37 protein-coding genes and 7 pseudogenes are annotated in these 50,594 nt (G+C 56.2%); 21 read left to right on the top strand and 23 right to left on the bottom strand.

What is annotated here, in order from left to right:
- Positions 1–413, top strand: a 413-nt coding sequence (locus HGO40_RS20470) for a methyl-accepting chemotaxis protein (protein ID WP_250964506.1), incomplete at its 5' end; no start/stop codon positions are given.
- A 196-nt stretch (positions 414–609) separates the two neighbouring features.
- Here HGO40_RS20470 and HGO40_RS20465 read toward each other — a convergent pair.
- Entirely contained in the window at positions 610–1,152 is a 543-nt protein-coding gene (locus HGO40_RS20465; RefSeq protein WP_065878042.1) for a cysteine hydrolase family protein, read from the bottom strand.
- A gap of 89 nt (positions 1,153–1,241) precedes the next feature.
- Positions 1,242–2,132 carry an MBL fold metallo-hydrolase gene (locus tag HGO40_RS20460; RefSeq protein ID WP_065878043.1) on the bottom strand — a complete coding sequence of 297 codons (891 nt, stop codon included), beginning with the start codon at positions 2,130–2,132 and terminating at the stop codon, positions 1,242–1,244.
- 191 nt (positions 2,133–2,323) lie between these two features.
- Here HGO40_RS20460 and HGO40_RS20455 point away from each other — a divergent pair, with 191 nt between their 5' ends.
- Complete coding sequence (locus tag HGO40_RS20455; protein WP_250964505.1) at positions 2,324–3,280, top strand: GlxA family transcriptional regulator; 957 nt, start codon at positions 2,324–2,326, stop codon at positions 3,278–3,280.
- Between the two features lie 84 nt (positions 3,281–3,364).
- On the opposite strand, the gene ydiJ is transcribed toward HGO40_RS20455, so the two are convergent.
- The 4 genes from ydiJ to HGO40_RS20435 all read right to left on the bottom strand — a co-directional run bounded on the left by ydiJ (position 3,365) and on the right by HGO40_RS20435 (position 9,770).
- Complete coding sequence (ydiJ, locus tag HGO40_RS20450) at positions 3,365–6,418, bottom strand: D-2-hydroxyglutarate dehydrogenase YdiJ (RefSeq protein WP_250964504.1); 3,054 nt, start codon at positions 6,416–6,418, stop codon at positions 3,365–3,367.
- A gap of 345 nt (positions 6,419–6,763) precedes the next feature.
- On the bottom strand, positions 6,764–7,402 hold the full coding sequence (locus HGO40_RS20445; protein ID WP_217856269.1) for an RraA family protein: 639 nt from the start codon (positions 7,400–7,402) through the stop codon (positions 6,764–6,766).
- 30 nt (positions 7,403–7,432) lie between these two features.
- Positions 7,433–8,410, bottom strand: a complete 978-nt coding sequence (locus HGO40_RS20440; RefSeq protein WP_250964503.1) for a hydroxyacid dehydrogenase — start codon at positions 8,408–8,410, stop codon at positions 7,433–7,435.
- 10 nt (positions 8,411–8,420) lie between these two features.
- Positions 8,421–9,770 carry an MFS transporter gene (locus HGO40_RS20435; protein ID WP_250964502.1) on the bottom strand — a complete coding sequence of 450 codons (1,350 nt, stop codon included), beginning with the start codon at positions 9,768–9,770 and terminating at the stop codon, positions 8,421–8,423.
- A 171-nt stretch (positions 9,771–9,941) separates the two neighbouring features.
- Between HGO40_RS20435 and HGO40_RS30675 the strand changes: the two are divergent.
- Together HGO40_RS30675 and HGO40_RS20430 are read left to right on the top strand one after the other, a co-directional pair.
- Positions 9,942–10,133, top strand: a pseudogene (locus tag HGO40_RS30675) (helix-turn-helix domain-containing protein); the annotation flags it as partial.
- A 489-nt stretch (positions 10,134–10,622) separates the two neighbouring features.
- A complete protein-coding gene (locus HGO40_RS20430) occupies positions 10,623–11,489 on the top strand; it encodes an IclR family transcriptional regulator (protein WP_250964501.1) in 867 nt (288 codons plus the stop codon).
- 41 nt (positions 11,490–11,530) lie between these two features.
- Here HGO40_RS20430 and HGO40_RS20425 read toward each other — a convergent pair whose 3' ends face one another.
- The 4 genes and pseudogenes from HGO40_RS20425 to HGO40_RS20410 form a co-directional block, all read right to left on the bottom strand.
- Complete coding sequence (locus HGO40_RS20425; protein WP_250964500.1) at positions 11,531–12,505, bottom strand: GlxA family transcriptional regulator; 975 nt, start codon at positions 12,503–12,505, stop codon at positions 11,531–11,533.
- 642 nt (positions 12,506–13,147) lie between these two features.
- Positions 13,148–15,175 (bottom strand): TonB-dependent receptor, encoded by a 2,028-nt coding sequence (locus HGO40_RS20420; RefSeq protein ID WP_250964508.1) that lies wholly within the window; start codon positions 15,173–15,175, stop codon positions 13,148–13,150.
- A 163-nt stretch (positions 15,176–15,338) separates the two neighbouring features.
- Positions 15,339–15,728, bottom strand: a complete 390-nt coding sequence (locus HGO40_RS20415) for a DUF2946 domain-containing protein (protein ID WP_217856279.1) — start codon at positions 15,726–15,728, stop codon at positions 15,339–15,341.
- Between the two features lie 134 nt (positions 15,729–15,862).
- Positions 15,863–16,221: pseudogene (locus HGO40_RS20410) on the bottom strand (aromatic amino acid lyase); the annotation flags it as partial.
- Positions 16,222–16,493: 272 nt separating this feature from the next.
- Between HGO40_RS20410 and HGO40_RS30930 the strand changes: the two are divergent.
- Together HGO40_RS30930 and HGO40_RS30925 are read left to right on the top strand one after the other, a co-directional pair.
- On the top strand, positions 16,494–16,973 hold the full coding sequence (locus HGO40_RS30930; RefSeq protein WP_502943342.1) for a HAMP domain-containing protein: 480 nt from the start codon (positions 16,494–16,496) through the stop codon (positions 16,971–16,973).
- Positions 16,967–17,626, top strand: a complete 660-nt coding sequence (locus tag HGO40_RS30925; protein ID WP_433861488.1) for a methyl-accepting chemotaxis protein — start codon at positions 16,967–16,969, stop codon at positions 17,624–17,626. The genes HGO40_RS30930 and HGO40_RS30925 overlap by 7 nt, the downstream gene beginning before the upstream one ends.
- A 240-nt stretch (positions 17,627–17,866) precedes the next feature.
- On the opposite strand, the gene HGO40_RS20400 is transcribed toward HGO40_RS30925, so the two are convergent.
- The 6 genes and pseudogenes from HGO40_RS20400 to HGO40_RS20375 form a co-directional block, all read right to left on the bottom strand.
- Positions 17,867–20,017: a TonB-dependent receptor gene (locus HGO40_RS20400; RefSeq protein WP_250964499.1), complete on the bottom strand. Its 2,151-nt coding sequence runs from the start codon at positions 20,015–20,017 to the stop codon at positions 17,867–17,869.
- Positions 20,018–20,088: 71 nt separating this feature from the next.
- Complete coding sequence (locus HGO40_RS20395; RefSeq protein WP_122306090.1) at positions 20,089–20,478, bottom strand: DUF2946 family protein; 390 nt, start codon at positions 20,476–20,478, stop codon at positions 20,089–20,091.
- A 61-nt stretch (positions 20,479–20,539) separates the two neighbouring features.
- Entirely contained in the window at positions 20,540–21,115 is a 576-nt protein-coding gene (locus HGO40_RS20390) for a c-type cytochrome (RefSeq protein WP_250964498.1), read from the bottom strand.
- Positions 21,102–21,485 carry a hypothetical protein gene (locus HGO40_RS20385; RefSeq protein ID WP_250964507.1) on the bottom strand — a complete coding sequence of 128 codons (384 nt, stop codon included), beginning with the start codon at positions 21,483–21,485 and terminating at the stop codon, positions 21,102–21,104. Before HGO40_RS20385 ends, HGO40_RS20390 begins: the two co-directional genes overlap by 14 nt.
- Positions 21,486–21,569: 84 nt before the next feature.
- A pseudogene (locus tag HGO40_RS20380) lies at positions 21,570–22,394 on the bottom strand (molybdopterin-dependent oxidoreductase); the annotation flags it as partial.
- A 197-nt stretch (positions 22,395–22,591) separates the two neighbouring features.
- Positions 22,592–23,209, bottom strand: a complete 618-nt coding sequence (locus HGO40_RS20375) for a TetR/AcrR family transcriptional regulator (protein ID WP_122306087.1) — start codon at positions 23,207–23,209, stop codon at positions 22,592–22,594.
- A gap of 217 nt (positions 23,210–23,426) precedes the next feature.
- Here HGO40_RS20375 and HGO40_RS20370 point away from each other — a divergent pair.
- The 5 genes and pseudogenes from HGO40_RS20370 to HGO40_RS20350 all read left to right on the top strand — a co-directional run bounded on the left by HGO40_RS20370 (position 23,427) and on the right by HGO40_RS20350 (position 28,154).
- Positions 23,427–24,311: pseudogene (locus HGO40_RS20370) on the top strand (DMT family transporter).
- A 104-nt stretch (positions 24,312–24,415) separates the two neighbouring features.
- Positions 24,416–25,216, top strand: a complete 801-nt coding sequence (locus HGO40_RS20365; protein ID WP_250964497.1) for a helix-turn-helix domain-containing protein — start codon at positions 24,416–24,418, stop codon at positions 25,214–25,216.
- A gap of 57 nt (positions 25,217–25,273) precedes the next feature.
- On the top strand, positions 25,274–26,698 hold the full coding sequence (locus tag HGO40_RS20360) for an NAD(P)/FAD-dependent oxidoreductase (RefSeq protein ID WP_122306085.1): 1,425 nt from the start codon (positions 25,274–25,276) through the stop codon (positions 26,696–26,698).
- Entirely contained in the window at positions 26,695–27,036 is a 342-nt protein-coding gene (locus HGO40_RS20355; protein ID WP_122306084.1) for a cupin domain-containing protein, read from the top strand. The genes HGO40_RS20360 and HGO40_RS20355 overlap by 4 nt, the downstream gene beginning before the upstream one ends.
- Before the next feature lie 44 nt (positions 27,037–27,080).
- Entirely contained in the window at positions 27,081–28,154 is a 1,074-nt protein-coding gene (locus tag HGO40_RS20350) for a polyamine ABC transporter substrate-binding protein (protein ID WP_250964496.1), read from the top strand.
- Between the two features lie 467 nt (positions 28,155–28,621).
- Here HGO40_RS20350 and HGO40_RS20340 read toward each other — a convergent pair.
- Positions 28,622–28,874 (bottom strand): annotated as a pseudogene (locus HGO40_RS20340) (integrase); the annotation flags it as partial.
- Positions 28,875–28,895: 21 nt separating this feature from the next.
- Between HGO40_RS20340 and HGO40_RS20335 the strand changes: the two are divergent.
- The 4 genes from HGO40_RS20335 (at position 28,896) to aldA (ending at position 35,013) form a co-directional block, all read left to right on the top strand.
- Entirely contained in the window at positions 28,896–29,780 is an 885-nt protein-coding gene (locus HGO40_RS20335; protein ID WP_122306082.1) for a LysR family transcriptional regulator, read from the top strand.
- Positions 29,781–29,926: 146 nt separating this feature from the next.
- Positions 29,927–30,853 carry an AEC family transporter gene (locus tag HGO40_RS20330; protein WP_122306081.1) on the top strand — a complete coding sequence of 309 codons (927 nt, stop codon included), beginning with the start codon at positions 29,927–29,929 and terminating at the stop codon, positions 30,851–30,853.
- A 478-nt stretch (positions 30,854–31,331) separates the two neighbouring features.
- Positions 31,332–33,509, top strand: a complete 2,178-nt coding sequence (locus HGO40_RS20325) for a PQQ-dependent dehydrogenase, methanol/ethanol family (protein ID WP_250964495.1) — start codon at positions 31,332–31,334, stop codon at positions 33,507–33,509.
- A gap of 67 nt (positions 33,510–33,576) precedes the next feature.
- Complete coding sequence (gene aldA / locus HGO40_RS20320) at positions 33,577–35,013, top strand: aldehyde dehydrogenase (RefSeq protein ID WP_250964494.1); 1,437 nt, start codon at positions 33,577–33,579, stop codon at positions 35,011–35,013.
- 72 nt (positions 35,014–35,085) lie between these two features.
- Here the strand turns inward: aldA and HGO40_RS20315 are convergent, their stop codons facing one another.
- The 3 genes and pseudogenes from HGO40_RS20315 to HGO40_RS20305 form a co-directional block, all read right to left on the bottom strand.
- Complete coding sequence (locus HGO40_RS20315) at positions 35,086–37,032, bottom strand: sigma-54-dependent Fis family transcriptional regulator (protein ID WP_250964493.1); 1,947 nt, start codon at positions 37,030–37,032, stop codon at positions 35,086–35,088.
- 362 nt (positions 37,033–37,394) lie between these two features.
- Positions 37,395–38,363: pseudogene (locus HGO40_RS20310) on the bottom strand (aldehyde dehydrogenase family protein); the annotation flags it as partial.
- Positions 38,364–38,464: 101 nt separating this feature from the next.
- Positions 38,465–39,274 (bottom strand): helix-turn-helix transcriptional regulator, encoded by an 810-nt coding sequence (locus HGO40_RS20305; protein WP_250964492.1) that lies wholly within the window; start codon positions 39,272–39,274, stop codon positions 38,465–38,467.
- A 215-nt stretch (positions 39,275–39,489) separates the two neighbouring features.
- Here HGO40_RS20305 and HGO40_RS20300 point away from each other — a divergent pair, with 215 nt between their 5' ends.
- The 3 genes from HGO40_RS20300 to HGO40_RS20290 all read left to right on the top strand — a co-directional run bounded on the left by HGO40_RS20300 (position 39,490) and on the right by HGO40_RS20290 (position 44,391).
- Positions 39,490–40,881, top strand: a complete 1,392-nt coding sequence (locus HGO40_RS20300) for a glycoside-pentoside-hexuronide (GPH):cation symporter (protein ID WP_250964491.1) — start codon at positions 39,490–39,492, stop codon at positions 40,879–40,881.
- A 19-nt stretch (positions 40,882–40,900) separates the two neighbouring features.
- A complete protein-coding gene (locus HGO40_RS20295) occupies positions 40,901–42,868 on the top strand; it encodes a glycoside hydrolase family 127 protein (protein ID WP_250964490.1) in 1,968 nt (655 codons plus the stop codon).
- A 296-nt stretch (positions 42,869–43,164) separates the two neighbouring features.
- Entirely contained in the window at positions 43,165–44,391 is a 1,227-nt protein-coding gene (locus HGO40_RS20290) for a maltoporin (protein WP_250964489.1), read from the top strand.
- A gap of 1 nt (position 44,392) precedes the next feature.
- On the opposite strand, the gene HGO40_RS20285 is transcribed toward HGO40_RS20290, so the two are convergent.
- The 3 genes from HGO40_RS20285 to HGO40_RS20275 are packed head-to-tail and all read right to left on the bottom strand — an operon-like array spanning position 44,393 to position 46,315.
- A complete protein-coding gene (locus HGO40_RS20285; protein WP_250964488.1) occupies positions 44,393–44,674 on the bottom strand; it encodes a hypothetical protein in 282 nt (93 codons plus the stop codon).
- A 28-nt stretch (positions 44,675–44,702) separates the two neighbouring features.
- A complete protein-coding gene (locus HGO40_RS20280; RefSeq protein WP_250964487.1) occupies positions 44,703–45,995 on the bottom strand; it encodes a TRAP transporter large permease subunit in 1,293 nt (430 codons plus the stop codon).
- The gene (locus HGO40_RS20275; RefSeq protein WP_353050733.1) at positions 45,995–46,315 is read right to left on the bottom strand and encodes a TRAP transporter small permease subunit; all 321 of its coding nucleotides are present in this window, start codon (positions 46,313–46,315) and stop codon (positions 45,995–45,997) included. The genes HGO40_RS20280 and HGO40_RS20275 overlap by 1 nt, the downstream gene beginning before the upstream one ends.
- A gap of 136 nt (positions 46,316–46,451) precedes the next feature.
- On the opposite strand from HGO40_RS20275, the pseudogene HGO40_RS20270 reads away from it, so the two are divergent.
- The 3 genes and pseudogenes from HGO40_RS20270 to HGO40_RS20260 all read left to right on the top strand — a co-directional run.
- A pseudogene (locus HGO40_RS20270) lies at positions 46,452–46,678 on the top strand (5-dehydro-4-deoxyglucarate dehydratase); the annotation flags it as partial.
- A gap of 839 nt (positions 46,679–47,517) precedes the next feature.
- A complete protein-coding gene (locus tag HGO40_RS20265; protein WP_250964485.1) occupies positions 47,518–49,419 on the top strand; it encodes a sigma-54-dependent Fis family transcriptional regulator in 1,902 nt (633 codons plus the stop codon).
- Positions 49,419–50,594, top strand: a 1,176-nt coding sequence (locus HGO40_RS20260; protein ID WP_250964484.1) for an ABC transporter transmembrane domain-containing protein, incomplete at its 3' end; no start/stop codon positions are given. The genes HGO40_RS20265 and HGO40_RS20260, both read left to right, overlap by 1 nt.

The following is a 50,594-nucleotide window of genomic DNA, read 5'->3' as shown; positions in this document are numbered from 1 at the left end:
GTTTTGCAGTAGTGGCTGACGAAGTTCGCAATCTTGCCAGCAACACCAGTGATTCCATTGAGGAAATTCGTGACGTTATTCAGCAACTGCAGAGAAATACCCTTGAGACTGTTAGCGCAATGAAAAAAGGTTCAGCTCAGGCCAGTGTCGCTGTTAGGGACGTCTGCCTAGCTTCAGGGGCGTTTGACCGAATCAAAGAGTCTGTGGGAATCATTAGCGAAATGAATTTCCAAATCGCCGCTGCGGTCGAGGAGCAGAGCAGGGTCGCGGGGGAGGTTAGCCAAAACGTGGTAACAATTCGGGATGTCACCGAATCGCTCTCAGCGCAGGCGCAAGAGTCTCAGGAAATCAGCAGATCTATTAATTCGTTAGCCATCAAGCAGCAGGCGCTCGCCAACCAGTTTGTGACCTAGGGGTAGCTGTTTTCCCTGGTTTGTGATGGAAAGACGCATTGAGTCTTCCGTCCATGAGAGCCTGGCTTAGTAAAGCCGGGCTCCCTTGGCGTACCTGATACCCTATTCGTCTTGCTTGTGTTGTCCCCAAACGCACTGGAATTGGAGCTGTCCTGGAGTGGGGCAATTGGCGCTTCCTCAACCGAAAAATAAGCGTTTAAGCCCCCAGATATTCGTCTACCGATATGACGTTTGCATAGCCGAATTCAAATGCGGCCATCATGGTTGCATGCGCTTGGGCGGCAGGAACAGTCACGCCGTGGAATGTCAGATCCAAGGTGGCGCAGGCATCATGCAGTACGGTCACGGGATATCCCATGTCTGCTGCAGCGCGTACTACGGCGTCAATGCACATGTGGCTCATAGCACCTATGACTACGATTTCCTTCACATCAGCGGCTTCCAGTTGCTGTCTCAGATCAGTTTCCCTAAAGGCGTTAATGTGTCTTTTTACGATTACAGGCTCGTTACCTTGCGGGGCTACGTCTGGTTGAATTTCCGCACCAGTCGATCCTTTTGCAAAGATCGGAGCGTCTTTAGCAGACTCATGCCGTATGTGAAAAACAGGAAAACCGGTACCGCGCGCGTGGCTGATTACCCGGATAGCATTCTCTACAGCAGCGTCAATGCCGGTCAAAGGCAAATTGCCGGTAGGTAGATATTCGTTTTGTAGGTCAACTACTACAAGACCTCGTTTCATGAACGTTCTCCCGTTGAGTATCCAATGATTTGGAGGTTAAGCTGGGATCGGGAGTAAAGAACTATTACCCCGCTCCTGGTAGGTTTAAATCAGAATTCCAGCGAAGCGCCGTCTTCTGGAATGTCGACGCGACTTTCGATACCTTGCTTCTTAACGTAAATGCGCAGCGCTTCACGTGTTAGCGAGGTGTGGTTAATAGCATTCATATGCACGGCGACTATCTTCGCATTTTTTGCTGCTTGGGATGCGTGTAGGACGTCATCCTCACCCATGATGATTGCGCCATCGAACCCATTCACTTTCGCCTTCCCGGTATTAAGTACTATAACTTCGGGCTGATATTTTTGAATGGTCTGATCTACTTCTTTTCGCCAGATGGTGTCGCCGGCAAGGTAAAGAGTTTTGTAGCCTGGGGCTTGAAACACAACGCCCATTGCCTCGCCCAGAAGTTTCGCGAGGGGCGGCACGGCATACATCTCATCGGTGCCGTGTTGACCACCTGCCTTAGTGATTTTGACTCCGCCAAACTCAGCTTCGCCAGTCAGTACGTGCACATTTTTAAAGCCTTGGGAACGAACCAATTTCGCATCGTCCTCATCTTGGGTGAATAGAGGGATTTCCTTAGGCAGCGCTTTCTGCGCGGCATCGTCCCAATGGTCAAGATGCGTGTGTGTGAGGATGACAGCATCCACACCGGCGATTACTTCGGCAGGTGATTCGGTGAGATCGACCATTGGGTTGCGGAGATCGCTTCGGTACGTATTTTCAAATCCAGGATAGGTTCCCTTTTTCGCGAGCATCGGATCGATCAGGAACGTTGTGTCGCCGTAGGTAATTTTCACTGTTGCGTTACGAATTTGCTGAAAATCCACTTTTTGGGTCGTGATCGGTGCGGGCGATACATCTGTATTGGCGAATGCCCATGGGCTGGCAATAGCGCAAGCGAAGCTGAGTGCAAGAGGCAGTTTTCTGAAAATCATTGGATTTGATCCTATTAGTCTGTATAGAACTGCATTCTTGCCGACTGCGTCGCATCACAATAGTGGCCTGAAGGACATATTTCGATATAATCGGGCCAGTCGATCGGCGCGACTGTGAGACAGCACGAGAGAAGCATTCAATCATCGAAAGCGCTCTTGTTTAAGCGGTCGACTGTCATGCGAGGCTATTGATGCGATCCATACGTGTTGCTGTTTTGGCTTTTGAAGGTGTCAGCCTGTTCCATCTTTCTGTGCCTGGAATGGTGCTAGGCACTGCTCAATCCGCACCTGGTGAACCTCAGTATGAGGTCAATTATTGCGCAGAAAAGGTAGGGATGGTCGCTAGCGACCAATGCCTCGACTTAACGGTCGCTCATGGTCTTGAACTGATGGAGGAATCTGATGTAATCGTCATTCCGGCATGGGGCGATCAATTAGTAGGTGCATCTGTACAGTTAGTGAAAGCGCTCCAACTGGCCAATGCTCAAGGTAAGCTTATAGTTGGGTTATGTTTAGGCTCATTCGTCCTCGGAGATGCTGGATTACTGGATGGCAAGGAAGCAACCACTCACTGGGCCGCCCGAGAAGAGTTTGCGCGACGTTTCCCAGAAGTTCGCTTCAGGCCTGATGTGCTCTACGTCAGCGATGGCAACATCGTGACTTCTGCGGGAACTGCGGCGGCAATTGACTGTTGCCTTCATCTGATTCGCCAGCGCCTCGGTGCTGGTGTCGCGAATCGCACCGCGAAGATGCTGGTGACGCCGCCGCACAGACAGGGAGGCCAAGCTCAGTACGTTGATCACCCTGTGCCGCACCTCTCCAGCGAGACTCATCTGTCTGAAGTAATGGCGTGGGCTCGAGCGAACCTCTCTAACGATCTGTCGCTCGACGTATTGGCCGACATGGCGAAGATGAGTAGGCGCACATTTACTCGGCGATTCAGAGAGACGACTGGCAGTACCGTCTCAAAGTGGTTGAATGCTCAACGGGTTGCCAGAGCACAGGAGCTTTTGGAGACCACTGACCTGCCTATCGAATGTATTGCGGGTGAAGCAGGATTTGGAACGCCGTTATCGTTTAGGCAGCAATTCAGCGTTCACCTCGGCACATCGCCTTCTGAGTATCGGCGTACGTTTTCTGCGAAATGAATTTAGGGCTAAGCCGCATTGCAGGGAGCCTGTAGCCGAGCCTTTGACTCAGTCTTCGGCAGTGGTGTAATGCTGCTCCGGCGCTTAGGCTGTCGTTTTCCTGACAACAGAGAGCAAGGCTTGTAGTGGATGTAAAACGGTTACTCCGTCCTGTCGTTTCACTTGGCTACGGCAAGAATATCCATCGGCCAATAACCGGCCAGAAGCATTGAATTTTGTCACGAGCGGCGCCCAAGACTGCTTGTAGATCACTTCTGAAGTGCCGACATTCTTTGCCTCATGTCCATAGGTACCAGACATGCCGCAGCACCCGCTTGGTTGAATCTGTAAACTCAGTCCCATGCGCTCATAGATCTGCTGCCAAAGACCGATACTGCTCGGCTCATTAGTTTTTTCAGTGCAGTGTGGGAGGAAGTAATAGGGCGCAGCATCTTTGGCACTCGGAATTTGTTGAACCGTTCTGGACAGCCACTCCTGAGGCAGTAGAACTGTGGGGGCTTTGCTGCTGCCCAATGTCTTCGCATACTCCTGGCGATACACCAGAGTCATCGCGGGATCGAGCCCTACGAGCGCTATTTCGTAGCCCTGAAGCTGACTCAGAGCGTTACTGTTGAAATGGGCAGCTTTTTCAAAAGTGCTGATGAAACCTTGCACCTGAAGCGGTTTGCCATTGGGCGCAAACGGGGCGAGGTAGATCTGATAGCCAAGCCTTGCGATCAGTTCGATCCAGTCCGAGAGCACGGGGGTTTCGAAGTAGCGGGTAAAGGCATCCTGGACGATGATTACGCTGCGAGCGCGCTGCTGTTTACCCAATGTCGACAGGAGTTCAGGCGTTGCGATCTGAACGTTCCAACGACGGCATACAGCGTCGAAGTCCGTGATGCTGAGCAATGGACTATCGACCATCCCGGCGACATGCTCCAGAACGAAGCGTACCGGGCGGGAGCCCATGACAAAGTTATACAGGCGCGGGAAGCGAGCGATGTAGGGAATCGTGTATTCCAGCGAGCCGATCAAGTAATCCTTTAAAGGGCGCAGATAACGGCTGTGATACAGCTCTAGGAAACGCGAGCGGAACTCAGGCACGTTTACTTTGACCGGGCATTGTCCAGCGCAGGATTTACACGCAAGGCACCCAGCCATTGCTTCATAAACTTCGTGGGAAAAGTCTTGCTGCCCCATTTTCTGTGCGACCGTGTTGACTGCGCGTTTTGCGAGGCTGGCGACGTTGCTGATTGACCGAATGTGATCACTTGTCGCCAACACATCTATGTCTTGCTGACCCTGCAGTCTCAACCATTCGCGAATAAGGGAAGCACGTCCTTTGGGTGAATGAATGCGGTCACGGGTGCCTTTCCATGAGGGGCACATGGCGTCGTCTGGATCAAAGTTGTAGCAGGCGCCATTCCCGTTGCAGTGGACAGCGGTGTCGTAGCTTCGCCATACGCGTTCGTCGATTGTGCGGTCTAAGTCGCCTCGTAACTCAACGCCATCTACCTGAGTAAGCCGAGCTTCAGGTACCGTTCTGGGGGTTGCGATTTTTCCAGGATTAAGTTGGTTGTACGGATCGAAAACCGCCTTTAAATCTTGTAACGCAGGGTAAAGGTCACCGAAGTAATCTGGGGCATATTGGGATCTCAATCCCTTCCCATGTTCGCCCCACAATAAGCCGCCATGCTTTTGAGTCAAGGCAGCGACGGCGTCGGAAATGGGGCGGATCAATGCAGCCTGGACCGGGTCTTTCATGTCCAGAATCGGGCGCACATGCAGTACGCCGGCATCAACATGACCAAACATTCCGTATTGCAATTCATAGCCGTCCAGCAGCGCCCGAAACTCTTGGATGAAGTCAGCAAGGTTCTCTGGAGGCACAGCGGTGTCTTCTACAAAAGGCTGCGGCCTAGCTTCACCCGTGACGTTGCCCAGCAGTCCAACCGCCAGTTTACGCATCGCATAGACACGCTTGACTGCATCGGCGCCTATTGCGAGTGTGTGGCCCAAGCGCACCACAGACGTGTCGCTCTGCAGATGCAAGACGAAGTCATGAACGCTTTGCTGGACAGCAGCTTCATCGTCGCCGCTGAACTCGATGAGGTTGATGCCCGAGGTAGGTTTGTCCGGGTCTGCAGGAAAGTATTCGGCAACGCCATGCCAGACGATGTCCTTCATCGCCAGCATCAGGACTTTGGAGTCGACGGTCTCAATCGACAAAGGTTTGAGCAGCATTAATGCCTTCGCATCGCGCAACGCATTCATGAAGCTGGCATAACGTACGTTAACCAGGATGGAATACTTAGGGATCGGCAAGACGTTGAGTTTGGCCTCAATAATGAAACCCAGGGAGCCTTCGGAGCCGCACAGCACACTGTTAAGATTGAACAGATCACCCTGTTCGCGAAGGTGCGCAAGGTCATAGCCCGTGAGGCAGCGATTGAGTTTAGGAAAGGTATGCTCAATCAGATCTGCCTGATTATCCGCGATGTCGACCGCACACCGGTAAACCTCACCGATCCGATCCGGGCGCGCAGTTTCTTGCTCCAGAGCACCTTGCTCTAGTACCCCGCTGCGGAGTAACTCACCTCCAAGTAATACCGTGGAAAGCTCTAGAACGTGGTCGCGGGTTTTGCCATAGGTACAGCTGCCCTGGCCGCTGGCATCGGTGTTAATCATGCCGCCAATCGTTGCTCGGTTGGACGTGGACAATTCCGGCGCGAAGAAAAGTCCATAAGGTTTAAGCGCAGCATTCAGTTGATCTTTCACCACACCACTTTGAACGCGCACCCACCGCTCTTCAGCGTGAATTTCAAGAACGGTGTTCATATGGCGTGACAGGTCGACGACGATACCATCAGTCAACGACTGACCATTGGTGCCGGTGCCGCCACCTCGTGGTGTCAGCACTACCGACCTATGCTTAGGATCGGCGGCCAGAGTCGCCAGGATCGCTACGTCCTGAGCGTCAACGGGGAATACGGCTGCTTGAGGCATTTGCTGATAAATAGAGTTATCCGTCGCAAGCGCCATCCGCTGCCCGTAGCTGTGAACAATGTCCCCTCGGAAGCCTGTTTCAGCGAGCTGCTTCAGAAAGTCGTTGTAGCTCACGCTTTGATTTTTGGGCGGTAGCAACCGTGCGATCATGATTGAACTCCAACCGCTTTGCGGCTTTTTTGGCACTAACTAACTTTGGGCCGCCGAAAAGACGGCGATGCCCCTTAGGGATGTTTGAGAGATTAGGTATCGAAGTCGTATAGCTTCACCGCATTATCCCGAAGGATGAAGCGCCGATCACATTTTCCGGTGCCAGATCGAGGACTTGGGCACCGATGGGTTATTCGGATTTCATCGTCGGGTGAGATGACTTCTCTACTTCAACCTGTCAGCTCTGAATTTCACGAGCGCTGAAGCAATTTCTCCAAAAGGAATTCAGTGCTCAAACGTTATTCACGGGTGGCTAAATAATACCCCTGTAAGCTCCGGCGGCTCTTAGCGAATGCTCGCGCGGACCTTTTCTCTGAAAGTGTTTTCGATCCCATCCTGGATCTTGAGCTTGTCTGCGAGCGTTGGAACGAGGTGGCGGCTGATGACGACAATCCCGTCTTTGTCGCCCAAAATTGCGTCGCCCGGGTTGCAAACAACATTGCCACAGGCAACCGGAGCACCGACCTGGCCCGGGCCGTACTTTGATGGGCCAGCCGGACTCACGGCGCGCGCATAAGTCGGAAGCCCCATAGCAGTCAGCTCCTCCACATCTCGAACCGCGCCATCTATGACCACCGCTGCGACCTTGCGAGCCAGACACACTTCACCCAGCAAATCACCAAAGACCGCACGGTTGGTTTCACCGTTGCCGTTGATCACTAGAACATCACCTGGTTTGGCATCGTCTAACGCCCGGTGGATGGCCAGGTTGTCACCTTCCCAAGTGAGGATAGGCAGTACCGTTCCGTAGAACGAAGCTTTACCTGCAACGTGGTGGATAGCGGACGCCATCATTCCGAGGCGCTGTAATACGTCACCGATTAGTGCAACCGGGTAATGGGATATCTCTTCAACTTCTTTAAGGGAAGCGCGTTCCCAATCTGCGCTCACGGTAATGCTTTCATCAGATACATTGATAAACATGGTGACCTCGGCGTGAATCTGTTCGGAGTGCTATAAGTTGAACGTCTTGAATACAGGATTGTTGACTGGATGTTGGGGAGCTTCGCCGCGCAAGACAGCGGCAATAGCCTCAACTGCGCTCATGCCAACGCGCAACAATGACTCATTTGTTTGCCCTGCGACGTGAGGCGTCACAAGTAGGGTTGGAAGATCGGCAATGGGGAATTGGTTGCAACTGAACGGGGTGATCTTGTCGATGTTTTCAGCAGCCAAAACATCAATTCCCGCGCCACCCAGCTTGCCGCTGCGCAGGGCGTCAGCAACTGCAGCTTCATCGATCACGCCACCGCGGCTGGTGTTAATCAGGATGGCACCGGTCTTCATCTTTTCGATTTCCGCCCCACCAATGAGACTCTCAGTGCTTGTTTGCAGAGGAACATGGAGGCTCACCACGTCTGCCTGAGTTAACAAGGTATCGAGATCGACCATGCGTTTATCGAAGCTCGAATCATAAGCAGGGTCAGTCGCCAGAACCTTCATACCAAAGGCTTCAGCAACTGGCGCAACGTGCCGACCAATGTCGCCAAATCCAATCAAACCTAACGTGCGACCCTCGAGTTCTATGCCCGTGAGAGACAGCCGATCTGCCGCCCAAATATTATTTCGGGTCTGATCAGTCGCTAGCTGAAGCTTGCGGCTGATACCCAGTAGTAAAGCGAACACATGCTCGACAACACTTCTTCTGTTTGCGCCTGGTGTGTTGGTTACCCAGACACCCAACTCGGCTGCTGCTTTGTAGTCAACGTTGTCGTATCCCGCTCCGTGCCGAGCGACGATCCGCAGTTTAGGGGAGGCGGCGATCATCTCCGCAGAGATATGGCCACCGCGCAAAAATACGGCACCTACTCGTTGTTGGATATCTGCATAAGACACCGCATCTGGGCCATAGCCGAGTCGAACTTCACCTACCGTAGAAAGGGCTTTCAATACATCTGGATGGATAGGGCTTGTCACATAGATCAAAGACATGATTATCACCTTATGAGAATTGGTGGGTGTTGGCGTCATCGCCAGCCGCCGGTGCATTTTTTCGAACGGTCGAGATAACGATCAGTCCCAAGAGACCTGATGCGCACAGAATGAATGCGGGCGTGGACTGGTTGCCGGTGGCTCCGATCAACCATGTGGCCAGGAATGGGCCTGAGCCTCCGCCGATAACCGCGCCTACGCTGTGGCCAAATGCGACACCGGTGTGGCGGATATGCATCGGGAAGAATTCCGGCATTACCGAGTAGGTGCCCGCCTGGCAGAGGGCGTAAGGGATCATGCCGAGGGCAAGTCCGACCATAGCCAAGCTTACTGAGCCTTGCTGCATCAGCATGAAGGACGGTATCGATAACAAGGCATAGGCCACGTATGCATAGCGCAATATCGATTTTCCGCCGCGATACGAGCCGAGCTGACCAGCGAGGGGAATTAAAAACGCAGCAAGGATCACAGCAACCAACACGATGGTGGACGCTTGGCTTTTGGAGTATCCGAGAATTGAACTGAAGTACGCTGCAATGAATACAGTTCCGATATAGGTGCCGATGTTTTGCACCATCGAGATCATGATCACCTTGGTCAAAGGATTGCGATAGTCGCGGATCAGCTCAGCGAAAGGCTGGCCTTTCTTGACTTCAGCATCGTTCTTCTTGGAGGCAAACTCAGGGCTGTCCTCAATGCTCAGTCTCATGTAAAGACCGATAATCCCGAGCGGCAGAGCTAGAAGGAATGGGATACGCCAGCCCCAAGCTAGCATTTCAGGATCTGTGAGATAGGCCGCTGCCAAACCGGCAATCGCTGCCGCCAAGCCTTTACCGAACTGTGCAATGGAAGGAAGAAAAGAGACGTACAAGGCGCGGCGTTTAGGTGGTGCCCATTCGCGAATGTAACTCGCCGCTCCACCGATCTCGCCACCGGCAGAGAACCCCTGAAGCATGCGCAACGCAACCAAAAGGATAGGGGCCCATACACCGATTTGCGCGTAGCCTGGTAGTAGACCAATGAGCGTAGCCGCGGCACCCATCAGGGTGATGCTAGCGATCAGACTGAAGCGTCTGCCTACTTTGTCACCTAGCCAGCCGAAAGCGATAGCCCCAAGTGGTCTCACCAAAAACGCGGACCCGAATACAAGGAAAGTGTTAAGCAGGCCGGTTGTCGCATTGTCCGAGGGAAAGAAAACCGCTGCGAGGGTCGCGGCTACATATCCGTAGACGCTGAAATCGTAATACTCGACAAATGTACCAAATACAGCAGCCCGCGTTGCTTTCTTGGCCTTTCTTGTCTGTTCCGTCTCTTCGACGGTCTGCACGACGGGCTCGGCCATAACGTTATTGTTGTTCATGGGCACCTCGGGTTATTGGACATAGGCCTCATTCAAAAAATGGGACGGCGTCCTGTTATTGTTTGTCTAGCTTCTAGAACGCTGGGCCTGTTGTCAACAGCGAGGATGTGATTTGCCGTTGGGCAGCGTTAGACCCCAGAATGGGGGTCCGAACCCTTGATATGACTCGTGATGTCTCAATCAAATCGCTCTATTCCAACGTCATTGGCTGTTGCCCCGGCGTCCAGCCATACCAGGTTGATTCAGATTGTCGATGCACTCGTGAGGCGAACTGGCGGGGAGCCGTGGGGCGTGCGAGAGCTTGCGGCAGAGCTTTCAGAGAGCCGGAGCACCGTTAATCGGATTCTGGTCTCGTTGGTTGAGATCGGCCTAGCGAGTGAGTTAGGAGTTGGTAAGTACAGCGTAGGGCCCAGAATCGACGTCCTGACGAAAGCGCTCAGCGATTCAAGTGTGCTTCTTGGCCGGAACGGTGAATTGCTCAGTGAGCTCGCTGATGCCTCAAAGTGCACAGCTCTTGTCTCTGTCTACTGCCCGCAAAGTAGGGGCTATTTTATAGCTGCATGTAGCGAAGCTAATGCAACACTTACCTTCAGGCCTCAGCTAGGCGTGGTGTACCCACTTACGTTTGGAGATATTGGTAGACAGTTTGCTAAATATCTAGAGACCAATGCTTCACGTTTAAGCCCGCGAGATGAGAAGGGTGATGTAGATTACATCTTTCGGACGAATGATGCCCTAGGGCAGTTATCGGAGCCTGAGTTCCCCAGCGCTTTGTCCATCCGCGTAGGAAGTGCAACGAACGGACTTATCGTATCAGTCTCTCTCCACTCCGCTGGAAATGCATACTCAAAAATGCAACAGCAGTTGGATGCAGATGTGCTACGAGTCATTGGACAGATAATGGCTGACATTGAGTCGAAGAGCCTTCAAAATCTTCAGGCCCATCCCTGCATCTCTACGAAAGATAGTAAGTCTACAGTTAACCGTCTTGAGAGGCTTCTCCTGCTTTCCTGCGCCTTTCCTGACGGCATAATTACGTCATCTCACTTAAATGACCATCTTCTTTGCAATGCGGCCACGGCCAAGCGACTCATACAGTCTGGTGTTGAGGCTGAACTGGTCAGCTTGTTTGGGGGTACTTTATTCCCTGGCCCAAGGCTTTACCAATGGGCGGCAAAGATGAACTCCGCCCATCGCAATCTTGCTGATATTACCAAGAAAATATTGTCTTCATTAGTCCAAGAGACCGGTGAAACAATTGCGCTTCTTTCATTCGATGATGTGACTGGAAAAGCCGAGTTTCTTGACGTCATACAGGGATGGAGACCAATCCAATACAAGCTTCAAATCAACGTGAATGTCCCTCTCTATGCCGGTGCTGCCGGGAAGGCTGTATTGGCTCACTGCGATCCACACTTAGTTGACTCTCTTGATCTTGTAAAAATTACGGATGCTACCATTACCTGCCGCAAGGCACTTAAGGAGGATCTGTTAACTATTAAAAAACGGGGTTGGGCAACTGGTGAAGGTGAGCGTGTGCTAGGGGCTTTTGGCTTAGCAGTGCCTTTTTTTGTCGATGGTAAAATTCGAGGTTCTATTTCCGCAACTATTCCTCAATACCGCAAAGATGAGCGCGACTTGCCGACGCTCATTAACCTAATGCGTGAATCAACAGGTAGGATTGAGCGTTTGTTGTCTTTAGGACTCAAAGCTCAGTAATAACCTACGAGTTGCTTGCTTGTGAAAGAATTCTGGGCGCTTCATTTTCTTGTTTCCTCACTAGACTTGAAGCGTGCGCGATACTCACCAGGTGTTACAGCATAGTTTTTCATAAAACAGCGTATCAAGGTTGCTTCATTACCTAGGCCACACTTGTGGGCAATCGTTTTGAGTGGCGTACGTGACGTGACCAGCATATGACGAGCAGCTTCCAAGCGAATTTGCTCTACCATTTTGCTAGGCGTACAGCCATTGGCCTCACGATACTTTCGAGCAAATGTTCGTTCACTCATATTCATGAAATTGGCTAGCGAAAATACCGATAAATCGCCACTAAGATTGGTGTTAAGCCATGCGTGTAGGTCTGAAAATTGACTGCTATTGGATTGTAGAGTCAATGATGAACTGAATTGGTTTTGATCTCCAGGACGCTTTAGAAAAACAACCAAATGTCGTGCAACTTCTAGTGCCGCAGCATGCCCCAAGTCTGCTTCGACTATTGCAAGAGCTAGATCGATGCCTGACGTAACGCCAGCCGAAGTCCATAGATCTCCATCGTTAATAAATATAGGCCCGCGCCTTACTTTTGCGAGAGGGAAGTCAAGTTCCAACTTGTCATAGGCAGACCAGTGAGTCGTCACGTTTCGCCCGTCTAATTTTCCGGCAGTCGCTAGCGCAAATATGCCCGTGCAGACGGAAACTAGACGCTTAGCTTTTTCAGAATGTCTTACAAATTGTGTAAAAAATTTTGGATGGTCACAAAATTTATGAATCCCAGGCCCGCCTGGCACGATCAGCGTGTGCGCTGCCGGTGTTTCAGCTTCCAAAATAGCGGCGTTTAGCGAGAAGTTGGAGAAAATCTCCGTCGTGCGACTCAACGATAGAATGGATAAAGAGTAAGGCGGATTATCGGGATGCGCGAAATGGTTCGCCGCGATAAACACGTCTAAAGGGCCAGCTAAGTCGAGCAGGCTGACTTCAGGGTAGGTAATGATCTGAACAGATTTGCTAGGCATTTTGGATTAAACCCTCCTTATAGAGCACTTCGTGGACTGGGGGGATCTTGGCAGGAATCATCAACGTTTTGTCATTTTTCTAACCGATTTCCGTCTATTGTTAGGCTTATCTAAAGCTATGCAGGATAGCCAGATGTCACATGTGAGGTTTTTAGTGACACTTACTATCCTTATGTCTTGGTTAACAGTTTGCCCAGCTTCATTAACTTATGTCAGCGTGGAGGTTCATTTTATGTCGGGTCTTATGAAGAGCGCTATGGGATTCGAAGTGAACATGGATGATGATTTTGAGCACAGGATTTCTACTATTCTTGAGTTGTTGATAAGCAATTCGTCGGGTGTCGTCAAATGTGAGTTAAAAAATATTTCCGAACCAAATCGTTGGATAATCGAGTGTTTATGGCACGATCAACAGGCAATGCATGCCCATTTTTTGTCATGTCAACTGCAGAATTTGATAGGTCTGTTAGCTTCTCGATCCCGTAAAATTGTGTTTGAATGCGGGAGTGTATGAGTCTGATGCTCTAGATTTCCTGAGGCGCTTAGTTAGTCTACTTGTCATTTCAGATGATCAAGTATAACAAGTTCGGCACCTCAGGTTTCCGAAATGCTGAGCCAAATAGGCCTCAGCAATCTCCCACATCAGAATTCCACAGTCACTCCGGTATAAAGTGCGCGACCATCACCAGGCGAATGCAGTGATGCCTGCGCACCGTCCGGGTCGTACCAGACGTATTCATAATATCGGTTGGTTAGGTTTTTCAGCTGTAGGTCGACGCTCACTGACTGCGTCACTTTGTAGGTTGCACCGAGGTTCATCAGCACATAACCGCCATACGTCCCCTTCGTATTTTCCCGCTCCAGATAATAGTTAGTCTGGCCGTTCATCCACGCGGTCAGCTGAAGTGCGGGGGTCGCGTCATAGCTGATGCCGGCGTTATAAAGGTGGTGCGGGATGTGGTCGATTTCCTCACCTTTGCTGTTAGGCAACGTGGCACTCGGCTGGAGTATTTTCGAATACTGCCAGGAGTAAGCCATCCAGATATTGGTGCGTTCATTCGGATACAGGTTCATCTGCAAGTCGTAACCCCAGCGCCGTGTTTCACCGACATTATCGGATTCGCCGCTCGGGTCGTTCAGCCGGCGACTGACTTCCCCCGAGGCCTCTTGCTGCCAATAGGCGACGCGTCCATCCACCCAGTCAGCCGGCGTGAACTTGATGCCTGTTTCCCAGCCCTCGTTGATCGAAGGGGCTAGGTCAGTGTCTCTGGGTGGAATCTTGTAAGCCGCCGCCCCGGTGCCCACTTGAAAGGTACGTCCCCAGTTCGCATAGAAGCTGACAACGTCCCACGGAGAATAGACAACGCTGATCTTCGGCTGCTTGATCAGCCCGTAGTCGTTAATGTCGTAATCTGTGCCGGTCATTTCATTAGTGAAGTCGCCCTGGATCTTATCGACCCGGTAGGCCGGTACGATCTTCAGTGATTCGAAGGGTTTGATTTCGGCCTGGATATAAGCGCCGTAGGTGTCGAAGTCGAACTGCTGGTCGCGGGTGGTAGCTAGACGCATACGGTCTCTAGTGCGATAGCGCTCACTTTTGTTTTGCTGCTGTTGTACGTCTGCACCACCTTCCAAGGCGAAGTCGTAAAGCCAGCTGACTTCCGGTCGCCAGGTCAGGGAGGTGAGGGCGCCATATTGCGTCTCGTAGGCGTCGCGTTCCTGCTGAGCGCTTGTACTCCAGTATTGTGTCCAGCGCCTGTCATCGAAGGTGTTGACGTAGGTCTTCGCTGACCAAGCGAGGGTATCAGCCAAGTCTGTATCGAAATGCAGACTGACCTGGTTCATACGACGAGTACCCTTGTCAGTAGCGTTGAATCTGTTGGTCATTTCCGCATGATGACGTGCATCTTCTTCACTTAGATAACCTGGCTCCTCAGCCTCTGTTTCGTAGTGACGAGCAATAAGGCCGATACGGTAGCTGTCATCGTCCGGCGTGTAGAACCATTTGCCCGACATCGAGAACTTGTCTGCTCCGGCATGATCCCGGTAGCCATCGAATTTTTGATAGGCGAAGAAGTAGTTCTGAGTCCAGTTGCTGCCCTCAATGCCTTTGGCGAGTTGTGCTTCTTGGGTATTGAAGCTGCCGTAACGCAGCCGCGCCTTGTTGTAGTCGCCACCCGTGCGGGTCAGCATATTAACGTTGCCGGCAATGTTGTTCAGGCCATAGCGTGCATCACTGGTGCCACGCACCACCTCAATGCTGTCCAGCTCCATGGGGAAAATCATGTCCATGTACGGCATGTTGCCGTCATTGCTGTTACTGGGGATGCCGTCGATCAGCAATTTGACCGCGTTCACTTCGCCTTCGCCGTTGAAACCTCGAAAGGAGATTTTGCCGGAGGTGGTGCCTTGATTGAACTCGGTCAGCATCACACCCGGTGCGCGGCTGAACAGCTCCCAGCTGTAGTTGGCGGGCATCTTTTCAAGGATATCCGCGCCCAGGATATCGATTGAGCTCAGTACGCTATTGGTGCTTAACGGGCCGCTGGCCGAGCCCTGGACATTCACCGCACCCAGCGTCAGCGTTGAGTTTTCGAGTTTACTGGCTTCAGCCAATGCCAGCGACAGCGGGCTCAGTGCGAGCATGCCGATTGAAAACACGGGCCACATGGAGCGGGACACAGACAAACGCTTCGCATAGCGCAAAGAAAACGGAGCAGGCATAACGCGCACTTCCTGATCATCAAGAAACTTTAAGGGCGTTCAGCGTCCTTCTCAGGTCGCTAAACAGATTTAAAGCAGGCAACACCGCATGACATCAGCGATGTTTTGATCAGGCGAAGGGAGAGGCGCGAGGACTCAGGCTGGGCCAGCGAATGCGTGGATGAAGCGTCGGCAGGACAGGGTTCTCGAGGGCCGTGTTGGCAGCGTACTGCGGCAGAAAATGCCGGTAGTAATTGGACGGTAATGCCGCGAGTCCGGCATGTCCGCAACAGCAGTCGCCGTGCTGCATGGCAGATTTTGACTGAGGCAGTTGCAGGCCATCAATCGCCTTGCCGAGATCTTTTGGCAAAACACTCAAGTTTCCGCCCGAACAAAAACCACCCCAAAGCATCAGGCGCATGTCCGGCATCTGCATCGCACGACTCATCGGCGTGGTGATCAGGTTGAGCAGGATGGCCAGACAGGCGATCCAGGGACGGATGCGTTTCAACGAACTCATAAATGAAATCGCCGCGAAGGGGGGGCTATTTAGCCCGCTTTAAATAATGAAGTAAATTTTTCCTGGGTGCGCTATTTCGCCACAGGTCTTATCGGACCCGAAGGAAAGGCTTCATCCAAACAACACGCCTGCCCAGCTAGCGAACCAATTTCAGCAATCGCCAATGCCATATTGTCTGCGGCCATGGTCACTGGTTCTGTGTGGAAGTTGCCGCCAGAGACCAGGTCGCTTTCAACGGCAAAGACCAGCGGGTTATTGGATACGGCATTCCTTTCGACGATCAATACTTCCTCGACCTTGCGGAGCTGGGTCAGACACGCGCCCATGATTTGAAGTAGGGCAGAGAGAAGAAATCTTAGACCTTGCGGCGGTCCTTGTGCGAATCGGCGACCTCACTGCTTTGTCCCAGCAGGTCGCGATAAGCAGTAGCAGTAGCAATCTGGCCGCGAGCAGCATGGATGCCTGCGTCAAGCGGTGAGCGGGAGCCCAAGATTGGGCACTTGGAGACGTGGTGAAGGTCAGTACGATCCGCACCATCAATGACGCGAGTGGTCCCCCCGTGGCGTCGTTGGCGTGGACGTATCGCTCAAGTAACTGACTGAGTTGGTTAGAACGATCAAATTAGGCAAGAGCGAGGGCCTGGTGTTGGTCGAGGCCAATGGCAATGTCTTGGTAGATCTCGCAAATGCCAAAAACGATTTCAAGCCATTAGGTGTTAGGACCCGGCTATGGCCAATTGGCCAAAAGCGCTGAGGCGTGATTCTTATGGCCTGGATGGCGTTTTATTGGCCTAATCAGCGGGACGAGATGATGGCCGATGCCATGAGTCTGACCTGGTTGATCGCAGCCATCGCAGCCGCATTGGCGGCGTTTTTTGCCATCGTCGGTGCTGGTTTTGCCGGCATGATCGTGCGCCCGATTCGTGGCGTGGCTGATGGCTTGCAACAGATCGCCGAAAGTGAGGGTGACCTTACACGTCAACACCAAGTACGGGGCAAGGACGAAACCGCCAACCTGGCGAGTTGGTTCAACCAACTTCCAAGTATGATTGCTCAATTGGGGAAGCGCATCGGCAATGCGTCGTTCGATCTGCAAATCGCCGCCGCCGATACCAACGAAGTCGCCAATAAGATGAACCTGGCTGCGGGCTGCCAACGTGAGGCCGTGGAACTGGTAAGCACCGCTTTCAATGAAATGCTCGCCACTTCCAATGAGGTCGCGCGTTCTATGGTGCCGCGATGTTGAGTGCTGCCGAAGGCTACCGAGATGTGCACGATACTCAGAAGCAAATCAGCGAAACGACCGGCAGCGTGCTCAAGCTCAGTGAGGACCTGGTGATATCGGCCCAGACCATGCAACTCCTCGAACAAGACTGCAAAAACATCAATGCCATTCCCGACATTGTTCGCCCGATTGCCCAGAAGACCAACTTGCTGGCGCTCAACGCCGCCATTGAGGCCGACCGCGCTGGTGCTCAAGGGCATGGCTTTGCAATGGTCGCGGATGAAGTCAGCGCCCTAGCTCGTCGCACCTCCGACTCCACCGGCGAAATCGACAGCCTACTGGGTAACCTTGCTCGCCGTACCCAGGAAGTCACCCAGCAGATGCACGGCAGCTTGCAAGCGTCACAGGCTAGCCTGCAGCGGATCCAGCGGGTCCGCGACAGCTTCGACAAGATCCGCGCTTCAGTGGACTCGAGTCGCGGCCAGAATACCCGGATCGCCACGGCGGCAGAGGAGCAGCTTCAGGTGGCGGAGGAAATCAATCGACACATCGCACAGATCCACGCCGATACGCAGACGGTAGAAGAGTATGCGCATTCAGCGCATGCCGGATCGGGGCGAATGACGGATATTTCTGGTCAGCTTCAAGGATTGGTCGGGCGATTCAAATATTAATCTGTACAAAACAATGGGCATTTAATTGCCGGGGTAAGCCCCTTGGGAATGAAACAATGCCATGTGCCAACCGCTCTCATCTAGAGAAAAAACAGTAAAAACCGCCGTCCCTGGCGGTCCCGTTCAACAGGCCAAGCTATCAGGCTAATCGGCGCGGGACAGCCTGTACTCCGAATCATGAACAGACACGTCAGGCCGATCAGCCAGCCAAGTCACGCATGGCATTACCGTTCAGCCTCGTCAGTACTTCCACTGCACAGCGACTTCCAGGCTGCGCGGCTCCCCTACGTAATATTGGGTGTTGCTCTGGTGGATGAAACGGGCGTAGACCTCGTCGGTCAGGTTACGCAGACGGGCGCTGAGCTGTACATGTTTGTCCAGGTCGTGGGTCATGGACAGGCCATAGACGGTGTACGAAGGCACCCACATGGTATTGGCGGTGTTGGCGTAGACCGACGATACGTAGCGGGCGTCGGCCCCGATTTGCCAGTCGGGAGCCAGATCATAGGTCAGCCAGAGATTGGCCACGCGGTCGGGAATGTTCACCGGATTCTTGCCTTTGCGCGAGTGCACGACACCAGCGATGGTTTCATTGAACTCGTCGTACTCGGCCCTGACCCAACTGAAATTACCGGCCGCCACTAACTTGGGTGTGACCTTGAACGACGCTGCCAACTCGATGCCGGTGGAGGTTTGCTGTCCCGCCTGCTCGGTCGTGTTGGGCACGGTCGAGGACGGTACGGAGATGTTCTTGCGCACGATGCGATAGGCCGCGGCAGTGGCCGAACCGCGACCGTCAAGAAAATCGAACTTGCTTCCCACTTCGACCTGGCGACCGGTACTCAGGTCGAAGTCGCCTACCTGGGATAGGGAGGCGCCGGTGAGTGTGCCTCCAGGCGGCTCGGCCGACGTGCTGTACTGGGTATAGAGGCTGACGTTTGAGGTCAGGTCGTAGACCAGGCCCAGGCGACCGGTGATCGCGTTCCAGCGATTGTCGAGCCTGGCCTGCGCCGCATGATCGACAACCTCGAAGTCGATGTGGTCATAACGCAGCGCGGTGATCAGCGACAACTGTTCGGTCAGGCGCGTGCGGTTCTCGACGAAAGCTGAGGAGGTATCGGTCCAAGTGCTGCGACCTTTACTGCGCGGTGCGTCCATCCCCGGAATGTCCAGGAAGTGGCCCGGCTCGAAGCCATCTGGATCGATGGTGTCGAAGGCGCCTTTGGACAATGGAAAGTTGGTTTGCTGGTTAGTGTTGTAATCCACGCCCAGAGCCCAATCGCTGACCAGGCCGAACAGTTGAGAATGGTGAGTCAGTTCGATGCGGTCGCCATTGACTTCCTGGTCGTGCCGCTGGCGATAACCGCCGGAGCGGGCGATGGTGCTGTTATCGCTGTTGTAGCGATAAACCTCAAGATTACGGTAATCGCGCTGGCCGCTGTAATGGTAGAAGGTGTTGCGCAACTGGGTGTCGTCGTCCAGTTGATAGTCGGTGATCGAGCGTATCCAGCGGGTGCGCTGCTCGTAGCGGCCATCGTCGACGTTGTAGTTGTTGAAACGGTTGCGCTTGTCGATGTGCAGTTTGCCGGTCAGCGGTTGCAACACCGGCGTGCCCCAATAGGGACTGTCTTCTTTCTCTTCCAGATATTCGATCGCCAGCGTATGGGAGAGCTGGTCATTGATGTCGCTGAGTAGCGAGAAGGCCAGGTTGCCCGCCCCGTTCTCCTGGCGGTCGATGTAGCCGTTGCTGCTGGTGCGGCTGTAGTCGAGCCGCGCATAGTGGCGTGGGCCGTCACCGCTGTTGAGGGCCTTATTGAAGCCGACTGCGGTTTCCCAGGTGTCGTAGCGCCCGTATCTCATCCGGCCCTCGAAGGTTTCTTCCTTGCTGTTGGCAAGCTTGGTGATCACGTTCAGGCTGCCACCAACGGCACCGCTGCCGTTGAGGAACGAGGAGGGGCCGCCGAGTAATTCCACTCGGTCATAAATCCAGGCCCCGACCGGACGAGCTGCGCCACCGTATTGCAAGTTGATGCCGTTGAACAGCTGGCTAATCTGGGCGCCGTTGAAGCCACGGTACGACACATAGCCGCCCCAGCCGGGCGGCGCAGAAGCGTTTACCCCAGGCAGGGCGTTCGCCGCGTCCTGAAAGTTACGTGCTCCAATGCGTTCCATTGTCTTGCGGTCGGCCACACTCACAGAGGCGGGATTTTCCCGGGCGCTGAGGTTCAGGCGCGAGCCGCTTTCGATGGGGGTGTCCAGGTCCAGGGCAGTGGCCGGTTTCGGCTGTTCGGCCGAAGCGTTGATGTAGCTGGTGGGCAAGTTCAGGGCAGTGTCTTGCGCCCACGCGCAGGTGCTACCTGCGAGCAGCGCCAAAGTAGTCAAGCGAAACATGAAATGCTTCCTGGCTTAATTCTATGAGCACACACCGGCCGCGCGTCATGCAGCGGCAAGTCGTGATGATGTCAAAGCGCGGGAAGCAGGGCGGGGGAGGCGCGAGGATTGATTAGGGGCCAGCGCAGCCTGGGTGAGCAGCGCGCCGGTTGTGCGGGCAAGGGCTTGGCTGGCTCGCCGGCAAGCATGGCGAGCAGTCCGAAGAAAGCAGCCAGCAGAATCGCACCGAACAGGCTGGCAATGACGCAATCGCCATCGACGGAAAGTGGAGGGGCGGGCACATCCTGCAGGCCTTCGTAAACCGCGCCGCTGTTCGAAGTGCAAAACAGCCCACTGTCCAAACCGCTCAATCGTAAGCCGGCCATTTGTCCATGGCCCATCGCGCACAGCAACGAACCGAACAGGATGCTGAAGTACAGCACCCAGGCAACCATCGACTTTTTGCGGCTGGCCAGCTTCATCAGCAAAGCTCGTTGAGAAGGAACGGTTTGTCGGCGAGCGGATTTTACATTTTTTGATCTGTCAGTGAACTTTTAAACAGTTCGACATACAGGCAACAGCCTTGCTGTCCGGTCTGTCGTCGGTATAAAAACCGTCTCGATTCGGCATCTTTACACCCGCCAAGGTCGATGCATCCACGGTCGCGTTGGCGTCCAGCAGCTTGTTCATGTGTAGGATGTAGCCGGTCACTGCGTAGACTTGTTCGTTGGACAATGACTGTGGCGCCTGGAAGGGCATGGCTCTGCGGATGTAGTCGAAAAGTGTCGATGCATAAGGCCAATAGCTGCCGACTGTCTTGAGCGGTTTGTCAGTCGTCAACGTTCCTTCGCCCCCCACCAACGCAGGACCGACGCCGCCTTCGAGCTTCACGCCATGACAGCTGACGCAGCTGTTCATGTAGACCTTTTCCCCGTCCGCCACTGTCGCGCGCCCTGGAGGCAAAGCCTTGCCGTCGGGCGCCACATCGATGTTCCAACTGGCGATCTGCGCTTCGGTAGCCTGAGTGCCCAAACCGTATTGGGATTGTGCTGAGGCATGGGTCAGCGCACAGGCGCACAGCAAACCTATGAATAACGAACCACCTTTAAGCCCGTCCATTGGTCACCTCCCCACTGCTGGACACGCGCCACGGTTGCACCGAGTTGTTGTGGTAGAAAGAGATCTTGCCACGTTCATCGATCAGTTGTTCCAGCATCGGCTGAACATATCCGGTCTCGTCGATGGCGCGGCTCATGATCATCAACTCTTGGCCGTTCCATTCGAAAGGCGCCCTGAAGGCGGTCAGCGCCTTGGTCAGAATGGGCTCCTGTAACTTGGCTTGCGTCCAGGTATTGCCGCCATCAACGGAAACATCGACACGGGTGATTTTGCCGTGGCCGCTCCAGGCGATGCCACGCATCTCATGCAGACCCTTGCGCGTCAGTTTCTGGGTGCCGGAAGGGTAGGTCACCAGCGATTTGCATTCCATGACAAAGGAAAATTTCCGAGCTTTGCCATCCGCCATCAAGTCGGTGTATTTGGCGGTTTCTTCCCGGCTGTAGGCGGGCGCGTCGGTGACGTGAAGTCGGCGCAGCCATTTGATGTGGGTATTGCCCTCGTAGCCGGGGACAAACAGGCGCAGCGGGTAGCCCTGTTCCGGCCTTAGACGCTCGCCGTTCTGGCTGTAGACGACCATCACATCGTCCAGGCATTTCTCGATGGGAATGCTGCGTGTCATTGCCGCGCCATCGGCGCCTTCGGCAATGATCCACTTGGCTTGGGGCTTGAGCCCGGCTTCATCCAGCAGGGTTTTTAGGGTAACGCCCGTCCACTCAGCTCAACTCACCAGGCCACTGACTTCGGCGGCGGTTTTGCCCCAGGGAGGTAGAAACGATGGGTTGCCTGAGCACTCCATGAAGTGCACCCGTGACACGGCGGGGAATTGGCGTATCTCGTCCACGGTAAAGATCAAGGCGTTTTCGGTGAGGCCGTGGATCACCAGCCGGTGTTGCGCCGGATCGATTTGCGGGACGCCCGCGTGATGGCGCTCATAGAACAGGCCGTTCGGGGTAATGATGCCGTCCAACTCTTGAAGTGGCGAGGTGCTGTAGGCGGACATCGTGTCCTTCAGGCCGGGATATAAATTCCTGACCGCTTTGGTTTCGAACGTTGAAGGTTTGCCATAAGGGCTTGCCGTGGGAGTGCCAAGGCTACGGGTCCATTGCGGGACTTCTAGGGGCAGGTTCGGATCAAGAGGGGCGATGTTGGTCGTCTCTGCGTTGACCAGGTTGCTATCGCCCAGAGCAAAGGCAGCAGTACCGATAACGGCCCCGCTTTTAATCAAGAAATCCCGGCGAGCCAAAGCTGTTTGATACGTGTCTTGCTTGGCGGGGACCATGGATTTTTTTGTCATTGTTGTTCCCTCTGATTCTTTGTCGGGATGGACCCAACGACGAGTCTACAGACCGATCGGTCAGTCTGTTTTTAGCCTAGAACGAAAAACGCGCGCGGTCCAGTCGCAAAGACAACCATCGGTGATGCAGCTTGAATGAGGGGGACGAGGGAGGCGGCGCATTGAAGCGCCGCAAATGACAGTCAAGCCGGGCGAGGCTCAACCTTCAGTCCGGGCAGGAGGGTGTCGCAGAAGAACATCGCGATGGATTCCGGTGAGCGCGGGCCACCGGGCTTGATCCACAGGTAGCTGTAGTGGTGTATGCCAAGGATAGCCTTCACGGCTAACGAGTCCGATGTGCAGAAGGTGCCTTCGCTCACACCGGCCTTGAGGATCTGCGACCAGAGCTTTTCATACTGGCGGTGCAGGTCGAGCAACTCGGTCTGGCGCTCGCCAATGACGGAATACACTTCTCGAAAACACACCGTCATTTCGGCCAGGTGGGTGACAATCGTGCGCATCACGATGGCCGAAAACTGGCGAAATTTATCTTCCGCGGGCAGATCGCTCTCGCACAGAGGCTTACCTTCGGCGATGAGCACCCGCAAATACCGACTCGTGATTTCGAACAGCAATTCTTCCTTGCTGCCAATGTGGTAATACAGCGCGCCTCGAGCCAGTCCAGTGGCTTTTTCCAACTCAGCCATGCCGGTCGCGTGAAACCCGCGCGTCGAAAACAACTGCGCAGCGATCTTCAGTATCCGCTCCTTGGTACTTGTTTCAGCAGGTTCAGCAGCGACGACGGCGTTCTTTTTTCCCATGGGTCAATTCCAACCGGTTGAGCGTCAATCATACCCATGCGTGCGCGCTGAAGGATACAGACGGGAGAAGCTCATCCTATAGTCGCAGGAAGATAGTTGTATTGACCGAATCGGTACAGGGACGTCTATAAGCCCACCGTAGTAGAACTTGTTCCAAAGGGCGTGGTGGCGTCGAGAGTTCTGAGTGCCTACTCAGGCATTGGGATCGACCATGACAATGAGCAAACACTTCACTCGGGCGTTCAAATCGTCAGCATCGACAAGATTGATAGCGATGACCTGTTTCGCCATGTTCACCTTTGCCGCGAGCTCGCTGCTGTGCCGCCTGGCGCTTAAACACCGACTTCGATGCCGCGAGTTTCAGTATTGTCCGGCTGGCCAGCGGGGCCGTGGTGTTATGGCTGATGTGTGCCTTGAGACGGTCCTCAACAACGATCAAAGGCAGTTGGAAGGGGCCGCAGCTTTGTTCGTTTACGTTTTCGCTTTTTCCTTCGCGTACCGTCATTTGGAGACCGGGACGGGCGTGTTGCTGCTGTTTGGGGCGGTTCAGCTGAGCATGGTTCTGTACGGCATGCTCAAAGGCAAGCGGATGCACACGCAGGCAATCGCTGGATTTGTATTGGCGCTTGCTGGCTTGGTCAGCCTGCTGCTTCCAGGCGCAGCCGCCCCTGACCCCGCTAGCGCGCTCACAATGCTGTTGTCGGGATTGGCATGGGGAGTTTATTTACTGCTTGGTAAAGGTGTCGGTGATCCTCTGGCGGTCACTGCCGGAAACTTCATCCGCTCCATTCCGCTGGTCCTGATGGCAAGCTTGCCGTTTCTGGCGAGGCTGCGTTGGGACTCGCTGGGGGTACTTTATGGCGTTCTTTCCGGAGCGCTGGCGTCAGGCGTCGGCTACGCGGTCTGGTACGTCGCGGTGCGTCATCTTGCCTCGTTTCAAGCCGCGACGGTGCAACTGAGCGTGCCCATTCTAGCTTCGTTGGCGGGCATCGTTTTTCTGGGAGAAAGCCTGAGCGTAAGAATGGTGTTGGCATCCGTCGCTGTACTGGGCGGCGTTGCGTTGGTGCTGGATGGCAAGCATGGCAGAGCCACAGGCAGCTAGAGGCTCCGCTCGCTCAATCATGTGCGCCGGGGCGTGCCTGAATTTGTTCGCTCAACCACTCAAGGACTAGACTGGTGCCGCCCAGTCATAAGGCCCGTCAACCCATGCCCCTTGTCCCGTCAGATACCGCCGAACAGACAAAGCTCACCCTTGAGGTGGTGCTGCGCTATCACATGGCCTGGAAGCACCGCGACCTGGAGGCGATACTCGCGCTCTATCACCCGCAAGTGCAGTACAACGATTTTTTCCAGAACCGCAGCATGGGCCTGACCGAGCTGCGCGCCTACATCACCGGCACGTTGCCGCGCCATCCCGATGAATATCTTGAGCACAATGACCGCATCCGCGCGGACGGCTGCACGGCATTCATCCAGTACCAGACCGCTCTGAAGGGCAGTGGCGAGCAGGTGGTTTTTCGCACCAGCGAAGCGATCACCGTATGTGAGGGTCAGATCCTGCGTGTCAACGAATACGCGTCACTCGTGCGCGACGGCGAGCCGCACGCCGGGCGTCGCGCCCCCGCCATCAGTAAGCTGGGGCTCTCGGCGCGCCAGTTGAGTTTCATGGCGCGAGACTTGGCCGATTACTTTACCCGCCAGCAGCCATTCCTGGACCCTGACCTGGATCTTGCACGGATCGCCAGCGCCACCGGGTACAGCCGTAATCAGTTGTCTTACCTGCTGAATCAAGTGCTGGGGCAAAGCTTCTATCGCTACGTGACTCAGGCTCGCTTGGCCTACCTCCTTGAACGCCTCGCCAGTTACGATGAAAACGCACCCATCGATGCCCTCGCGGTGGCTGCCGGATTCAATTCCACCTCGGCGTTCTACAAGGCTTTCCGTAGCCATACCGGCTGCACACCTAAAGCCTGGTTGAAGGCCAATTGCGCGCGTCCCCGCAGATAACACAGGCCCCTTCGCTGCGCATTAAGCTCTGTCGGCAATCAAACGACGGAGCAGGTGATGGCTGGTTGGGGTGGTGTGAGTTTGTGGATGGAGCAAGTCGACGAGGCGCTGACGCCGCGTCCGGCGTTGCATCAGGATCTGCGAGCCGATGTGGTGATCATCGGTGCCGGCTACAGCGGCCTTTGGACGGCCTATTACCTCAAGCAGCAAGCACCGCACCTGGACATCGTCATAGTTGAAGCACAGATTGCCGGTTTCGGCGCCTCCGGTCGCAATGGCGGCTGGTTGATGGGGAATCTGCTCGGCGAAGACCGACTCCTGGGGCCCTTGCCTGCCGCGCAGCGTCATGCAGGATATCAACTGCTGCACGGAATTCCCGATGAAGTGGCGCGGGTGTGCCACGTCGAAAGCATCGATTGCGAGCTGCGTAAAGGCGGAGTGCTGTACTGCGCGGCGCGGTACCCCGAGCAAGAACGGCGCCTGCGCGAACAACTCGCTGCCGCCCGTGCGCAAGGCCTGGGTGAGGACGATTATCGCTGGCTGAGCCCTCAGGCCTTGCGCGAACAATTGAATGTGGCCCAGGCGTACGGTGCCCTGTATTCACCTCACTGCGCGACCCTTCAACCTGCCCGGTTGGTACGGGGGCTAGCCAACGTCGTGGAACGCATGGGTGTGCGCATTTTCGAGCAAAGCGCTGTGCTCGACTGGACGGCAGGCCAAGTTCGAACCGAGCACGGTCGGGTGAGCGCCGATTGGGTGGTTCCGGCAGTCGAGGGGTATGCCAGTGCCTTGCCCCCGTTGAACAAATATCAACTGGCCGCGCAGAGCCTGATCGTTGCGACTGAGCCGCTCCCGACCGATATATGGGCCGAAATCGGACTCAGCCGTGGCCAGGCTTTCAGCGAAAACAGTCGACAAGTCACCTACGGTCAGCGCAGCCGCGATGACCGCTTGGTATTTGGTGCCCGCGGTGGCTATCGCTTTGGAGGTCGCCTGCGCAGTGACTTCAACCTCAGTCAGGCCGAACGTGAGTTGCGCCAGTACCTGTTTAGCGAACTATTCCCGGTTTTGCGCAATGTTCGCCTGACTCACGCCTGGGGCGGCAACCTGGGTGTCGCCCGGCATTTTCATCCGCACATGCTGGCCGACCGCCGGCAGAAAATCGCACTCGCCGGTGGCTATGGCGGCGAAGGCGTAGGCGCCAGCAACCTGGGGGGCCGCACCGTGGCGGCGCTGATTCTCGGTCAGGACAACGAACTGACCCGCCAGCCTTGGGTGTTGGGCGACCGTCCGCTGGCCTCGTTGCCACGCTGGGAGCCAGAGCCCCTGCGCTGGCTGGGTTACAACGCCATTATCCAGAGCTTTGTTCATGAAGATCGGATATTGGCCAACCTCCATGCGCCGCGCTGGCGCCGCCAGATGGCTGAGGGCTTGGCTGGTTGCATGGAACGTCTGATGAAGTCCAAGGAGCCGTTCGCATGAAGATCGATCATTTTCGCGACACCCCACGTTTGTCTCTCGGGGAATCGGGCGCTGTCGGCATGTCGCTGGGTGAGCCGATTTCACAGGTCGCCACGACAAGCGTTGAGCGCGATGACGGCGTCGAGGCTGGCGTGTGGGAATGCACGCCCGGACGCTGGCGGCGCCAGATTGTGCAACAGGAGTTCTGCCATTTCATTCAGGGGCGTTGCACCTTCACCCCGGACGGCGGTGAGGCCCTCCACATCCAGGCCGGTGATGCATTGATGTTGCCTGCGAACACGACGGGAGTCTGGGACATACAAGAAACCGTTCGCAAAAGCTACGTGCTGATTTTCTGAACTGCCTTCATCCATAACGCTTAGAACAAAGGTTGAGCTCTCGTATGTTGAAATCGATCGTTCCGCTACTGTTGGTCGCGTCTACCGCTCAGGCGGCAGACACCGTCAGGATCTACAATTGGAGCAGCTACATCGCCCCCGAAACCCTGCAAAAATTTACCAGCCATACCGGGCACCCGACTCAGTATGACGTGTACGACAGCAACGAGGTCCTCGACGCCAAGCTGATGGCCGGCCGTTCCGGGTATGACGTAGTGTTTCCCTCTAACCACTTCATGGCCCGGCAGATCAAGGCCGGTGCGCTGAAACCGCTGGACCGCAGCAAACTTCCGAACTGGCAGAACCTCAACCCGACACTGATGAAGGTTCTGGAGGCCAACGATCCGGGCAACCGATACGGTTTTCCCTACCTGTGGGGCAGCACCGGCATTGGCTACAACGTAGCCAATGTCAAGGCAGTCCTGGGCGATGTGCCGATAGACTCATGGGACATCGTCTTCAAGCCGGAGAACATGAAGAAACTCGCCCGATGCGGTGTAGCCATGCTCGACAACGGCCCCGAGATACTTCCCATCGCCTTGAACTACCTGGGGCTTGCGCATCACAGCAAGGACAAGGCCGACTACGAGAAGGCCCAGGCCCTGCTGCTCAAAGTGCGCCCCTATGTGAATTACTTCCACAACTCCAAGTACACCAGCGATCTTGCATCGGGCGATGTGTGTCTGGTCGTGGGGTTTTCTGGCGACGTGATGCAGGCGGCAGCCAGAGCCAATGAGGCCGGGAACGGCCAGCAGATTGCTTACGCCATTCCCAAGGAAGGCTCACCGATGTGGTTCGACATGGTCGCCATGCCCGCCGATGCTCCGAATGAAGCGGCCGGTTACGCGTTTCTGAACTACATGCTGGACCCCAGCGTCATGGCTGACATCAGCAACCACGTGCACTATGCCAACGGCAACGCTGTAGCTGAGGGCATGGTCGACAAGGCCATTCTCAACGACCCGATGGTGTACCCGCCTGAAAGCGTGATGAAGAAACTCTTCGTGCTGGAAGCGATGCCGCTAGAGACCGACCGGCTACGCACGCGTATTTGGAGTCGGGTTAAAAACGGGCAATGAAGTCAATCGCCGGTGATCCGGGCAACCCGGATCATCGGTGGCAGATCCCGTGCCTCATGTCGATTTCAACTGGGAATCGGCCTAGTGTTATGCGAACCTCAAAGCGCTTGGATTTAATGGATTGCAGCGACCGTCGCCTACCGCAGTGCTCTCCATCACAGTAAAGCAATAATTGGTGACTTGAAGTGCTTTCATCGTCCCTCGCTGACTTGTTCTTCTAGGTTGCGCAGGAGCCTGCCTCGACTTTCACGGTCGAGCGCCGACCGATGCTGTCCGTGGGCAGTACCGCAAGCCAATAGATTAAACAAGAAGCATGCATAGAGCATCCAGGCAATCAGCGAGTGGTCTGTCTGAGTTTCATCCATGGCGATGACGTAAGCATCCGGCTTTCGAGCCGTGCCACATACCCGAGTAATGACTTCGTGTTGTTCCAGAACCTTTTATGTCTTCAGTACTAAAAATGCGGATCAGCGTATTGGAACTATTTTTTCCAGTCCCTGTTTTCCAGGACGACTGACACTGATAGGTTGCCGAAAGCGGCTTCTTGGATGTGGTCGCTCCACCAGGCCATCATTGGGCGTTTGCGCTCGATGCAATCCGCTCGGTTATAGGCGCTGCGCACCTCATCTTTATCGACGTGGCGAGTGCAACTTCGATCAATTCAGGATCCCTCCTCTGCCAGTTCAGGATGGTGCTCGCCATAGAGCGCATTCTATGGCTCAACACGCTGGATGAATGGCCATGTCACTACGCGCACTTCGAACACTTCTTGCCATTGCCCAATACGGTTCTTTCGTCAGGGCAGCAGACGCCGTGCATCTCACCCAGTCTGCAGTCAGTCTTCATGTTCGGTCGTTAGAGGAGGATTTCAATGCACTCCTGTTTGACCGTTCACGGCGCTTGCCGGTTCTTACCTATGCGGGCCATATCGCCGTGGAGCGCGCGAGAGAAATTCTAAGTCTCTACGACGGCATATCATCTGAGATTGGCGGTGACAGCGAGTTACGCGGCAAGCTTCGGATCGGCGCCATCCAAACCGCGCTGGCAGGCCCGTTGCCACTCGCGCTTGCGGCATTACGCGCCGAGCATCCGCACCTGCGAATCACTGTTGCATCAGGAATGTCCGCTGAGTTGGCCACGCGCATAGAAGCGGGAGAGCTTGACGTGGCGATCACCACGGAACCGGTGAGGCCGCACCCTTACGGTCTGGTGAGCACGGTGCTTTACGAGGAGGGTTTCTGGATCGTTGCGCCAGTGTCGCACACGCATGAGGACTTGCATCTTCTACTTAAAAGCCAACCTTTCATCCGCTTTGATCGCCGCGCTTGGGCAGGTCGAACCATTGAGCGAGAGCTTCGCAACATGCGACAGCGGGTGCAAACCAGCATGGAGCTTGATAGCCAGAATGCGATTATCCAGATGGTATCAAACGGACTCGGCATATCAATAATTCCGCTCGCGCGGCATCAGGTTGAACGCCTGACGAAGCTCACTTGTGAGCCATTCGGCACGCCTCAGAAAACCAGGCGTGTGGTATTGCTGGAGCGCGAAGACCGTCCTCTAGGGCGATTAGCTACAGCGTTGGCACACGCCGTAATCGCGCATTCCCCATTCGATGACCAATGAGAAATACTTGTTGGTTGCTAAACTTTAAATCGTTTTTATTTTAGGGACTGACTTCTTATCGTGGTGCCAACTCCGACGGTTCCTCGAGGCCACGATGAGTACATCGCGGGCTGTGAACGGTTGGTTCAAAAAATCGAGACAAGTGCATGACTCTCTCTTTGTTGATTGCCTTATTGCCCATCGCAATACTGATCGTGCTGGGCGCATGGCTTAAGCGTCGTCAATTTCTAGCAGATACTTTTTGGGCGCAGGCGGAACGCTTGGCGTATTACGTATTGCTGCCTTCTCTTTTCGTTCACGGACTGGCGAGCGCCAAGCTTGATGGACTGCCCGTTCAAAGCATGGTCTCTGTGCTCATATTGTCGACTGTGGTGGTGGCGCTCATGCTGCTGGGAGCGCGAGCGCTAATCACTACGGACAATGCGGCGTTCACCTCGGTTTTTCAGGGTGGCATTCGTTTCAATAATTACGTGGGCGTGTCTGCAGCAGCCGGCTTGTTCGGTGCGCAAGGCATCGCCCTGGCAGCCGTCGCGAATGCGGCGATAGTGCCCACAGTGAACATTTTGTGTGTGATGGTTATCGCGAAGTATGGATCGGGCGGCAGGATGCCTTTCAGCAAAGTTCTAAAGCAAATAGCTCTGAACCCTCTGCTACTGGCTTGCTTCGCAGGCGGATTGATACAGGCGTCAGGCAGGGGGTTACCCGTAGGTATCGAAGCGGTGCTCAAAGCCTTGGGGCAAGCGTCATTGCCGCTCGGTTTACTCTGCGTTGGTGCCGCGCTTGAGTTCGTGAGCTTACGACAATGGCTGCGCCCTGTCGGATATTCGTCGTTAGTAAAGTTTTTAATCATGCCGTTAGCCACGCTTTGCGCCTGCCATCTGTTTGGGCTAGACGGAAAGGCTGCAATTGCAGCATTGCTATTCCAGGCACTGCCTACTGCATCATCCTCTTACATCATGGCAAGGCAGTTAGGGGGAGACGCGCCTCTCATGGCTGGAATCATCGCTTGCCAAACCTTGTTGGCAGCCATAGCGCTCCCCGCCGTTGTTCTAATAATGTCCCAGTGGGTTTGAGCAAATATCGCAGTGCCGACTAGTCCATGCATCGCTTCTGATCAAAAAACTCTGCGCGCCAAAGGTACCTAAGAAGTCTCTCACTTAGCGGGGGAGGGGAGGATTATTTTGTCATTTTTTTCCTCTGGACCTTTTGCCTGGACAGACACATAGATCGATCTATGATCCGAGCGACCGGTCTGGCAGTAAGCCTGTGTCAGCAAGGACCAGGGTATCGTCGCGTCGCTGTCTTAAGAGGGTCTGATGGAAAAACCATGGCGATACATGCCGAGGTTAGGGCAAACAGAAGTGTGCCAGGAGTGACACAGATGCCCCGTAGGTGCGACAGCTGTCGCAGGTTGACGCAGTAATCGATTCTGCTTGTAAGCCCCATACGGCGTGGCTTACAGCTCTTTAGCGAGGACTGGCATGGGGGTTGCTCCTCTTCTGGTGCGCAGCGCAATGGCTTCGCTACTAATAAGAATCAGGAGTTCCCCCCATGACACAGATTGGCCTCGCCGTGCCTACTGCTTCTCGGAGCGCGCCCCTTCGTGTTCCGCTCAAGACGCTATTTGTCGTGCTGGCGCTGACTCTCAATGCCGCGCCGGGCTGGGCCCAGGACATGCCAGCGAATGTCGACGGCAAGCGCATCATCGCCGCCGATCAGGAGCCCGGTAATTGGATGAGCACCGGCCGCACCTACGACGAGCAGCGCTACAGCCCATTGAAGAAAATCAGCGACCAGAACGTCGGCCAGCTGGGGCTCGCCTGGAGCTACAAGCTGGACCTGGATCGGGGCGTCGAAGCCACGCCTATCGTGGTCGACGGCGTGATGTACACCACCGGTCCGTTCTCCGTGGTCTACGCCCTGGACGCACGCGACGGCAAGCTGATCTGGAAGTACGACCCCAAGTCCGACCGCAACCGCGCCGGCGAGGCGTGCTGCGATGCGGTCAACCGTGGCGTCGCGGTGTGGAAGGGCAAGGTCTACGTCGGGGTGCTCGATGGTCGCCTGGAGGCCATCGATGCGAAGACCGGCCAGCGCGCCTGGTCGGTGGACACCCGGGCCGATCACACGCGCAGCTACACCATCACCGGTGCCCCTCGCGTGGTCAACGGCAAAGTGGTGATCGGCAACGGTGGTGCCGAGTTCGGCGTACGCGGTTATGTCACCGCCTACGACGCCGAAACCGGCAAGCAGGCCTGGCGTTTCTTCACGGTGCCGGGTGACCCCAAGCTGCCGCCGGAAGACAAGGCCATGGCCATCGCCGCCAAGACCTGGCACGGCGATGCCTACGTTGCTCAAGGCGGTGGCGGCACGGCCTGGGACTCCTTCGCGTTCGATCCGGATTTGAACCTGCTGTACATCGGCGTGGGCAATGGCTCGTTGTGGGACCCGAAATGGCGCAGCCAGGCCAAGGGCGACAACCTGTTCCTGTCCTCGATTGTCGCGGTCAATGCCGACACGGGCGAGTACGCCTGGCACTACCAGACCACGCCCGGAGACGCCTGGGACTACACCGCCACCCAGCACATGATCCTGGCGGACCTGCCGATCAACGGCAAACCGCGCAAAGTCCTGATGCAGGCGCCGAAAAACGGGTTTTTCTACGTGATCGACCGCGCCACGGGTGAGCTGCTGTCGGCCAAGGGCATCGTTCCGCAAAGCTGGACCAAGGGCATGGACATGAAGACCGGGCGGCCCATCGTCGATGACGAGAACGCCGCGTACTGGAAGGACGGCAAGCGCAAGTTGGTCACGCCCGCGTTCTGGGGCGCCCACGACTGGCAGCCGATGTCCTACAACCCGAACACCGGCCTGGTGTACATCCCGGCGCACATCATGTCCGCCTATTACGAACACATCCCCGAAGCGCCCAAGCGCAACCCGTTCAAGAGCATGTACCAACTGGGCCTGCGCACCGGGATGATGCCCGAGGACGCCGATGGGTTGCTGGAAATGGCCAAGGGCTGGTCGGGCAAACTCATCGCCTGGGACCCGGTCAAGCAGCAACCGGCCTGGGAAGTGCCCTACGTGACGATCTTCAACGGCGGCACCTTGAGCACCGCCGGCAACCTGGTGTTCGAGGGCAGCGCCGATGGCCGGGTAATCGCCTATGCCGCCGATACCGGCAAGAAACTCTGGGAGCAGCCGGCGGCCAGTGGCGTCATGGCCGCGCCGATTACCTACAGCGTCGACGGTGAGCAATACGTCACCTTCATGGCTGGTTGGGGCGGTGCCTTCTCGACGTTCGCGGGTGCCTTGTCCTTGCGCGCTGGGGTCCGGCCGTTTTCCCAAGTGTTGACCTACAAACTGGGCGGCACCGCCAAGCTCAACGAGCCGGCACCGCTTGCCGACACCCCGAAACCGCCGCCATTGACCGGTGACACCGCCGCGGTGGACGCCGGCGGCAAACTTTATGACGGCTATTGCTCGCAGTGCCACGGCATCCATGCGGTCAGCGGCGGCGTGCTGCCGGACCTGCGCAAGCTGACGCCGGAAAAACACCAGATGTTCCTCGGCATTCTGTTCGGTGGCCGAGTGCCCGACGGCATGCCGTCCTTTGCCGACGCCTTCACGCCGGCACAGGTGGAGCAGATCCATCAATACCTGATCAAGCGCGCCCACGACCTGCAGCAGGAAGGCGGCGTCTGGAAAACCTTTAGCGCCAAATGAACGCCCGCGATGCAGGGGGGCGGGGCGCCTCTGCATCGTTTTCGACACTGTCCGCGAGAGCAAGCACATGACCGAAATCATCGATTACCAGAACTTCATCGCCAACGCCTTCGTTCCTGGCGACCCCAGCATCGAAGTGCGCAACCCGGCCAACGACCGACTGTTGGCGCGGGTGCCCGAAGCCAGTGGCGAGCACGTTGAAGCGGCTATCGCCGCGGCGCGCAAGGCGCAGAGAAGCTGGGCGGCCCGACCGGCCATCGAACGCGCCGGCTCCCTGCGCAAGATCGCCAGCAAAGTGCGCGTCAACGCCGAACGACTCGCCCACATCATCACCGCCGAGCAAGGCAAGGTGCTGGGGCTGGCGGGGGTGGAGGTCAACTTCACCGCCGATTACCTGGATTACATGGCCGAATGGGCACGGCGTCTCGAAGGTGAGGTGCTGACCAGCGACCGCGTCGGCGAAAGCATCTTCCTGCTGCGCAAACCCCTGGGTGTGGTGGCCGGCATCTTGCCGTGGAACTTCCCGTTCTTCCTGATCGCTCGCAAAATGGCGCCAGCCTTGGTGACCGGCAACACCATCGTGATCAAGCCCAGTGAAGAAACCCCGATCAATTGCTTCGAGTTCGCCCGCCTGGTGGCCGAGACCGACCTGCCGGCCGGGGTGATCAACGTGGTCAGCGGCACGGGGGCGACAGTGGGGCATCAGCTGACCAGCCATGCCGGCATTGATCTGATCAGCTTTACCGGCAGCGTCGGCACTGGCTCGCGGATCATGGCCGCGGCGGCGCCGAACATCACCAAGCTCAACCTGGAACTGGGGGGCAAGGCGCCGGCTATCGTGCTCGCGGACGCCGACCTGGAGCTGGCGGTCAAGGCCGTCACCGCGTCGCGGGTGATCAACACCGGGCAAGTCTGCAACTGCGCCGAGCGGGGGTCCGTCGAACGCAAGGTCGCCGATCAGTTCATCGAGCAGATTGCCGCGTCGATGGCCGCTACCCGGTACGGCGACCCGCTGGCCGAAGACGATCTGGACATGGGGCCGCTGAGGACTCAGGCCGCGCTGGACAAGGTCGCGCAGATGGTCAAGAGCGCCACGGGGCAGGGCGCCGAAGTGGTGACTGGCGGCGCCGTGGCCGACAAGGGCCAGGGTTTCCATTACCAGCCAACCGTTCTGGCCGGCTGTGGCAGCGACATGGCGATCATGCGCCAGGAGATCTTTGGCCCGGTGTTGCCGATCCAGATCGTCGAAGACCTGGACGAAGCCATCGCCCTGGCCAACGACAGCGAATACGGCCTGACTTCATCGATCTACACCCGCAGCCTGAGCGCAGCCATGCGCGCCAGTCATGAACTGGATTTTGGCGAAACCTACATCAATCGCGAGAACTTCGAAGCGATGCAGGGCTTCCATGCGGGGACGCGCAAGTCCGGTATTGGCGGCGCGGACGGCAAGCACGGCTTGTATGAATACACCCACACCCACGTGGTCTACATTCAGATCTGATCGCTGGTCCGTGCGCAGAGAAATGCCGACACCCGTGAGGGCGCCGGCATTTTTATTGGGGCGGACGTGGTATCAGGGCTGGTCGTTGGGCGCGACGACGCCGTGCTTTTTCATCTTGCGATACAGCGTCGAGCGCGAGATGCCCAGGTCCGTCGCGGCGGCGCTGATGTTCCAGCGATGCCGGCGCAGCGTGCCCAGCAAGTGGCGGGACTCTTCGCCGCCCAGTTGTTCTTCCAGGTTGCCGGCCTGCGGCTTAACGCCGGTAGCCAGTGGCAGCCTCTGCGGTGTCAGCAATTCGCAGGGCAGGCAGTCCAGATCGATCACGCCGCCTTCGGCCAGGGCCACCGCGTAGCGCAGGCTGTTGAGCAGCTGGCGAATGTTGCCGGGCCATGGGTAATCGAACAGGCATCGGCGGGCATCGGCGTCCAGCCGCAACCCGCGGGCGTCGGTCTGGGCTGCGAGCAGCGTGTCGATCAGCTCGGCTCGGTCACTGCGCTCGCGCAACGCCGGCAGCGCGAGGTTCATGCCGGCGAGGCGATAAAACAAGTCTTCGCGAAAGCGCTTCTCGCCGATCATGCTGTGCAGATCCTGATGGGTGGCCGAGATCACTTGGACGTCCAGCATCACCGGCGCCTCGGCCCCCAGTGGCGAAATTTCTCGTTCTGCCAGCACGCGTAGCAAGCGGGTTTGCAGGTGGGCGGGCATGTCGCCGATCTCATCGAGAAAGAGGGTGCCGCCGTTTGCCAGTTCCAGCTTGCCTTTCATGCCCTTTCGGTTGGCGCCGGTGAAGCTGCCGGCGCGATAGCCGAACAGTTCGCTCTCGATCAACGTCTCCGGGATAGCCGCGCAGTTCAGCGCAACGAAAGGTCCGGCGCGACGACTGCTGGCATGGTGAATGGCACGGGCAAAGGCCTCCTTGCCGGTGCCGGTCTCGCCGGTGATCAGGATCGCAATGCCCTTGTCGATCACCTTGCGCACGCGCCGCACGTTCTGTTGCAGCCGGGCATCGCTACCTGCGAGTTGTTGCAGGTCCGGGTGGACCTGAAGGGCGGGGCGGGCGACGGGCAGCGGGCGGTGCTGTTCGGAGGGGATACTACGCAGGCCGACGTCCAGCAAGGCCTCATCACGCAGGCCACGCAAGCGCACCCCCTGGGCGCCACCCTTGGTCAGCTGGAGCAGTTCGTCCACCGTGGTTGGGAGCAGGCTGTCGATGCGAGCGCCGAGCAATCTGGGATTGTCGGCCAGATCCCAGGCGACAAACGCGGCACGGTTGGCCCCGATGAAGCGACCGCTTTCATCCAAAGCGAGCAGTTGCTCGTTGGCCAGGTCGGCGATTTCATCGATGGGTTTGAGGGCCAGGGGCAGGCGGTCGCGGTAGCTCTGGCGAAAGTGTGCGTTCTCGATCAGGCGGGCGTACATGATCACCAGTTGCAACGTGAGGTACTGGCTTTCCCGAGGACCCTCGTTGTTCATGCAGGTCGCATTCAGGCAACCGCGCAACAAGCCTTGCGCGTCGAAGATCGGCGCCACCGAGCAGCTCAGGCGGAAGTTGGACGCCAGGAAGTGCTCTTCCCGGTGAATGATCAGCGGTTGCGCCGCCGCCAGGGTCGTGCCGATGCCGTTGGTGCCGACCTCCGCCTCATCCCACCGCGCGCCCACCCCCAGCCCGGCTCGGGTGTAGGCATCGTGCTGGCTGGGCAGCCGGGAATCCAGGGTGATGCCGTGCTCATCGCTCAGCAGCACGGCAAAGCCGGCGGGCACCACGCGCCGGGCCAGGCCGTTCACACCCTGGCTGGCGATGGAAAGATATTGCTGATGCTGTTCCTGGTGACGACGGATGTCCTCGGCGCCAAGGATATTCTTGCGGCTCGCCGCGCCCGGATCCAGCCGGTGCTGCACGACGCTGCGGTACCAGGACTGTGCAATGACCCCATCGGGCCTGAGGCCGCGCCCGGAAAAATGGTCGTTGACGAACGCCGCGAGTTCGCTGGGGATCGTCTGCGTGTCATGCAGGGTCATGAAATGCTCCCATAAGGCGTGAAGGCCACAAAGGACCATCACTGCGATCTTGTTATTAGAGGCTGGCCGCAGCTGCAACTATCTACCATAGACGCTAGTGCGAAAATTTTCAGCCTTGGAGCAACAAGTCTCATCTACGCGGCGCAACACACCAAACCACTCTCTACGGCGGCAGTTTTACCCCTGGGGCGGAAGGAATGGGGGGCCCATCACTCCATGAAGTGCGCTCGTGATACGGCATGGAATTGACGTATATCATCCATCATAAAGATCAAGGTTGTTTCCGTGAGGCAATGGATCAGCAACCGATGTTCCGCCGGTGGCGTCGAGAACTCTGAGAACCGTACCAAGGCGTCATATTGTTCTTCAAGGCTGTTCACACGCACGATACAAAGCATCGGGCCGAAGATCTCTTCTTTACAAATAGTCTGGTCGGTGGTGACGTGGTCGAACAGGCAACCGCCGATGAAGAAGCCCTTTTCGTGGCCAGGCACTTTGAGATCCCAACCATCTACCACCAGGCTCGCTCCGGCCTCGACGCCTGCGTTCACATAGCCGATGACCTTGTCCATGTGCGCGCGTGTGACAAGCGGGCCCTTGTCCAATACGCGTTCGGTGCTGGCACCGATCTTCAGTGCCTTGATCTGTGGCATCAGCTTGGCGATCAATGCGTCGTCCACTTGATCACCCACACAAACGGCGACGGAGATGGCCATGCAGCGTTCGCCACAGGAGCCGTATGCGGCGCCCATCAACGCGTTGACCGTGTTGTCGAGATCAGCGTCCGGCATAACCACAGCGTGTTTTTTTGCACTGCCCAGCGCCTGCACGCGTTTGCCGCGTCGGGTGCCTTCAGTGTAAATATACTCAGCAATAGGCGTGGAGCCGACAAAGCTTAGCGCCTTGACTTCCGGTACCTCGATTAGCGCGTCGACCGCAATCTTATCGCCAGGCACGACGTTCAGAACGCCCTTGGGTAGGCCGGCATCGTGGAACAGTTGCGCAATCAATAGCGTTGAGCTCGGATCACGTTCCGATGGCTTGAGAATAAAGGTATTGCCGCAGGCGATCGCCAATGGATACATCCACAACGGGACCATGGCTGGGAAATTGAAGGGTGTAATGCCCGCTACCACGCCGATGGGCTGGAAGTCAGATCAGGCATCGATACTCGGTCCTGCGTTGCGGCTGAACTCGCCCTTGAGAATTTCAGGCGCGGCGCAGGCGTACTCGATGTTCTCAATCCCGCGCTTGAGTTCACCCTTTGCGTCCTCCAGCGTCTTGCCATGTTCCTCACTGATCAGTTGGGCAATTTCGGCTTCATTGGATGTGCTGAGTTCAGGCGAACTGAAAATCCGATTTTTTCAACACATTCGGCCAATAGTTGTCGATCGGGCATGCCCGCGTGCAAGAGGATAGACCGCAGGTTGAATCATTCAAAATTGACATGTTCCTTGCAATATAACTTTCGGTAAACGGCAGGCGTCATACCGACCTTGCGTATGAAAAGACGGCGCATGTAGGCGCTGTCCTTGAAGCCGCAACGTTGCGCAATGACCGCGATCGATGAGTCGTTTCTCAAAAGCATTCGTTCCGCTGCCGTGATTCGCTGGCGATGAATCGCCTCTGTGATGGTGACGCCGAATGCCTGGCGAAACACCCGTCCAAGGTAGTCGGCATTGCAACGAAGCAATTCAGCGAGCGACGACGCGCCAAGCTCATCCCCGAACCGGATGCCAATCTGTTGTCGGGCACGGTAGGCCAAGGCCATGCCTCGCTCGGCAATGCCCGGTTTCTCCTGATGACGGGACAGCCGCTGCAGCATCAGGAGCACTAGCAGTCCTAAGGTTTCAGGCGGTGCGCCATCTTCCTGTTCACCGAGAAAAAGCCTGAGCAGGGCCACGAATCGCTCAGGCTCTGTCACTGCAGTTCGGCGTCGCACCACAAAGGACCCGCTCTCCGGAGCGGTAGTGTGCGCCAGCTCGAAATGCAACCAGTAGAAACGCAATGCGGGGTCATAATCAGTGATTCCTTCATGCAATTGTCCGGGTTGCAGCAGTAGGGTTTCGCCTGCACCCAACACGAAGTCTTCGTCTTGCTCGCGCAAAGCAAGACTGCCCTTGTCCACGTAAATCAACTCGTAAGAGTCGATGACCCTTCGCGGATGCCGACCCACCCCGCGCGAAATGAAATAGCCGCCGTTCTGCGCCACGATTGGACTTGCGAATTTCAAAGCCAACATAAGAACGCTCTCCAAGAGCCAACTGACGTACTTACCGTGTAAACCTTCAAGGAAAGTCGGAATCGTCCCGCTCTTCTACCGTTTAGCTCTCTTGAGGAGAGGCTCGGGCAGGTGCCACCATACTGACCACACGGCCTGCGTTTTCAAGCGCAATACCGTCCAAACGCCTGTTATGCAGCCAGGCGCTAATAATTACAAGAATTGGAGAGCATTGCATGACTACGTCAGCCTTGGCGTCCGCGGTTGCGGCCTCGACGCAATCGCAGCCTACAACATTATCCCGCTCGGAAAAATTTGGGTATGGCTTGGGTGATGCGGGAGGCACGATCATCACCTGCTTGATTGCCAACTTCCTCACGTTCTTCTACACCGACGTCTTTGGACTGACCCCTGCCGTTGTGGGCACGTTATTTCTGTTGTTGCGCGTCGTGGACGCCGTCGCTGACCCCTTAATGGGCGCCATCGCCGACCGCACCAATAGCCGTTTCGGGCGTTTTCGCCCTTGGCAACTCTGGGCTGCCTTGCCTATAGGCTTGGCTGGCATTCTTACCTTCAGCACGCCGGAGTTGAGCACTACGGCCAAGATCGCCTACGCCTTTATCACCTACCTAATACTGTCGCTGAGCTACAGCGCAATCAACGTACCGTACTGCGCGCTGATCAGCACCATGACCAAGGACCATCAGGACGTTATGTCTTGCCAGACCTGGCGCTTCATGCTCTGTGGCGTCTCCGGTTTCCTGGTGTCGGTGGGCCTGCCGTGGATGGTCGACATGCTTGGGCAGGGCGACATCGCAAAAGGTTACCACTGGGGCGTGACGATACTCTGTGGCGTGGCCGTGGCCATGTTTCTATGGTGCTTCTTCAGCGTGCGCGAACGCATCACGCTGACCGAACTGGGTACCTTCAGCCTACGCCAGCACTTGGCGGGCATGCGCCAGAACGATCAACTGATGTTGATGCTGGCGTTGTCATTTCTATTGATTAACGTGCTCAATATTCGCGGCGGCGGTTATCTGTATTTCATTACCTATGTCCTGCACGGCGATACGGCCTATACGTCGCTGTTTTTCGGCATGGTGGCTGTGGCGACCATTCTGGGAGCCTTTCTAGTGCCGATTTTGTCGCGCGGCATCGATCCATTGAAACTGTACCTAGGGATCAACCTATGGTTGGCGCTCTGGAGCGCCGGGCTCTATTTTGTCCCAGCCTCCGAAAACCAAGCAGGTCTGTGGCTAGCGTTGATATTCATCACGTGCCTCATCCAGGGCATGACATTACCTTTGCATTTTTCCTTCATGGCCTTCGCCGATGATTATGGTCGCTGGAAAACCGGAATTCGCTCGTCGGGCATGAACTTCGCGGCCAATCTGTTCTGCATCAAGTTGGCGTGGGCCTCCGGCGCCTTGGTTATCAGCATTCTCTTCCCCCTAGTGGCCTACCAGCCGGGCCAGTCTGCGCAGACCCCCGCCTCCCTGGGTGGCATTACTCTGCTGCAAACCCTGATTCCCGCCGCATTTCATCTGCTGCTGGCCGCAGTGCTGGCTTACTGCAAGTTGGATCGAATTTTACTAAAACGCATATCCGCAGAATTGAAGACTGTTTGATCCCAAAGGAGAATATTTCATGTCTGATTACAACAACAGCATCGGCAACACACATGCACAAGTCGTGGATGGTTTTTGGACGACCTACCAGAAGTTGGTCAGGGACGTCGTGATTCCCTACCAATGGGACGCGTTGAATGATCGCATTGATGAAGCCGAGCCTAGTCATGCGATCGAGAACTTCCGTATCGCGGCGGGTCGGCAACAAGGAGAACACCATGGCATGGTGTTTCAGGACAGCGATGTCACCAAGTGGATCGAGGCGGTCGCCTATCAATTGAGTGGGGCCGGCGATTCAACTTATGAGGCGATCGTTGACGAGGTGGTCGAACTCATCGGTGCCGCACAGCAGGAAGACGGTTACCTCAATACCTATTTCACAGTCAAGGCGCCGGCAGACCGCTGGTCCAACCTGGCCGAATGTCACGAGTTGTACTGTGCCGGGCACTTGATCGAAGCAGCGGTAGCCTATTACCAGGCCACAGGGAAAACTGCGTTGTTGGAAATCGCGAGACGGTTGACCGACCACATCGATCACGTCTTCGGTCCGGCACCGGGCCAATTGCGAGGTTACCCCGGTCATCCTGAGATCGAATTGGCGTTGACGCGTCTCTACGAGGTCACGAACGAGGAGCGTTATTTGCGTCTGTGCCGTTTTTTCGTGGAGGAGCGTGGGCGGACACCTCACTTCTATGATGAGGAATATGTACGCCGAGGACACACCTTCTACTGGCACAGCCACGGGCCCGCGTGGATGATCAAAGACAGGGCCTACAGCCAGGCGCATGAGCCCATCGTCCAGCAGACAAAAGCGGTGGGGCACGCGGTTCGCTTGCTTTACCTTTATACGGGGGTCGCCCATCTGGCGCGACTGAGTAACGATACGCAACAGGCCGCGGCCTGCCATCGCATCTGGGACAACCTGACTCAGCGCCAGATGTACGTGACCGGCGGCGTCGGCGCGCAAAGCCATGGCGAGGCCCTTGCCAGCGATTATGATCTGCCCAGCGACACCGCTTATGCCGAGAGCTGCGCCTCGATTGCCCTGGTAATGTTCGCCCGGCGCATGCTTGAGCTGACGCCAGAAGCGCGCTACGCCGACGTCATGGAGCGCGCACTGTACAACACGGTACTCGCCGGCATGGCCCTGGACGGTCGGCACTTTTTCTACGTCAATCCCCTTGAAGTGCACCCGTCGGATTTGGCGGGCAACCATCTCTACGATCACGTCAAAGCGGTACGCCAGCGCTGGTTTGGCTGCGCCTGCTGCCCGCCGAATATTGCACGCATCCTGGGCGCGCTGGATCAGTACATCTACCTTCTGCGCCAGGACGTCCTCTATGTGAACCTGTATATAGGCAGCGATTTGCGGTTTGAGGTTGCTGGTAAGACTTGGCATCTGCAACAGCGTGGCAACTATCCTTGGCAGGGAAAAATCAGCTTCACCCTCAGGGGGCATGAAAGCGTAAGCCTAACCCTGGCCCTGCGTATGCCGGACTGGTGTGCTGCTCCGGAGGTTTGGGTAAACGGCGAACGGTTCGAGTCAGAGGCGTCGATGCTTGCGGGCTACTTGCGAGTAGAACGAGAGTGGAGTGAGGGGGATCGAGTCGATGTGATCCTGCCGATGTCACCTGTGCGACTCAGGGCCCATCCCGCCGTACGCAAATTAGCCGGCAAGGTCGCCGTGCAACGCGGTCCGATAGTTTATTGCCTGGAACAGGCTGACAACGGTACGGAGCTGCATCAATTGGCATTGGCGCAAACGGCTGTTTTCACTGAGGTCGATGGCCAGGGCGCGCTGGAGGGGATGGTGCAACTTAAAACTGAAGGGCTACGATTAGCGACGATTGATCCAGAGCAGCCGCAAAGCTTGTATAGCCAGGCCGCTGCCCCGAGGCCGAGTGCGCAGACGTTGACCTTCACGCCTTATTTCGCTTGGGCCAATCGGGGAGAAGGCGAAATGCGGGTCTGGGTGGACGAGCGATAGCCGCGCCAACGCGGATTACTAACAGTGGTCCGGAGTGTGCTGAGCACAGTTAAAAACAAGCCTAAACATCTCCTGCTGCCGAGGCTTTGAGCAATCGACAAGCAGGAGCGGCATCTGCACGAAAGGCTGTTGTTAAAACAGCGAGATTGTTTATGCGTAATGCCGACGTCTGAATGAAAGCAATATGAGTAACTAAGGTTGCTTGAATCTAAACTGCCAGTGTTTTAAAAGCCGTTTTTTTAAAACTTGGTTTTTGCTGCGCGCTTCACCTTAAAATAATAATTAGAGAATATGTCATGAATATAAACACAGGCTTGCTAGCCGCTTTGTTAGTGTCGATAGTCTTTCATCAAGATGCCCAGGCACTCGAAACCGACGGGTACCTGCGTAGCGGGCTGGGTAACTCTTCGGGATCCGGCGCGATGCGCTGTTTCAAGTTGCAGGGCGCTCAATCAAAATATCGCTTGGGCAATGAGTGTGAGCAATATGGCGAACTTGGCCTCAAGCAGGATTTATATACCCTTGGCGACGGTTCGGTGTTCGGCGTGTATGGCATGGTTGGCTTTCTCAATCAATACGATCGAACACCGACCTTCAACGGTGACAACGGGCAAATACGCGCGGTTCAGGCCTACAGTTACTGGAATAATATTGCCGCGCTCAACGGCGGTAATCTATGGGCCGGCCGACGCTACTACAAACGTAATGACGTCAATATTTCAGATTTTTTTTATTGGAACCAGAGTGCGACCGGCGTGGGCCTTGAGAACGTTAATGTCGGTGGCCTGAAGTACAGCCTGGCCTTTTCGCGCAAGGATAACCAAAACCAGAAAGAAGTGCAGAGTCGCAGTGATTTTAACGTGGCGGGGTTTGAAACCAACCCCAAGGGCGCGCTCGAGATTGGTTTGAGTTATCTCGAAAAACCCAGCCGACAGGCCAATGCCCACAGTGGTGTGGCTGTGACGTTGCAGCACAAACAGAGCGATTTCATGGGGTGGGGCGGGGTGAACACTTTTGCTGTGCAAGGAGGCCAGGGCCCGGGCACGGCGCTGGGCAGCACCGGCGATTCGACCCTGAGCAACGCTGACGTTTCGTATCGAGTGCTGGATTACTTCGACTCGCAGTTGACCCGCTACTGGGGTGGCCAGCTCGCCGCGGTATATCAACGTGACAAGCGTCCGAACGGCAGCGATCTGCACTGGACCTCACTGGGCGGTCGCCTGGTTTACGGTTTTTCCGAGCGGTTCAAGGTCTCTACCGAAATGGGGCATGATAGTGTTCAGGCCTCGGGCGGTACCCGCAAGCTGAGCAAGTTCACCGTGGCCCCGACCTGGTCGCCAAAGGGGCCGCAGTTCAAGTCGCGACCGGAGTTCAGGTTGTTCTACACCTATGCAGTCTGGAACAAGGCGGCTCAAGCCGCGGCGGACCAGTTTGATCCAGGCTCGACACTGTCCACTACCGGTACCTTTGGCAATGACTTACATGGTTCGAATATCGGTCTTCAAATCGAGCAGTGGTGGTAAGTCATCGCATGCTGGTGATTGAGGAAACCCTCTGGCCAAGTGAGATCGATGGGAGGCGGTTGCCACGGCTTAGCCCTGCAGGCACGCCATTGGGAAAGGTCCGTACTTTGATCTTGCCCCCGCTGCGTTCATTGACCTTCTTGGCAAACAGCTCTATGCCAATGGCTGGCGGCGTTCCCTTAGGGCTGGGGGCGGCAAACTTGATCGTGTGAGCGTTGTACTCGGCGGCGAAGCTCAAACTGCTGGCCAGCAGGGCAGCCAGGACGGTTAGATGCTTGATCAAGGTTTTTTCCTTTTTCTTGTCGGTTGTTTTAGTGGGCGAACCATCGCGCTGGAACAGTGACCAGGTCAGGGAAGATCACCAGGAGGAAGAGGACGATGGTTTCGGCGATCAGGAACGGGACGGTGCCCTTGAGCAGCGCTTCGTAGCGCATGTTGCCGATGCCACAGACGACGTTGAGCACCGTACCCACGGGCGATGTAATCAGGCCGCTGGAGCAATTGATCATGAACAGCACGCCGAAGTAGATCGGGTCGATGTTCGCGGCGGTCACGACAGGCACGAGGATCGGCGCCAGCAGCAAAATCGTCGGCGTCAGGTCCATGACCATGGAGATCAGCAGGATCAGCAGGATCAGCAGCATGAGCACCACGATCAGCAGTTTCGGGTTGTCCATGAGCGGTTGAATGAGGTCGATGATCTGTTCTGGGATGTCCGCGATGGTGATCATCCAGGCCGGAATCGAGGCGGCGGCGACCAGGAACATGACGGCCGCGGGCGTATTTCCTGCGCGCAGCAGCAATTCGCTGAGTGACTTCAGGCTGAGCTCACGGTAGATCAGCGACGACACCAGCAGCGCATAGACGCTCGCCACCGCACCCGCCTCGGTAGGCGTCACGATGCCGAAGCGCAGGCCGACCACGATGCTCACGGGCAACAGCAGCGCCCAGGTGCTGTCGGCCAGCGCCTTGAGGCGTTCTTTGCCAGACGCTTTGGGGCTCAGTTCGATGCCATTGTCGCGACGGGACACCAGCCACCAGGTGATGACCAGCGCAGTGGCGATCATCAGCCCCGGGGCGATACCCGCCAGTAACAATTTGGTGATCGACAAGCCGGAGGCGACCCCCAGGACCACGAAACCGATGCTGGGTGGAATAATCGAACCAAGCACCGAGACCGAGGCGATCAGGCCGCCGGATCGGTTGCGGTTGTAACCTGCGATGACCATCATCGGCAGCAATAGCGCGGTCAGTGACGCCGCATCGGCCAGTGCCGAGCCCGACAAGCTCGAGAGCAATACCCCGGCGAAGATGGTGACGTAACCAAGGCCGCCGCGCAGATGGCCGACCAGGGAAATGGTCAGGTTGATGATGCGCTTGGACAGGCCACCGCTGTTCATGACCTCGCCGGCGATGATAAACAGCGGAATGGCCCGCAACGGGAAGCTGCCCGCCGAGTTGATGATGTTCTGCGCGATGATCTGGCCGTCGAACAACCCGAGCAGCCACATCAGAGCTACGCCGCAGAGGATCAATGCATAGGCGATTGGCGCGCCTATGAGCAAGGCGGCCATCAGCACACCGACTAAAACGCCCAGGGCCATTATTTGAGCACCCCGTGTGCGGCTGAGGACAAGGTCACGCCAGCCGGTGTGGCCAGGTGCTTCACCAATTGAGCGCAGAGCAGCAGGGTGCTCAAGATGCAAAAGACCAAACCGGCGCCATAGAACAAGCCCATGGATATTCCGGTGGAAGGGGCGCCCACGTGCAGGTTGATCACTGTCTGCCGCCAACTGCCCTGGAGAAACAGCGACGTGGCGAACAGCATCAGCAGATAGGTCAACGTCAACAGGTGTTTGGCTATCTTGGGCGAGACACGGCTTGCCAGGATATCGACGCCGATATGACCCTTTTCATGAAGCATGAGTTGGGAGCCGGCGAAGACCAGCCAGACGAATGCCAGCCTGGAAGTTTCCGAAGAACAAGCCGGAATTAAAGCCGTAGCGCAACACAACATTGGCGAAAATCAGCGTCGTGATACAAACCAGGCACGCAATCAAGCGATTGCCAGGGAAGATCACGTGGCCGTTGGCAAAATGATCGACGACTTCTTCCTGCCTATCTGGACATCCGTAACCGCAACGCCGGTTACGCGGTCAGTATCGTCAAGGCCGGCGCAAGAATTGTCAGCCATGACGCTGGCCCCGTACGTACACCGCTCACCGACCTGTCTTCAGAAGAGTACAAGCTGCTCGCTCCACTGATGGAAAAGCAAGGGCAGCAATAACAGGCATTGTTTATGTAAATTGAGGCATCGACAACGATCACTAAGCCAGGCTACACCCCGTAAATGTAAAGCTCTTGCGGAGTGTTTGTTCTGGATGTGTTACCTGTGCTGGAACGATGCGCGTACTGTCTCTGCCATGAAAACCATGGCCGACTTCTTCAACAGAATCGACTGTAGCGTAGCCAGTCTCCAAACGTCGTAATCAACCGAAGCTGGCATTCGCGAGCCCAACCGTTGCGCAGAGATCGTAGGACGCAGTGGGCTGCTGTCCAGAGTCTGCTGAGGTCACTCATCGCGTCTATAATTCCAATTGGAGCGTCATACGCTTCGAGATGCGTTTCAGTTTGGGTGCCGAGATGGATTATCTCCCTAAGAATTGACTTCGCTTATGTTTATGCAGAATTTATCGCTTGCTACGGACTAAATGGGAAAGTTTGGCATTCAGGTCAGAACTTATTTCGCCTTTCTCCAGCAGAGCATAAGGAGCTGGCTACGAGGTACCAAGTGCGACCATCTGTCATAAGAAGCTGCTCCCAAGGATCAATGGCAGAGTCAATACGCGGGTGGGAATCGCCTGTGTGGTCGAATGCCGTAGCTTGGCATGCTAGAAGCCCGGTGAGGTCGCTATGGCGGGGCATTTGCTCACTGGCAAAAGCTTGAATTCCGGGCAGAAAATCGGCGAACAGAGCGTGCCGTTTCATTGGTCGAATTAGGTATATCGAATGACAGTAACCCGAACGACCTCACTTGCAATCGAGGGGGTGTTAACGTGATGCTTAGACAAAGCGCCGCGCCTACGAGCGCAGATAGGTGGACGAATTAACTTGGGGTTCTCCAGGATGATCAAGAAAACAATAATAGATAATCGTCGACCCGAAGCTCATCTTGCCCGTGAAAAGCTGCGCCACGATGGGGCAATTCCTGATGGTTTGTTGCGCGCTGAAATTGATGCTTCATGGCGACGTAGCATGGAGCATGGAGTGCTCTACAATGCTGGATACGAGCTGGAGCAGCAATCTCGTTCGAATGTTGAGGCTTTAACTGCGAGCAACCGCTTGCTGATTGACGCGGCTCTGCCAGCCATCGACTATCTGGCCGAGCGTCAGGGCAAGACAGGCTTAATTGTCCTCGCCAACGCCGATGCCACCATCCTCACTGTCGAAGGTCGCGCCGATCGCCTCAAGGGTATGGGCATGGAGGACATCACTCTCGGCTCCTGCTGGAGCGAAGCTTTTCGCGGTACGAATGCTTTAGGCACTGCCCTGGTGGAAGCCCGGCCAACGACGATTGATTGCGGCGAGCACTTTCTCGATCGCCTCAATGAAATCTCCTGCGCTTCCGTACCGATTCATTGTGCACAAGGCAATTTGCTCGGCGTGCTCGATCTGACCCGCGAAGGTCCGCTTGGGCGCGTTCAAGAAAGAACCGCACTGCTGTCTATGGCCGTCAGTCAAATCGAAAGTCGTGTATTCAACGCCAGTTACCCCGACGAAATAGTTCTGGCGTTTCACAGCCGCCGCCAATATCTCGAATCATCCTGGCAGGGGCTGATGGCGGTGAGCCTAGGGGGGCAGATACTTGGTGTCAGTGCCCAGGCGTGTCAATTGCTTAATGATGAACGCTCGTCGCTGGTCGGACGGCGTTGCGAGGAATTCCTGGGCGTCGATGGCATGCAACTGCTGTCACAGTCGCATGGGGGCAGAGTGGGCAACCTGCGGACCGCTAAAGGTGAGTTTTTTTACAAAACTCTGCGCGTGCCGCAACGCTCGATCAGCGTAAGCGTCCCGTCGCGAAGCACCGTTAAAGTTCCCCCAACTCAACCCCAGCTTGAATCTCTGGCCGGTAGCAATACCCGTTATGCCCGCGCTTTGCGCATGGCTCGTCAAGGTCTAGCTAATGAGTTGCCCGTTTTGCTGTTGGGTGAAACCGGCACCGGTAAAGAAGTGATCGCCCGTGCCCTGCACATGGCCGGCATTCGCTGCGACAGACCATTTGTGGCTGTCAATTGCGCGGCGATCCCCGAAGGTTTGATCGAGTCAGAACTGTTCGGCTACCGCGAAGGCGCCTTCACCGGTTCTCGCCGCGGCGGTATGGTCGGTCGGTTGCAACAGGCCCATGGTGGCACCTTGTTCCTGGACGAAATCGGCGACATGCCGCTGGCCTTGCAAGCGCGACTGTTGCGTGTGTTGCAGGATCGCAAAGTGGCGCCGCTAGGTGCCGGCGAAGAGCAGAGCATCGATATAGCGCTGATTTGCGCCACTCACCGCGACCTCAAACGCCAAGTGGAAGACAAACAGTTTCGCGAAGACTTGTTTTACCGGGTCAACGGTATCAGTGTCTTGCTCCCGGCCTTGCGTGAACGTGACGATGTGGCGCCATTGATGACTCAGCTGCTGGTCAAGCTTGGGGCACCAGATGTGCTGCTGGACGAGGAACTGAGTCGTTTACTACTGGACTATCATTGGCCGGGCAACATCCGCCAACTGGAAATGGTCCTGCGTACTGCGCTGGCCATGCGCGAGGCGGGGGACAGCGTGCTCACTCCCGAACATTTGCCCGACAGTATGCTCGATGAACTTAACGCCAGCGAACGGCCGCCGTCCGGCAGTATCCGAGAGAATGAACTGGAGCTGATCCGCCAGTCCCTCGACACCCATCAGGGGAATGTCTCGGCTGCTGCTGACACGTTGGGTATCAGCCGTGCGACGCTGTATCGCAAACTTAAACAGTTGCGCTCCTGATGCAGCGCCTTATCGTGCGACTGATCGACAGCCACAACCCTGAGGCTCTGCAAGCCGCGTTGAGTTGGCTCTACAGCTTTGTTCGCCCTCACAGGTTGGCGATCATCGGTTTGCTCGGTTTGTCGATCTTCGCGTCGCTGCTGGTGCTGGTGCAGCCATGGCTTACCAAACTGCTCATCGACGATGGTTTGTTGGGGCGCGACTTTTCAATGGTGGTTCAGATTGCCGTCCTAATGATTTTCGCCGGTATTACGGGCACGGCACTCTCAGGTGTTAATCGTTATCTGCACACACGCTTGTCCGGACGAATTTTATTCTCGCTGCGTGACGATCTTTACCGGCACCTGCAAACCCAGTCCCCGAGCTTTTACGGGGAGCGGCGCATTGGCGATTTGATGTCGCGACTCGATGGTGATGTCGCCGAGATTCAGCGCTTCGCCGTAGACTCATTATTTTCAGCAGTATCAAGTGTGGTCGGTCTGATTTGCGCCGTGGCGATGTTGCTGACACTGTCGTGGAAATTATCGCTACTCGTATTGGTCCTGATTCCCCTCGACGTACTCTGGCTACGCTGGATGCGCAGAAAGGTCGAGCGAGATGTGCGGCAGTTGCGTGAGCGATCGGCGGACTTGTCTTCGTTTATGGTGGAAACCTTGCCGGTGATGAAGTTCATCCAGTCGGCTGGTCAGCAGCGAAAGGAATTAAGCCGATTGGAGATGCTGGGGCAGGGGTATATGAGCCAATTGTTGCGCCTGCAGATCACTGAGTTTTTCACCCAGGCTGTGCCGGGTACGTTGACTTCATTGTCCAGGGCCTGCGCGTTTTTGATTGGCGGTTATTGGGTAGTGCAGGGCACTTGGCAACTCGGTGCGCTGATCGCGTTTTCCACCTATCTGGGCATGGCCGTCGGGCCGGTTCAGAGTTTGCTTGGGCTATATGTGGCGATCCAGCGGATGACGGTCAGTCTCGGTCGTGTTATGGAATTGCGCGGTGAAGAAGCGACGGTGCTCACCCCAACTACCCCCCAACCGATGCCTGCCAACGGAGACCTACGTTTCGATGCGGTGCACTTCACTCACCCCGGCCGTCGGAGCACCTTGAGCGGCATTGATGCGCGGATCCCTTATGGCTTAAAGGTGGCGCTGAGCGGCGGCTCGGGGGCTGACTCTTATACA

The organism is Pseudomonas sp. CG7 (assembly GCF_023701885.1).
Taxonomy (GTDB): domain Bacteria; phylum Pseudomonadota; class Gammaproteobacteria; order Pseudomonadales; family Pseudomonadaceae; genus Aquipseudomonas; species Aquipseudomonas zanjanensis.
This window is presented reverse-complemented; position numbering and strand designations above follow the sequence as displayed.

Coding starts and splice junctions, on each gene's coding strand:
- aldA (WP_250964494.1), top strand. CDS start 33,577: ATGACCGAAATCATCGATTACCAGAACTTCATCGCCAACGCCTTCGTT.
- HGO40_RS20335 (WP_122306082.1), top strand. CDS start 28,896: ATGTCACTACGCGCACTTCGAACACTTCTTGCCATTGCCCAATACGGT.
- HGO40_RS20315 (WP_250964493.1), bottom strand. CDS start 37,032: ATGACCCTGCATGACACGCAGACGATCCCCAGCGAACTCGCGGCGTTC.
- HGO40_RS20445 (WP_217856269.1), bottom strand. CDS start 7,402: ATGTTTATCAATGTATCTGATGAAAGCATTACCGTGAGCGCAGATTGG.
- HGO40_RS20290 (WP_250964489.1), top strand. CDS start 43,165: ATGAATATAAACACAGGCTTGCTAGCCGCTTTGTTAGTGTCGATAGTC.
- HGO40_RS20265 (WP_250964485.1), top strand. CDS start 47,518: ATGATCAAGAAAACAATAATAGATAATCGTCGACCCGAAGCTCATCTT.
- HGO40_RS20390 (WP_250964498.1), bottom strand. CDS start 21,115: ATGGACGGGCTTAAAGGTGGTTCGTTATTCATAGGTTTGCTGTGCGCC.
- HGO40_RS20295 (WP_250964490.1), top strand. CDS start 40,901: ATGTCTGATTACAACAACAGCATCGGCAACACACATGCACAAGTCGTG.
- HGO40_RS20330 (WP_122306081.1), top strand. CDS start 29,927: ATGACTCTCTCTTTGTTGATTGCCTTATTGCCCATCGCAATACTGATC.
- HGO40_RS20400 (WP_250964499.1), bottom strand. CDS start 20,017: ATGTTTCGCTTGACTACTTTGGCGCTGCTCGCAGGTAGCACCTGCGCG.
- HGO40_RS20300 (WP_250964491.1), top strand. CDS start 39,490: ATGACTACGTCAGCCTTGGCGTCCGCGGTTGCGGCCTCGACGCAATCG.
- HGO40_RS20440 (WP_250964503.1), bottom strand. CDS start 8,410: ATGTCTTTGATCTATGTGACAAGCCCTATCCATCCAGATGTATTGAAA.
- ydiJ (WP_250964504.1), bottom strand. CDS start 6,418: ATGATCGCACGGTTGCTACCGCCCAAAAATCAAAGCGTGAGCTACAAC.
- HGO40_RS20430 (WP_250964501.1), top strand. CDS start 10,623: ATGCAACAGCAGTTGGATGCAGATGTGCTACGAGTCATTGGACAGATA.
- HGO40_RS20280 (WP_250964487.1), bottom strand. CDS start 45,995: ATGGCCCTGGGCGTTTTAGTCGGTGTGCTGATGGCCGCCTTGCTCATA.
- HGO40_RS30925 (WP_433861488.1), top strand. CDS start 16,967: ATGTTGAGTGCTGCCGAAGGCTACCGAGATGTGCACGATACTCAGAAG.
- HGO40_RS20385 (WP_250964507.1), bottom strand. CDS start 21,485: ATGGAATGCAAATCGCTGGTGACCTACCCTTCCGGCACCCAGAAACTG.
- HGO40_RS20465 (WP_065878042.1), bottom strand. CDS start 1,152: ATGAAACGAGGTCTTGTAGTAGTTGACCTACAAAACGAATATCTACCT.
- HGO40_RS30930 (WP_502943342.1), top strand. CDS start 16,494: ATGGCCTGGATGGCGTTTTATTGGCCTAATCAGCGGGACGAGATGATG.
- HGO40_RS20325 (WP_250964495.1), top strand. CDS start 31,332: ATGACACAGATTGGCCTCGCCGTGCCTACTGCTTCTCGGAGCGCGCCC.
- HGO40_RS20455 (WP_250964505.1), top strand. CDS start 2,324: ATGCGATCCATACGTGTTGCTGTTTTGGCTTTTGAAGGTGTCAGCCTG.
- HGO40_RS20395 (WP_122306090.1), bottom strand. CDS start 20,478: ATGAAGCTGGCCAGCCGCAAAAAGTCGATGGTTGCCTGGGTGCTGTAC.
- HGO40_RS20425 (WP_250964500.1), bottom strand. CDS start 12,505: ATGCCTAGCAAATCTGTTCAGATCATTACCTACCCTGAAGTCAGCCTG.
- HGO40_RS20305 (WP_250964492.1), bottom strand. CDS start 39,274: ATGTTGGCTTTGAAATTCGCAAGTCCAATCGTGGCGCAGAACGGCGGC.
- HGO40_RS20350 (WP_250964496.1), top strand. CDS start 27,081: ATGTTGAAATCGATCGTTCCGCTACTGTTGGTCGCGTCTACCGCTCAG.
- HGO40_RS20435 (WP_250964502.1), bottom strand. CDS start 9,770: ATGAACAACAATAACGTTATGGCCGAGCCCGTCGTGCAGACCGTCGAA.
- HGO40_RS20355 (WP_122306084.1), top strand. CDS start 26,695: ATGAAGATCGATCATTTTCGCGACACCCCACGTTTGTCTCTCGGGGAA.
- HGO40_RS20415 (WP_217856279.1), bottom strand. CDS start 15,728: ATGAGTTCGTTGAAACGCATCCGTCCCTGGATCGCCTGTCTGGCCATC.
- HGO40_RS20375 (WP_122306087.1), bottom strand. CDS start 23,209: ATGGGAAAAAAGAACGCCGTCGTCGCTGCTGAACCTGCTGAAACAAGT.
- HGO40_RS20275 (WP_353050733.1), bottom strand. CDS start 46,315: ATGCTTCATGAAAAGGGTCATATCGGCGTCGATATCCTGGCAAGCCGT.
- HGO40_RS20460 (WP_065878043.1), bottom strand. CDS start 2,132: ATGATTTTCAGAAAACTGCCTCTTGCACTCAGCTTCGCTTGCGCTATT.
- HGO40_RS20420 (WP_250964508.1), bottom strand. CDS start 15,175: ATGTGGCCCGTGTTTTCAATCGGCATGCTCGCACTGAGCCCGCTGTCG.
- HGO40_RS20360 (WP_122306085.1), top strand. CDS start 25,274: ATGGCTGGTTGGGGTGGTGTGAGTTTGTGGATGGAGCAAGTCGACGAG.
- HGO40_RS20365 (WP_250964497.1), top strand. CDS start 24,416: ATGCCCCTTGTCCCGTCAGATACCGCCGAACAGACAAAGCTCACCCTT.